Origin of the sequence: Rhizobium sp. Leaf371, assembly GCF_001424045.1 — a bacterium.
Lineage (GTDB): Bacteria > Pseudomonadota > Alphaproteobacteria > Rhizobiales > Rhizobiaceae > Ferranicluibacter.
The window spans coordinates 1-57,671 of record NZ_LMQB01000026.1 but is presented as its reverse complement, the minus strand read 5'-3'; the positions used below and the strand labels follow the sequence as shown (position 1 = coordinate 57,671).

At 65.0% G+C, this 57,671-nt stretch carries 46 protein-coding genes, 1 tRNA gene and 1 pseudogene (1 of these 48 running past the window's edge); 15 read left to right on the top strand and 33 right to left on the bottom strand.

Going from position 1 to position 57,671, the window contains the following annotated elements:
- The 8 genes from sucC to sdhC form a co-directional block, all read right to left on the bottom strand.
- Nucleotides 1–485 carry the 5' portion of an ADP-forming succinate--CoA ligase subunit beta gene (gene sucC, locus ASG39_RS17540; RefSeq protein ID WP_062596277.1) on the bottom strand. It extends 712 nt beyond the left edge of the window, so 485 of the gene's 1,197 nt are visible here — the first part of the coding sequence; it begins with the start codon at nt 483–485; its stop codon lies off the left edge, out of view.
- A gap of 30 nt (nt 486–515) precedes the next feature.
- Nucleotides 516–1,478 (bottom strand): malate dehydrogenase, encoded by a 963-nt coding sequence (gene mdh / locus ASG39_RS17535; protein ID WP_062596276.1) that lies wholly within the window; start codon nt 1,476–1,478, stop codon nt 516–518.
- A 189-nt stretch (nt 1,479–1,667) separates the two neighbouring features.
- Nucleotides 1,668–2,822, bottom strand: a complete 1,155-nt coding sequence (gene zapE / locus ASG39_RS17530) for a cell division protein ZapE (protein ID WP_062596275.1) — start codon at nt 2,820–2,822, stop codon at nt 1,668–1,670.
- Nucleotides 2,823–2,952: 130 nt separating this feature from the next.
- Nucleotides 2,953–3,498 carry a protease inhibitor Inh/omp19 family protein gene (locus ASG39_RS17525; protein WP_062596274.1) on the bottom strand — a complete coding sequence of 182 codons (546 nt, stop codon included), beginning with the start codon at nt 3,496–3,498 and terminating at the stop codon, nt 2,953–2,955.
- Nucleotides 3,499–3,658: 160 nt separating this feature from the next.
- Nucleotides 3,659–4,438 (bottom strand): succinate dehydrogenase iron-sulfur subunit, encoded by a 780-nt coding sequence (locus tag ASG39_RS17520; RefSeq protein ID WP_062596273.1) that lies wholly within the window; start codon nt 4,436–4,438, stop codon nt 3,659–3,661.
- A gap of 126 nt (nt 4,439–4,564) precedes the next feature.
- Nucleotides 4,565–6,427 (bottom strand): succinate dehydrogenase flavoprotein subunit, encoded by a 1,863-nt coding sequence (sdhA, locus tag ASG39_RS17515; RefSeq protein ID WP_062596272.1) that lies wholly within the window; start codon nt 6,425–6,427, stop codon nt 4,565–4,567.
- 4 nt (nt 6,428–6,431) lie between these two features.
- Complete coding sequence (gene sdhD / locus ASG39_RS17510; protein WP_062596271.1) at nt 6,432–6,812, bottom strand: succinate dehydrogenase, hydrophobic membrane anchor protein; 381 nt, start codon at nt 6,810–6,812, stop codon at nt 6,432–6,434.
- An 11-nt stretch (nt 6,813–6,823) separates the two neighbouring features.
- Nucleotides 6,824–7,216 (bottom strand): succinate dehydrogenase, cytochrome b556 subunit, encoded by a 393-nt coding sequence (gene sdhC, locus ASG39_RS17505; RefSeq protein WP_062596270.1) that lies wholly within the window; start codon nt 7,214–7,216, stop codon nt 6,824–6,826.
- 298 nt (nt 7,217–7,514) lie between these two features.
- Between sdhC and ASG39_RS17500 the strand changes: the two genes are divergently transcribed.
- Nucleotides 7,515–8,093 carry a hypothetical protein gene (locus ASG39_RS17500; RefSeq protein ID WP_156468183.1) on the top strand — a complete coding sequence of 193 codons (579 nt, stop codon included), beginning with the start codon at nt 7,515–7,517 and terminating at the stop codon, nt 8,091–8,093.
- A gap of 25 nt (nt 8,094–8,118) precedes the next feature.
- Here the strand turns inward: ASG39_RS17500 and ASG39_RS17495 are convergent, their stop codons facing one another.
- The 5 genes from ASG39_RS17495 to tsaD are packed head-to-tail and all read right to left on the bottom strand — an operon-like array spanning nt 8,119 to nt 11,622.
- Nucleotides 8,119–8,772, bottom strand: coding sequence for a methyltransferase (locus tag ASG39_RS17495; RefSeq protein ID WP_062596268.1), 654 nt, complete (start codon nt 8,770–8,772; stop codon nt 8,119–8,121).
- Nucleotides 8,769–9,212, bottom strand: a complete 444-nt coding sequence (locus ASG39_RS17490) for an EVE domain-containing protein (protein WP_062596267.1) — start codon at nt 9,210–9,212, stop codon at nt 8,769–8,771. The genes ASG39_RS17495 and ASG39_RS17490 overlap by 4 nt, the downstream gene beginning before the upstream one ends.
- 5 nt (nt 9,213–9,217) lie before the next feature.
- Complete coding sequence (locus ASG39_RS17485) at nt 9,218–9,508, bottom strand: YciI-like protein (RefSeq protein ID WP_062596266.1); 291 nt, start codon at nt 9,506–9,508, stop codon at nt 9,218–9,220.
- Between the two features lie 18 nt (nt 9,509–9,526).
- Entirely contained in the window at nt 9,527–10,531 is a 1,005-nt protein-coding gene (locus ASG39_RS17480) for an NAD(P)H-dependent glycerol-3-phosphate dehydrogenase (RefSeq protein ID WP_062596265.1), read from the bottom strand.
- The gene (gene tsaD, locus ASG39_RS17475) at nt 10,528–11,622 is read right to left on the bottom strand and encodes a tRNA (adenosine(37)-N6)-threonylcarbamoyltransferase complex transferase subunit TsaD (RefSeq protein ID WP_062596264.1); all 1,095 of its coding nucleotides are present in this window, start codon (nt 11,620–11,622) and stop codon (nt 10,528–10,530) included. Before tsaD ends, ASG39_RS17480 begins: the two co-directional genes overlap by 4 nt.
- Before the next feature lie 75 nt (nt 11,623–11,697).
- Here tsaD and hemC point away from each other — a divergent pair, with 75 nt between their 5' ends.
- The 5 genes from hemC (at nt 11,698) to ASG39_RS17450 (ending at nt 17,178) form a co-directional block, all read left to right on the top strand.
- Nucleotides 11,698–12,627, top strand: a complete 930-nt coding sequence (gene hemC, locus ASG39_RS17470; RefSeq protein WP_062596263.1) for a hydroxymethylbilane synthase — start codon at nt 11,698–11,700, stop codon at nt 12,625–12,627.
- A gap of 4 nt (nt 12,628–12,631) precedes the next feature.
- A complete protein-coding gene (locus ASG39_RS17465; protein ID WP_062596262.1) occupies nt 12,632–13,333 on the top strand; it encodes a uroporphyrinogen-III synthase in 702 nt (233 codons plus the stop codon).
- Between the two features lie 87 nt (nt 13,334–13,420).
- Nucleotides 13,421–14,824, top strand: coding sequence for a mitofilin family membrane protein (locus tag ASG39_RS17460; RefSeq protein WP_062596261.1), 1,404 nt, complete (start codon nt 13,421–13,423; stop codon nt 14,822–14,824).
- An 11-nt stretch (nt 14,825–14,835) separates the two neighbouring features.
- Nucleotides 14,836–16,578 (top strand): heme biosynthesis protein HemY, encoded by a 1,743-nt coding sequence (locus ASG39_RS17455; RefSeq protein WP_062596260.1) that lies wholly within the window; start codon nt 14,836–14,838, stop codon nt 16,576–16,578.
- Between the two features lie 123 nt (nt 16,579–16,701).
- Nucleotides 16,702–17,178, top strand: coding sequence for a TerB family tellurite resistance protein (locus ASG39_RS17450; RefSeq protein WP_062596397.1), 477 nt, complete (start codon nt 16,702–16,704; stop codon nt 17,176–17,178).
- A 37-nt stretch (nt 17,179–17,215) separates the two neighbouring features.
- On the opposite strand, the gene ASG39_RS17445 is transcribed toward ASG39_RS17450, so the two are convergent.
- Complete coding sequence (locus tag ASG39_RS17445) at nt 17,216–18,457, bottom strand: MFS transporter (RefSeq protein ID WP_062596259.1); 1,242 nt, start codon at nt 18,455–18,457, stop codon at nt 17,216–17,218.
- A 268-nt stretch (nt 18,458–18,725) separates the two neighbouring features.
- Here ASG39_RS17445 and ASG39_RS17440 point away from each other — a divergent pair, with 268 nt between their 5' ends.
- Nucleotides 18,726–19,028 (top strand): YggT family protein, encoded by a 303-nt coding sequence (locus ASG39_RS17440; RefSeq protein WP_062477929.1) that lies wholly within the window; start codon nt 18,726–18,728, stop codon nt 19,026–19,028.
- 68 nt (nt 19,029–19,096) lie between these two features.
- Here ASG39_RS17440 and ASG39_RS17435 read toward each other — a convergent pair whose 3' ends face one another.
- The 11 genes from ASG39_RS17435 to ASG39_RS17385 all read right to left on the bottom strand — a co-directional run bounded on the left by ASG39_RS17435 (nt 19,097) and on the right by ASG39_RS17385 (nt 31,974).
- Nucleotides 19,097–20,746, bottom strand: a complete 1,650-nt coding sequence (locus tag ASG39_RS17435) for an OFA family MFS transporter (protein ID WP_062596258.1) — start codon at nt 20,744–20,746, stop codon at nt 19,097–19,099.
- A gap of 110 nt (nt 20,747–20,856) precedes the next feature.
- On the bottom strand, nt 20,857–21,234 hold the full coding sequence (locus tag ASG39_RS17430; protein WP_062596257.1) for a formate dehydrogenase subunit delta: 378 nt from the start codon (nt 21,232–21,234) through the stop codon (nt 20,857–20,859).
- A complete protein-coding gene (gene fdhD / locus ASG39_RS17425; protein ID WP_082477350.1) occupies nt 21,224–22,123 on the bottom strand; it encodes a formate dehydrogenase accessory sulfurtransferase FdhD in 900 nt (299 codons plus the stop codon). Before fdhD ends, ASG39_RS17430 begins: the two co-directional genes overlap by 11 nt.
- Nucleotides 22,124–22,181: 58 nt before the next feature.
- A complete protein-coding gene (gene fdhF / locus ASG39_RS17420) occupies nt 22,182–25,061 on the bottom strand; it encodes a formate dehydrogenase subunit alpha (RefSeq protein ID WP_062596256.1) in 2,880 nt (959 codons plus the stop codon).
- 225 nt (nt 25,062–25,286) lie between these two features.
- Nucleotides 25,287–26,855 carry an NADH-quinone oxidoreductase subunit NuoF gene (locus ASG39_RS17415; protein WP_062596255.1) on the bottom strand — a complete coding sequence of 523 codons (1,569 nt, stop codon included), beginning with the start codon at nt 26,853–26,855 and terminating at the stop codon, nt 25,287–25,289.
- Nucleotides 26,852–27,331 (bottom strand): formate dehydrogenase subunit gamma, encoded by a 480-nt coding sequence (locus tag ASG39_RS17410; RefSeq protein ID WP_062596254.1) that lies wholly within the window; start codon nt 27,329–27,331, stop codon nt 26,852–26,854. The genes ASG39_RS17415 and ASG39_RS17410 overlap by 4 nt, the downstream gene beginning before the upstream one ends.
- 160 nt (nt 27,332–27,491) lie before the next feature.
- The gene (locus tag ASG39_RS17405; protein ID WP_062596253.1) at nt 27,492–28,385 is read right to left on the bottom strand and encodes a LysR family transcriptional regulator; all 894 of its coding nucleotides are present in this window, start codon (nt 28,383–28,385) and stop codon (nt 27,492–27,494) included.
- A 140-nt stretch (nt 28,386–28,525) separates the two neighbouring features.
- On the bottom strand, nt 28,526–29,185 hold the full coding sequence (locus ASG39_RS17400; RefSeq protein ID WP_244481264.1) for a sugar transferase: 660 nt from the start codon (nt 29,183–29,185) through the stop codon (nt 28,526–28,528).
- Between the two features lie 377 nt (nt 29,186–29,562).
- On the bottom strand, nt 29,563–30,576 hold the full coding sequence (locus tag ASG39_RS17395) for a DUF6030 family protein (RefSeq protein WP_062596252.1): 1,014 nt from the start codon (nt 30,574–30,576) through the stop codon (nt 29,563–29,565).
- Between the two features lie 145 nt (nt 30,577–30,721).
- Entirely contained in the window at nt 30,722–30,919 is a 198-nt protein-coding gene (locus ASG39_RS17390) for a hypothetical protein (protein ID WP_062596251.1), read from the bottom strand.
- Between the two features lie 176 nt (nt 30,920–31,095).
- Nucleotides 31,096–31,974, bottom strand: coding sequence for a potassium channel family protein (locus tag ASG39_RS17385; RefSeq protein ID WP_082477338.1), 879 nt, complete (start codon nt 31,972–31,974; stop codon nt 31,096–31,098).
- Between the two features lie 250 nt (nt 31,975–32,224).
- On the opposite strand from ASG39_RS17385, the gene mprF reads away from it, so the two are divergent.
- A complete protein-coding gene (gene mprF / locus ASG39_RS17380) occupies nt 32,225–34,861 on the top strand; it encodes a bifunctional lysylphosphatidylglycerol flippase/synthetase MprF (RefSeq protein ID WP_277995974.1) in 2,637 nt (878 codons plus the stop codon).
- Nucleotides 34,858–36,228 carry an AcvB/VirJ family lysyl-phosphatidylglycerol hydrolase gene (locus tag ASG39_RS17375; RefSeq protein WP_062596250.1) on the top strand — a complete coding sequence of 457 codons (1,371 nt, stop codon included), beginning with the start codon at nt 34,858–34,860 and terminating at the stop codon, nt 36,226–36,228. Before mprF ends, ASG39_RS17375 begins: the two co-directional genes overlap by 4 nt.
- Nucleotides 36,229–36,263: 35 nt before the next feature.
- Here ASG39_RS17375 and ASG39_RS17370 read toward each other — a convergent pair whose 3' ends face one another.
- The 6 genes from ASG39_RS17370 to ASG39_RS17345 all read right to left on the bottom strand — a co-directional run bounded on the left by ASG39_RS17370 (nt 36,264) and on the right by ASG39_RS17345 (nt 47,036).
- Nucleotides 36,264–36,788: a dual specificity protein phosphatase family protein gene (locus ASG39_RS17370; RefSeq protein WP_156468181.1), complete on the bottom strand. Its 525-nt coding sequence runs from the start codon at nt 36,786–36,788 to the stop codon at nt 36,264–36,266.
- Nucleotides 36,789–36,960: 172 nt separating this feature from the next.
- Nucleotides 36,961–37,440, bottom strand: a complete 480-nt coding sequence (locus ASG39_RS17365; protein ID WP_062477976.1) for a chemotaxis protein CheW — start codon at nt 37,438–37,440, stop codon at nt 36,961–36,963.
- A gap of 97 nt (nt 37,441–37,537) precedes the next feature.
- Nucleotides 37,538–38,461: an arginase gene (gene rocF, locus ASG39_RS17360; protein ID WP_062596248.1), complete on the bottom strand. Its 924-nt coding sequence runs from the start codon at nt 38,459–38,461 to the stop codon at nt 37,538–37,540.
- Between the two features lie 188 nt (nt 38,462–38,649).
- Nucleotides 38,650–44,364 carry a translocation/assembly module TamB domain-containing protein gene (locus tag ASG39_RS17355; RefSeq protein WP_162242448.1) on the bottom strand — a complete coding sequence of 1,905 codons (5,715 nt, stop codon included), beginning with the start codon at nt 44,362–44,364 and terminating at the stop codon, nt 38,650–38,652.
- 248 nt (nt 44,365–44,612) lie between these two features.
- A complete protein-coding gene (locus ASG39_RS17350; RefSeq protein ID WP_082477336.1) occupies nt 44,613–46,532 on the bottom strand; it encodes an autotransporter assembly complex family protein in 1,920 nt (639 codons plus the stop codon).
- A 246-nt stretch (nt 46,533–46,778) separates the two neighbouring features.
- Nucleotides 46,779–47,036: a YMGG-like glycine zipper-containing protein gene (locus tag ASG39_RS17345; protein ID WP_062477987.1), complete on the bottom strand. Its 258-nt coding sequence runs from the start codon at nt 47,034–47,036 to the stop codon at nt 46,779–46,781.
- 429 nt (nt 47,037–47,465) lie between these two features.
- Between ASG39_RS17345 and hemA the strand changes: the two genes are divergently transcribed.
- On the top strand, nt 47,466–48,680 hold the full coding sequence (hemA, locus tag ASG39_RS17340) for a 5-aminolevulinate synthase (protein ID WP_062596245.1): 1,215 nt from the start codon (nt 47,466–47,468) through the stop codon (nt 48,678–48,680).
- A 113-nt stretch (nt 48,681–48,793) separates the two neighbouring features.
- Nucleotides 48,794–49,273, top strand: a complete 480-nt coding sequence (locus ASG39_RS17335) for a DUF2938 domain-containing protein (RefSeq protein ID WP_062596393.1) — start codon at nt 48,794–48,796, stop codon at nt 49,271–49,273.
- 16 nt (nt 49,274–49,289) lie between these two features.
- On the opposite strand, the gene dxr is transcribed toward ASG39_RS17335, so the two are convergent.
- Entirely contained in the window at nt 49,290–50,474 is a 1,185-nt protein-coding gene (gene dxr / locus ASG39_RS17330) for a 1-deoxy-D-xylulose-5-phosphate reductoisomerase (protein ID WP_062596244.1), read from the bottom strand.
- Between the two features lie 115 nt (nt 50,475–50,589).
- Nucleotides 50,590–50,666 (bottom strand) — tRNA-Arg (locus tag ASG39_RS17325).
- Between the two features lie 212 nt (nt 50,667–50,878).
- On the opposite strand from ASG39_RS17325, the gene ASG39_RS17320 reads away from it, so the two are divergent.
- The 4 genes and pseudogenes from ASG39_RS17320 (at nt 50,879) to metH (ending at nt 57,386) form a co-directional block, all read left to right on the top strand.
- Nucleotides 50,879–51,772 carry an ROK family protein gene (locus ASG39_RS17320; RefSeq protein WP_082477335.1) on the top strand — a complete coding sequence of 298 codons (894 nt, stop codon included), beginning with the start codon at nt 50,879–50,881 and terminating at the stop codon, nt 51,770–51,772.
- A 4-nt stretch (nt 51,773–51,776) separates the two neighbouring features.
- On the top strand, nt 51,777–52,277 hold the full coding sequence (locus ASG39_RS17315; protein ID WP_062596242.1) for a heme-degrading domain-containing protein: 501 nt from the start codon (nt 51,777–51,779) through the stop codon (nt 52,275–52,277).
- Between the two features lie 37 nt (nt 52,278–52,314).
- Nucleotides 52,315–53,478 carry an AGE family epimerase/isomerase gene (locus ASG39_RS17310; protein ID WP_062596392.1) on the top strand — a complete coding sequence of 388 codons (1,164 nt, stop codon included), beginning with the start codon at nt 52,315–52,317 and terminating at the stop codon, nt 53,476–53,478.
- A 66-nt stretch (nt 53,479–53,544) separates the two neighbouring features.
- Nucleotides 53,545–57,386, top strand: a pseudogene (gene metH / locus ASG39_RS17305) (methionine synthase).
- The last annotated feature ends 285 nt before the right edge of the window (nt 57,387–57,671 follow it).

Here is a 57,671-nt window from a genome sequence, read left to right as displayed (position 1 = left end):
ACCGGGTCGATCGCGACGTTGATGATCTTCTCCGGCGTGTCATGCGCGACGGTCTCGATGTCCATGCCGCCTTCCGTGGAGACCACGAAGGAGACCTGGCCGACGGCGCGATCGACGAGGATGGAGAGGTAAAGTTCGCGGTCGATGTCGGCGCCGTCCTCGATGTAGAGGCGGTTCACCTGCTTGCCGGCATCGCCGGTCTGCTTGGTGACGAGCGTGTTGCCGAGCATTTCCTTCGAGTGGGAAACGGCTTCCTCGATGGTCTTGGCCAGGCGCACGCCGCCCTTGGCTTCGGGGCCGAGTTCCTTGAACTTGCCCTTGCCGCGGCCGCCGGCGTGGATCTGGCTCTTGACGACGTAAAGCGGGCCCGGCAGCGATTTCGCTGCGGCTTCTGCCTCGTCGGCCGAGAAAATCGCGACACCTTCGGCAACCGGTGCGCCAAAGCTCTTCAGGAGAGCCTTGGCCTGGTATTCATGAATGTTCATGGAAAAATTCCTGTCTGATGTCGGAAAAGATTACTTCAGGCTCGGAGCGATGCCGACGCAAGCTTCGCAGAGGCCGGCAACGGCTGCCACGGACTTGTCGAAGGCTTCCTGTTCGGCCTTGGTAAACTCGACTTCGATGATGCGCTCGATGCCGCCGGCACCGATGATGGTGGGAACGCCGACATACATGTCGTTGACGCCATACTGGCCCGACAGATGCGCGGCGCAGGGGAGGACGCGCTTCTTGTCCTTGAGGAAGGATTCGGCCATCTCGATGGCGGAAGCGGCCGGTGCGTAATAGGCGGAACCGGTCTTGAGCAGGCCGACGATTTCGGCGCCGCCGTCACGGGTGCGCTGGATGATCTCTTCGAGACGCTCCTTGGTGACCCAGCCCATCTTGACGAGGTCCGTCAGCGGAATGCCGCCGACCGTGGAGTAGCGGGCGAGCGGAACCATGGTGTCGCCGTGGCCGCCGAGAACGAAGGCGGTGACGTCCTGGACGGAGACGTTGAATTCCTGGGAAAGGAAGAGGCGGAAGCGCGAGCTGTCGAGCACGCCGGCCATGCCGACGACCATGTTCTTCGGCAGGCCGGAGAACTTCTGCAGGGCCCAGACCATCGCGTCGAGCGGGTTGGTGATGCAGATGACGAAGGCGTTCGGAGCATATTTCTTGATGCCGGCGCCGACCTGTTCCATGACCTTGAGGTTGATGCCGAGCAGATCGTCGCGGCTCATGCCGGGCTTGCGCGCCACGCCGGCTGTGACGATGCAGACATCGGCGCCTTCGATCGCAGCATAGTCGCTGGCACCGGTCAGGTTGGCGTTGAAGCCTTCCACCGGCGAGGACTGCGCGATGTCGAGGCCCTTGCCCTGGGGCACGCCGTCGGCGATGTCGAAGAGAACGATGTCGCCCAGTTCCTTCAGGCCGGCCAAATGGGCCAGCGTGCCGCCAATCATTCCGGAACCGATAAGTGCGATCTTGTTGCGCGCCATGAAAGTGCTTCCTTTGAGATCAAATCTGGCAAGGTTTGCAGCGACACATCTCCCGCTTTTCCGGGCGGCACCCAACCTCACGGGCGAAAGCACTAATCGCGTCGCCTGAAAATATCAACCGATACTTTTGGAGCGTGATTTTTCAATCGTTTAGATCAATAATTTCTTACGTCCACGTAAGAAATACGGTCACGAATTCTTCGCATTCGCAGCATGTGCGCCGGCATATTCGCTACTCTGCAGCTCGATCAGCCGGGACACGGTGCGATCGAACTCGAAGCCTTCCGTGCCGCGTCGGACGGTCAGAAGCGCCTCCGGGCGGGCTGCGGCAGACGCGAACAGGCGCGCGCCCTGATCGTAGATCGTATCCACCAGCATGATGAAACGCTTGGTTTCGTTCCGCCGCTCAGGATTGAGCAGCGGAATATCGTCGATGAAGATGACACGGTAATGCGACAGGATGGTGAGATAGTCGGTCGCACCCAGGGGACGCGCGCAGAGATCGGCGAAGGAGAAGCGCGCACAATCCCCGGCGGCTGCGGGAACGTGGATCGTGCGACCCTTGAAGGTGAGATCGGCAGGGACCGGGCGAAGGCCCTGTGTCGCCTTGGCCCACGATGCATCGAGCGCCTTGCGGGCGGCGTCGTCGAGCGGAGAGGACCAGACGGGCAGGCCGCTGGTCTTCTCCAGGCGATAGTCCGTCTGCGTATCCAGCGGCACGACGTCGGCATGGGCGCGCAGGAGATCCACGAAGGGCAGAAAGAGCGAGCGATTGAGGCCGTCGCGATAGAGATCGCCCGGCTCGACGTTCGAGGTGGCCACGAGGACGCAGCCGCGCTTGAACAGTTCGCCGAACAGGCGCGACAGGATCATCGCATCGGCGATGTCCGTGACCGAGAACTCGTCGAAGCAGAGAAGACGGGCCTCGGCATAGATATCGGCCGCGACCGGCGGCATCGGATCCGCATCCTTGGTCTCGCCGTTCTTCAGCTTCTGCCGGTGCTTGAAGATGCGGTCCTGCACCTCGGCCATAAACTCGTGGAAATGCGCGCGGCGCTTGCGCTCGATCGGCACCGTGTCGAAGAAAAGGTCCATCAGCATGGTCTTGCCGCGCCCGACGCCACCGTAGAGATAGACGCCCTTGATCGGCGGGCGCTGATCGCGCTTCGATGCGAAGAGCCAGCCGAGCGCGTTCGACTTTCGATTGGCGCGGCTGGAAGCCAGGTCCGTGGACAGGCGATCGAGGCGGGCGGCGATGGCCAGCTGTGCCGGATCGCGTCGCATATCGCCGTTGGCGATCAAAGCTTCGAGACGTCGGGAGATGGTGTTTTCGGCGTTTGGCACGCGCAGCCTTCCTGGCCGTCAGAGGAAGCCCGGCGGGGCCGGGACGCTGTCTAAGCTGTCGATTGAACGACGCTTATGAAACGATCGGGTGAAACGATCGGGTCGATTCGACCCGATCGGCAGCCGGAGATCAGCGGCTCAGGCTGACGGGCTGGCCGCCATTGGTCTGGCCGTCGAAGCGGGCATCGGCCGACTTGTAGAGGCGGGCGAGTGCATTGCCGTTGCGATCCTTGAGGACCACCTGCTTGCCGGCCACTTCCCAGGACCCCATCTGCGTCAGCTCGCCGGCGCAGCCACGGGTGCCGCCGCGCGAACCGGAACCGAGATTGGTCAGCGTCAGGAACATGTCGCAGGAGCTGCCGCCATTGGCGACGCGCCAGTTGCCGACCATGGACTCCTTGGTAACGTCGAGAGAGGCGGCCGGTGCGGCCGGTGCGCCGCCGGGGACCTGCGGGCTGCCGAGTGCCGCGGTTTCCGTGACCGGTGCCGCGGGAAACTGGGACGCGTCGCCGCTGGTCGGGGGTGGCAGGGAGCCGCCGGAGACGGAGGGAACGGGCTGCGCCTGCAGGGGAGCAGGCCCCATGTCGCGCTGGTCGAAAGTGCCCACTGACGTGCGCTGGCATCCCGAAAGGGCCAGCACCGCCGCCAGACCCGCCGCAACATGATATGCCCGCATTTCCCAACTCCCGGTCGTCTCGTATGTAAAATGAACGTTCGGGACAGATATAGGCCGGATTAAGGTTAATCGACCTTTAAGTCTGTCGAAAAACGTCCTTTCCTATCTCCTGTGGCGGAGAAGAAACGCAAACCCGCGTTTTTCCCCATGAAACCGCAGATCAGACGCGACGCTCGACCATCATTTTCTTGATCTCGCCAATGGCCTTGGCCGGGTTGAGGCCCTTGGGACAGGTCTGCGCGCAGTTCATGATCGTGTGGCAGCGGTAGAGACGGAAGGGGTCTTCCAGATTGTCCAGTCGCTCGCCCTTGGCTTCGTCGCGGCTGTCGATCAGCCAGCGATAGGCCTGGAGAAGCACGGCCGGGCCGAGATAGCGGTCGCCGTTCCACCAGTAGCTCGGGCAGGACGCCGAACAGCAGGCGCAGAGAATGCACTCGTAGAGACCGTCCAGCTTGGCGCGATCGTCATGGCTCTGCTTCCATTCCTTGGCCGGTGCAGGCGAAACCGTCTTCAGCCAGGGTTCGATCGAGCGATGCTGCGCGTAGAAATTGGTCAGGTCCGGCACGAGGTCCTTGACGACGGGCATATGCGGTAGCGGATAGACTTTCACCGCGCCCTTCACGTCGTCCATGCCCTTGGTGCAGGCCAGCGTGTTGGTGCCGTCGATGTTCATGGCGCAGGATCCGCAGATCCCCTCGCGACAGGAGCGGCGCAACGTCAGGGTCGGGTCGATCTTGTTCTTGATGTAGAGCAGGGCATCGAGAACCATCGGGCCGCAATCGTCGACATCGATGAAGAAGGTGTCGATCGACGGGTTCTTGCCGTCATCCGGGCTCCAGCGATAGACGCGGAATTCGCGGGTGTTCGTGGCGCCGGCGGGCTTCGACCACACCTTGCCTTCGGTCATCTGCGAATTCTTGGGAAGTGCAAGTTCAACCATAGTCGTTTTCCTTGACCGGGCTTCCGCTGGAGCGATCCGGAGAACATCCGTTCCCGGAGCGCTTCAGCCTTATCTCTTGACGCATCGTCCAGATGAAGAAGCCGTTCGGCTCCGACAGGAGATGCTTTAGTAAACGCGCGCCTTGGGTTCGATCTTGTAGGGATCGATGCCTTCAGCGAGCAATTCGGTGTGAACCGGGCGGTAGTCGAGCTTGACGTCGCCGGCCTCGTTCACCCAGGCCAGCGTGTGCTTGCGCCAGTTGACGTCGTCGCGACCGGCGAACGGGCCGGACGTGTAGTCCTCGCGTGCGTGGCTGCCGCGGCTCTCCTTGCGGGCTTCCGCGCCGACAACCGTGGTGATGGCGTTGGCCATCAGGTTTTCGAGTTCCAGCGTTTCCACGAGATCGGAGTTCCAGATCATCGACCGGTCGGTGACCTTGATGTCGGACATTTCGGACCAGATGGTGCTCATGCGCTTGCAGCCGCTTTCGAGCGATTCCTGCGTGCGGAACACGGCCGCGTCTTCCTGCATAGTGCGCTGCATCTTCTCGCGCAGAACCGAGGTCGGCGTTCCCCCGCTGGCATAGCGCAGCCTGTCGAGACGGCCGACGATCTTGTCGCAGGCGGCGGTGTTCAGCGCCGGGATCGGGCTTGCACGGTCGATGACCTCGCCGGCGCGGATGGCGGCGGCGCGGCCGAAGACGACCAGGTCGATCAGCGAGTTGGAGCCGAGGCGGTTTGCGCCATGCACCGAGGCGCAGCCCGCTTCGCCGACGGCCATCAGGCCGGGGATGATGCGTTCCGGATTTTCACCGTCCGCATTGAGCACTTCGCCCCAGTAATTGGTGGGGATGCCGCCCATGTTGTAGTGAACCGTCGGCAGGACTGGGATCGGCTCGCGCGTCACGTCGACGCCGGCGAAGATCTTGGCGCTTTCGGAAATGCCCGGCAGGCGTTCGTTGAGAACGGCAGGGTCCAGATGGTCGAGATGCAGGAAGATATGGTCCTTCGCCTTGCCGACGCCGCGACCTTCGCGAATTTCGAGCGTCATGCAGCGCGAGACGACGTCGCGCGAGGCGAGGTCCTTGGCCGACGGCGCGTAGCGCTCCATGAAGCGCTCGCCCTCGGAATTGACGAGATAGCCGCCTTCGCCGCGCGCGCCTTCGGTGATCAGGCAGCCGGCGCCGTAGATGCCGGTCGGGTGAAACTGGACGAATTCCATGTCCTGCAGCGGCAGGCCGGCGCGCGCGATCATGCCGCCGCCATCGCCCGTGCAGGTGTGGGCCGAGGTGGCCGAGAAATAGGCGCGCCCATAGCCGCCGGTCGCCAGCACGACCATCTTGGCGGAGAAGCGATGGATCGTGCCGTCATCCAGGCACCAGGCGACGACGCCCGTGCAGCGGCTGCCGTCGTCCGACATGATCAGGTCGAGCGCGAAATACTCGATGAAGAATTCGGCATTGTGCTTCAGCGACTGGCCGTAGAGCGTGTGGAGGATGGCGTGGCCGGTCCGGTCGGCAGCCGCACAGGTGCGCTGCACCGGCGGGCCTTCGCCGTAATTCTGCATGTGGCCGCCGAAGGGCCGCTGGTAGATCTTGCCTTCCGCATTGCGCGAGAAGGGCACGCCGTAATGCTCCAGCTCATAGACCGCCTTCGGCGCTTCCATGGCGAGATACTGCATGGCGTCGACGTCGCCGAGCCAGTCGGAGCCCTTGACCGTGTCGTAGAGGTGCCACTGCCAGCTGTCCGGCGTCATGTTCTGCAGCGACGCGGCAATGCCGCCCTGGGCTGCGACCGTGTGCGAGCGCGTCGGGAAGACTTTCGTGATGCAGGCCGTCTTGAAACCCTGTTCGGCCATGCCGAGCGTGGCGCGCAGTCCCGCGCCGCCGGCGCCAACGACGATCACGTCGTAGGAATGGTCGACATACTGGTAGGCCTTACCGTTGATGGAAGTCGGGCCGTTGACGGACGATGCTTCGGTCGATGCCATGGTTTTATCCTGCAAATGCGAGCTTCAGGATGGCGAAAAGACAGAGCCCGCCAACCGCGATCGCGAAGAATGTATTGAGCATGAGAAGGACGATCTTGATGCCTTCGGCGTGAACATAGTCCTCGACGATCACCTGCATGCCGATCCGCATGTGGGTCAGGGCGGAGATGACGACAAGGGCCATGATCACCGCGACGAACGGATTGCCGAGTGCTGCGACCACATCTGCGTGAGGCGCGCCGGCATGGGTCATGATGAAGATCACGAAGAAGACGAGAAGCGGCACGTTGGCGACCGCCGTCAGGCGCTGGCGCCAGAAATGGTCCGTGCCTTCCTTGGCCGAACCGAGACCGCGGACCTTGCCGAGGGGTGTGCGCATATCCATGGTCGAGGCCCTCAGCGAACGATGATGACGACGAGCCACAGAAGGACCGTCACGGTGATGGAGGCAATGGCACTGGCGATGGCGAGCTTGGTCGAGAATTCCTTCTCGTAGCCATAGCCCAGATCCCACATGAAGTGGCGCAGACCGCCGAACATGTGGTGGATCAGCGCCCAGGTATAGCCGAACAGGATGACCTGGCCGATGATGGTGCCGAAGAACCAGCTGGCCCAATCATAATAGGCCGGACCGCTGGCAGCCGCGATCAACCACCAGGCGACCAGAACCGTGCCGAAATAGAGTGCCGCGCCGGTGATGCGGTGCACAATCGACATGAGCATGGTCGGAATGAGCTTGTAGATTTGAAGATGCGGCGAAAGCGGCCGGCTTTTGGTGACATTCGTCATCTGAACCTCACGGAACGACCGGGCAATCGTCCAAAAACTAGACTCTTTATATCCGGTTTGCGCAGGGATTGCGCAGCATTCAGTTGTGGCGAGCTTTAATCTTCGGCAGGGGTCTTAACAAGCCTGTTTGCAGCGCGAAAAGAAATTAATCGATTAGAGACGGAGGTTTATCGGACAGGCGCTCGCGTTGCATTTTACACGTTAAACATATCCGGCGAAATTCGCGCCGACTGCCTGACTTTCGCAGCGTCCTGCGCCAGATTGGTCTTAACGCTTTGTTAAGATCCGTCGGAGGTTCATGATGTATCGGGAGATTTCCCTGCGGCCGATCGCCGTCGCCGTCGTTCTCGCTGCAACCGCGATCGGCAGTGCCGAGGCCGGGGACGAAGGCTATCGCGGACAGTACGACCGCACGTATTCCGCGCAGGCGGAGCAGAGGGCACAGCGTTCGGGCGTTCGGCTTCGGGGCGGGCCCGTTCAGGGAAGCCTCGTTCGGGAAGGACCTGGCGCCGTACCGGACTACCGGGTCGTGCGCGGCTATTTCGATGGGGAGCGCCGGTATCGGCTGAGGCAGGATGCGACACGATGGGGCGGTGAAGGGGATGCGCGCCGCGACGCGCAGGCGCCATCGGCCGTCATCGTCGGGTCGGGCCGGTTCTCCGGCAATGCGAATGAATTGTATCGCCGGGGGGCCGGCAGCTATTTCACGATCACCACCTATGATGAAAACGCTAGCTATGGCGCTTTCCAGCGCACCGCGTCGCCGGAGGTCGGCGGTTCCCGGAGCCGCGTCGTCACGGTGGGGCGCAGTGCGGTCCGGCGCAACGACGATGCCTGCAGCTTCGAAGCCGGCGTCTGCGTGATCCGCGGGCGCTGAACCCGCGAAAGGGCGCGCTTGCCTGTCACGATCGTCCGAGAAACCGCCAGACGGTCGTCTTCTTCACCTCGCTGTCTTCGAGCGCACGCGTGACAGGCACCGCATAGGTGGCCAGCGCCACCATGCGGTCGCGCGGACAATAGGTGCGGCCGGGGTCGCCGACGATGACGTCGATGCCGGCGGCAACCAGATCCTCGAACCAGGGCACCAGCCTGTCGGCAAATGCCTTGTCGTAGAACACGTCGCCTGCGAGAAACACGTCGCACGCGGTCGGCTGGCCGATCCGGTCGGCGTTCTCATGGGTCACGACAACATCGTTCAGCTGCGCGTTGAGCCCGATTGCGGCTGTCGTCCACGGGTCCGTGTCCATTGCGAGAACGGATGTCGCACCGGCCTTCACGGCGGCGATCGCCACCAGTCCGGAGCCGGAGGCGAAATCGACGACGGTCCTGCCGGCGACCAGATCGGGATGATCGAGCACGTACCGGGCAAGCCCCTGGCCGCCGGCCCAGGCGAAGGCCCAGAAGGGCGGCGGCAGGCCGATCGCGTCCAGCTCGTCCTCCGTCTTCAGCCAGAGATCATGCGCCTCGCTCGCCAGGAAGAGCTTGACCTCGGGAACATGCGGTGGCGAGAGGATGCCGGTGTTCTCGCGGATGAAACGCTCGGGATCAGTTTTCACGCTGCGGGCGAGAGCGGCGGGTTGTCGAGGCCGCCCATGCGGCAGACTTCGCGCCATTCCGCTTCCGTCACGGCCTGGACCGACAGGCGCATGGAGGTGACGAGCTGCATGTCTTTCAGTCGCTCGCTCGCCTTGACGTCCTTCAACGTCACGGGCTTCGGCAGATCGCAGACCGCGCGGATATCGACGCAGTCCCAGCGCGCATCGCCCTCGGCGGTCGAATCCGGGTGCGAAAGCGCGCAGACCTCGGCGATGCCGACGATCTCCAGGCCTTCGTTGGAGTGATAGAAGAAGCCTTTGTCGCCGATCGTCATGGCCCGCATATTGTTGCGGGCGAGGTAGTTGCGCACGCCGGTCCATTCGGTGCCGGCCGCGCCCGCATCCTTCTGCATGGCCCAGGACCATTTGAACGGTTCGGATTTCCAGAGCCAGTAGCGCATGCCCGTCACTCCGGCTTGTTGAAGACCCAGTTCCAGGCCTTCACCTCGACCGAGGCGAAGAGGCCGGCTTTGGCGTAGGGGTCTTCGGCAAAGAGCGCGGTGGCCGCCTCTCTGGTTTCCGCGTCGATGATGACGAGGCTGCCGGTCGGCTTGCCGTCGTCGCCCAGGAACGGGCCGGCGACCTTCAGGATGCCGCGGGCGTTGAGGTCGTCGAGATAGGCGACATGGGCAGGCCGCGTATCGAGGCGGATCTGGAGTGCGCCTTCCTTATCGGTGCAGAGGGCTGCAAAGAGCATGGTCGTGCCTTTCCAAAGCTATTCGTGTGTGATGGGGCGGGACATGAGCTGTTCGAGCGCAGTTTCCACGTCGATCGCGCCGTCGATCATGGCCGCGACGGCAAAGGTCAGCGGCATGTCGAGACCGAGGCGACGGGCCTGCGCTGCCGCGACCGAGGCCGCAAGCGCGCCTTCCACGAGGTCGGCGGTCGGGCTGGCGGCGCGGCCTTCGCGCCCGAGCGCGATGCCGTATCGCAGATTGCGCGACTGGTGGCTGGTGGCGGTGAGGACGAGGTCGCCGAGCCCAGAGAGGCCGCGGACCGTGTCGCCCTGACCACCGCAGGCCGCGACATAGCGCGAGAGTTCGGCAAGGCCGCGGGCGATCATGGCGGCCCGGGCGGATTCGCCGAGGCCTGCGCCCTCGACGATGCCGCAGGCGATGGCCAGCACGTTCTTCAACGCGCCGCCGAGCTGCACGCCCGTGCGGTCGGCCGAGGGATAGAGGCGGAATGTCGGGCCGGACAGGGCGGTTGCAAGCCGTGCTGCGCGTTCCGACGACGTGGATGCGATGACCATGGCGGTCGGCAGGCCGGTGGCGATATCGGCGGCAAAGCCGGGGCCGGAGAGGACGGAGACGGCGTGGTCACCCAGTTCCTCGGCGACCACCTCCGTCAGAAGACGGCCGGAGCGGCGTTCCAGACCCTTGGCGCAGATGACGATATCGGCGTCCTTGGCAAGATAGGGCCGGAGCGCCTGCGCTGCGTCGCGCTGCGCCTGCGACGGCATGGCGAAGAGCACGATGCCTGCTGCCGAAACGGCGCTCGGCTCCGTCGTTGCAGACAGGGCTTTCGGCAGGTCGATCCCGGGCAGGGCCTCCTCGTGCCGGTGCCGGGTCAGGATCGCGTCCACCACGTCGCGTCGCCGGGCCAGCAGCGTGACCTCGGCGCGGCCGGTGCGGGCGATCACGGTCGCAAGCGCGGTGCCGAAGGCACCGGCGCCGACGACGGCCACCTTGTCAGGGGACGAGATCGCCGCCGCGCTCATGCCTTTGCGCCCCGTTTGCCAAAGCCGAGCAAGGTCTGGGCATTGCCGTCGAGCGGCCAGCGCGCACGGGGCGATACGGAGAGATCGTCCGCGGGCAGGCCCGCGGCCATGCGCTCGGCACCTGCCCAGGCGATCATCGCGGCGTTGTCGGTGCAGAGATGGAGGGGCGGCGCGACGAACGCAAAGCTGTTCCGTTCGCAGAGGCTGTCGAGCGTTGCGCGCAGCGCCTGATTGGCGGCAACGCCACCGGCAACGACGAGAGAAGGCTTGCCGACATCCGGATAGGTCTCGCGGAAACGCTGGAGACCGCGCCCGATCCGGTCCTTCAGCGTCCGCGACACCGCTTCCTGGAAAGAGGCGCAGATATCGGCGATGTCCTGGTCTGCCACCGGAGCGATCGACTGCGCGGCCTGCCGCACGGCGGTCTTGAGGCCGGAGAAGGAAAAGTCCAGCCGGGCCTCGCCGACCAGAGGCCGGGGAAAGGTGAACCGTGCCGGATTGCCGGTGCGCGCCGCACGTTCGACGGCGGGGCCGCCGGGATAGGGAAGGCCGAGAAGCTTTGCCGTCTTGTCGAAGGCCTCGCCCAGCGCGTCGTCGATGGTCGTGCCCCAGCGCTCGTAATCACCGGTGCCGCGCACCAGCACCAGCTGGGTATGGCCGCCGGAGACCAGCAGCATCAGATAGGGAAAGGAGAGCCCATGGGTCAGGCGCGCGGTCAGCGCATGGCCTTCCAGATGGTTGATGGCATAGAGCGGCTTGCCCGCTGCGCGCGCCATCGCCTTGCCGGTCATGAGGCCGACGATCAGCCCGCCGATAAGGCCGGGGCCGCTGGTTGCGGCGATGGCATCGACCTCAGACAGCGACATTTGCGCGCGGTCGAGCGCCTCGGCAATCAGCGTATCCAGCGCTTCGACATGCGCGCGGGCCGCGATCTCGGGCACCACGCCGCCGTAGAGGCTGTGTTCCTCGAGCTGGCTCAGCACCACGTCGCCCAGGATTTCGCCGCGCCCGTCCGGCTCGCGCAGCACGACGGAAGCGGCGGTTTCATCGCAGCTCGTCTCGATGCCGAGAATACGCAGGGGCCGGTTCATGGGTGGTCTACTCGAAGATTGCGGACGGGAATAAAGGGGGGTACACGGACCTCCGGTAACAATGGATCGTAGCGGATGCAAACGAAACCTTTCCGGATCGGCACGCGCGGCAGCCGGCTCGCGCTGGCTCAGGCCCATGAAACGCGCGACCGGCTGATGCTGGCGCATGGTCTGCCGGAGGAGATGTTCGAGATCGTGCCGCTATCGACGGCGGGCGACCGCATCACCGATCGCGCGCTGTCGGAAATCGGCGGCAAGGGACTTTTCACGCAGGAGCTGGAAGACCAGCTGTTGGCGGGTACGCTCGATTTTGCCGTCCATTCGGCCAAGGACATGGCGACGCGCCTGCCCGACGGCCTGTTTCTGTCCGCCTTCCTGCCGCGCGAGGACGCCCGCGACGCCTTTATCGGCGGCACGGCGCCGACGCTGCTGGCTTTGCCGGAAGGCGCGACGGTCGGTTCGGCGTCGCTGCGCCGGCAGGCGCTGATCCGCCGATTGCGGCCGGATATCAACGTCATCGTCTATCGCGGGCTGGTCGAGACCCGGCTGCGCAAGCTGGCCGAAGGTCAGGTGGACGGGACGCTGCTCGCTCTTGCCGGGCTGAAGCGGCTCAACCTCGAAGGTGTGGCGACCGAAATCCTCGACCCCACCTATTTTCCGCCGGCGCCGGCACAGGGCGCGATCGCCGTCGAGAGCCGGATCGGCGACAGCCGGATGACCGCGTTTCTGTCGGCCATCGATGACCCCAGGACGCATGAGGCCGTGACCTGCGAACGCGCGTTTCTCGACACGCTGGACGGGTCGTGCCGGACGCCGATCGCCGGCTATGCGGTCTCGGACGGGGAGCAGATCTCGTTTTCGGGCATGATCCTGACGCCGGACGGAACGCAGCATCACCGCGTCTTTGCCGAGGGACGGGCCGCGGATGCGGCAAGGATCGGCGCGCAGGCGGGCGACGACATTCGCGCCGATGCGGCCCCCGGTTTCTTCTCCAGCTGGGCCTGAGCGGATGCGCGTCCTCGTTACGCGCCCGGAAACCACGGCGGACAGGACGCTCCGGCGGCTGGCGCTGGCCGGCCACGAGACGCTGCTGCTGCCGCTGAGCGAGGCAGAGCACCTGCCGATCCGGGCGGGGGCCCTGTCCGCCTCGGCCGTCGTTGCAACGAGCGCGGAAGCGTTCCGGGCGCTGCGGCACTCTCCCGAAGCCCTGCCGTCGCTCGTCTCCCTGCCGGTCTACTGCGTCGGGGATGCGACCGCGGAGGCGGCGCTTGATCTCGGCTTTTCCCAGGTGCGGGTCGGGCCCGGAGACGCAGCCGGACTTGCGGAATTGATCCTTCGTGATCGGGGGGCTGCCACGGGCGTTCTGCTCTATCTCGCGGGCACCCCCCGGCTGCCGGAGCTGGAAACGCGCATGACCGTTGCCGGTGTCCCGCTCCAGGTTCGTCTCGTCTATCGCATGCGCCCCGTCGTTCGGCCGCCCGGCGCTTTTTCGGCGCAGGTTCAGGCCTTTTCTCCGGACGCGGTGCTGTTCTACTCGCGGGAGGCGGCACGACAGTTCTTTTTCGAGGTGGCCCCGGCAATGCTTGCCGATGCGGTGCGGATCCTCTGCCTCGGGCCGCGGATCGCCGATGCCGTGCCGCCCGGATGCCGGCATGTGGAGATCGCGCCCCGGCCGGATGAGGATGCCCTGCTTGCGCTTCTCGACGCCTGAATCACGCAAATCGACCGGTGGGGCCTTTCCCTCGCCCAGGTCGGTGTCTAGGTTTATGCCGTTGACCTCACGCATAGAGAAGAGAGCATGGATCCGGAGAAACCGCCGCGCCGCACCAAGCCCGACCGGCAGCCGCTGACGATCGATCTGCCCGCCACGCCCGCTGCATCCGATGCGGCGAGACCGGAGGACACGGATGCTCGCCCAGAGGCACGGGAGCCTGTCTCGTCCGACATGGTCGTGCCCGATGCCGTCCTTGTGTCCGATGAAACGGTTGCGAAGGACGCCGGGATCGCCGCTGCAGCGAATGATCCGGTGGAGAGCATCCCGTCCGATCGAGAGACGCCGCCCGATCCGCTGAGCGAGACGATCCGGGAGGCCGAGGCTGCAGAGGAGACGCGCGCCGAAGCGGCCGCCGCCGCTTTCGCCGAGGAGCCTGCATCGTCGAGCCGGTCGGCCCGGACTTCGGTCCCGCCGACGCAGCCGGCCGGCGCTTCGGCGACCATGCGCTCTTCCGAACCTGCACATTCTTCGCACGCTTCGAGCCCGTCGCGCGCAGGTGCGCTGGCGGCGGGCATCGTCGGCGGTCTGATCGCGCTTTCGGGCGCCGGCGTCCTGCAATATGCGGGCGTCCTCCCGGCGATCGGTCCATCGTCCTCGACCGGTGCTGCGTCGGGACGCGATCTCGGTGCCGAAATCGATGCCTTGAAGGCGCAGGTTTCGACAGGGGGATCGTCATCTAGCGAAGGCCTTGAGCAGAGGCTTGCCGCTCTCGAACAGACGATCGGCGTCAATGGCAGTTCATCCGGCGCGGAGGACTTAAAGGCGCAGGTCGAGAGCCTGACGCAGGAGCTCGCAAGCGTGAAATCCGGTCTTGCCGACCAGAGCCGCGCGACGCAGACGGCGACATCCGAGCTCTCGACACGCATCGAAGAAGCGGAAAAGAAGCTCGACGAGCCCGCCAGCGACGTGCAGCTCGCGCGCGCCATCGCGGTTACCGCGCTGAAGACCGCGATCGACCGTGGCGGACCGTTCCTTGCCGAACTCGATGCGTTGAAGACGATTTCGCCGGACGACCCGGCCGTTGCCGGCCTTGCCGACATCGCACCGCGCGGCGTCTCGTCGCGCACGGATCTGACACGATCGTTCCCCGACACGGCCGACGCGATGCTGGCCGCCATTCGAGGCACCGATCCGAATCAGGGCATCTTTTCGCGACTGATCGGAAGTGCGGCGTCCGCCGTGCGTGTCCGTCCCGTCGGCAGCGTCGAGGGTACGGGTCCGGAAGCCGTCGTCGCGCGGATCGAAGACCGCCTGACCAATGGCGACCTCAAGGGCGCGAGCCTCGAATGGGACGGCCTGCCGCAGCCTGCCAAGGATGCCGGCGCCGCGTTCCGCACAAAGCTCGATGAACGCATCGCGGTCGAATCTTTGATCGACGCCGCCGTGGCCGGAGCCGCAGCCGGCTCCGCACCCGCCAAACAGGGCTGAGGAGAGCCGATTTGATCCGTATTCTCATCTTCGTCCTGATCGTGCTTGCGCTCGGCGCAGGTTTTTCCTGGCTTGCCGATCGGCCGGGCGAACTGTCGCTGGTCTGGATGGACCAGCGTATCGAGACCAGTCTGATGGTCGGCGCCACGCTGCTCGTGGCATTGATCGCGGCCATTCTGCTCGTCGTCTGGCTCGTCCGTCTCATCTGGTTCTCGCCGCACTCGATCGCGCGTTACTTCCGCGTTCGCAAGCGCGACCGGGGCTATCAGGCGCTGTCGACCGGGCTGATCGCAGCCGGTGCTGGCGATGCGATCCTCGCTCGCAAGATGACGGCCCGCACGCGCGGGCTTCTGTCGGCCGATCAGGAGCCGTTGATCCATCTTCTCGAAGCGCAGACCGCGCTGATCGAGGGCAAGCATGACGATGCCCGCCGCAAGTTCGAGCGGATGGCGGAAGACCCGGAGACCCGCGAACTCGGGCTCCGTGGCCTGTATCTCGAAGCCAAGCGTTTGGGTGCCAACGAGGCGGCGCGGCAATATGCCGAGCGTGCGGCCGACAAGGCGCCGCATCTCGCCTGGGCGACGCTAGCGACCCTCGATGAGCGCAGCCAGGCGGGACGCTGGGACGAGGCCGTGCATCTTCTCGACCAGAGCCGCACCAGCCATGTCATCGACCGCAAGGAGGCCGACCGCAAGAAGGCCGTGCTGCTCACCGCCCGGGCGCGGGAGCGTCTGGATGCCGACCCGAAGGCGGCGCGCGACGATGCGCTGGCCGCGCTGAAGCTCGACGCGACGCTGGTGCCGGCCGGCCTCATTGCGGCGAAAGCCTTGTTCCGGGAAGACAATCTGCGCAAGGCGGCGTCGGTGCTCGAAAAACTCTGGAAGCAGGAACCGCATCCCGACATTGCCAAGGCCTATGTTCGGGCACGGAGCGGCGATTCGGCGGTCGACCGGTTGAAGCGCGCCCGCAAGCTGGAAGCGTGGAAGCCGAACAATGCGGTGTCGCTGATGGCGGTTGCGGAAAGTGCGCTGGAGGCTCGCGAACTGGCGCTGGCGCGCTCCATGGCCGAGGCCGCCGCCCGCATCGCGCCGACGGAGAGCGTGTTTCTGCTGCTTGCCGATATCGAGGAAGCGGATACCGGCGACGAAGGGCGTATCCGCCACTGGATGAACCAGGCGCTGAAGAGCCCGCGCGATGCGGCCTGGATCGCCGACGGCGTCGTCTCCGAGGAATGGCTGCCGGTCTCACCCGTCAGCGGCCGCCTGGATGCATTCGAGTGGAGGATGCCGGTCAACACGATCGACGGCCCGCTCGAGGAGGGTGGCGTCAGCCGCGGAGAGGCAGCGATCCGCAGCCTGCCGCCGGTCGCAGCGTCCGTTGTTGCTGCAACGCGCGACGCGCCGGAAACGACGGTGGCGACACCGCCAGCACCGCCGACCATGCCTGCTGAGACGGTGGAGCGCCCGGCAGCGATCGCCGTCCCGGTTCCGACCGAATCGGTCATCGTTCACGAGCCGATCGAGCCGGCGCGGTCCGTGGTCGTCACGGACGCAGACGACTCGACGCACACGGCATTGGTCAAGAAGGATGAGGGGGCCGTGGCCGTCAAAGCGCCGGCGCAGCCGGTCTCCGGCGCGACATCTCCGGCCAAGCCGGCGGAGGCGCCGATCGAGCCCTTCTTCGGCCGGCCGCCGGACGATCCCGGCGTTCGCACCGATAGAGTTGCAGAAAAGACGACATTCAAACTTTTCTGACGGTTCGGGGGCCCTTCGGGGCCCCTTTTCGCATTTGCGAAACGAATAGGGCTGGACCCTGCTTTGCGGCTCGTCTTTCCTGTCGGCATCAACGACCCTCCTTTCGTGAGCGCCGCGCAACCCATGTTTGACCGTATCCGTACCTTCATCGACAGTCTCACCGGTGCCGAGCACCCGAACCCGATCGAGGCGGGCGATCCGCGCATCGCGATCGTCGCTCTCTGCATCCAGGTCATGGAAGCCGACGGCCATGCCGACGACGTCGAGCGCCGCAAGGTCCGTTCGATGATCAAGGAGCACTACACGCTCGACGATGCGGCCCTCGATGCGCTGATTGCCGCTGGCGAGGACGCCGAGAGCGAGGCGATCGATTTCTTCCGCTTCACCTCCGACATCAAGCGGCACTTCAGCGAAGAGCAGCGGATCGATCTCGTCGGCATGCTGTGGGAGATCGTCTATGTCGATGGCGAGCGCAGCGAGATGGAAGATCACGTGATCTGGCGGATCGCCGACTTGCTCGGCGTCTCCGGCCGCGACCGCATCATGAAGCGGCAGGAAGCCGCGGCGAAATCCGACATCGTCGAGACGGCGGAGCACTGAGGCCTCTCACCCTCGCCGCTGGCGAAACGGAGTGAGCCTACCGTTTCGTCTCGGGTGCATCCAGCGTGTCGATCCGGCGCAGTTGCGAGAAGCCGAGCGACCAAATCACCGCCACCAGCAGCGTGCCCGCCCCGCCGATGACGACGGCGGGAACCGCACCGATGGCCGACGCCATCATGCCGGCTCGAAATTCTCCCAGCTCGTTCGACGCGCCGACGAACACCATGTTGACGGCGTTGACGCGACCACGCAGCTCGTCCGGAGTCCAGAGCGTGATCAGCGTTTCCCGGACATAGACCGAGATCATGTCGGAGGCGCCCATGATGACGAGCGCCACGATGGAGATCCACGGCGTGGCGGACAGGCCGAAGACGACGGTGCCGAGGCCGAAGAGAGCCACGCCCACGAACATCAGCACGCCAGCGCGGTGACGGATCGGGTGGGCGGCAAGCCACATGGCCATGCCGACCGCGCCGACGCCGGGGGCCGCGCGCAGGAGACCGAGGCCCCAGGGTCCGAGATCGAGGATATCGCGGGCGAAGACCGGCATGAGCGCGATGGCCCCGCCGAGAAGAACGGCGAAGAGATCGAGCGAGATGGCGCCGAGCACGACTTTTTCTGCGCGGATATAGCGAAAGCCGGCCGTGATGGCCTGCCAGCTCTGGGCGGTCTGGCTGTTCTTCTGTGCAGGCTTGGGGATCGCATAGACCATGCCGACGCTCGCGGCGAAGAACAGAACGGCGACGCTATAGGGGACGGCCGGTCCGAGCGCGTAGATCAGGCCGCCGACGACGGGGCCGACAATCATCGCCGTCTGCCAGGAGGTGGAATTCCAGGCGATAGCGTTGGCGAGATCCCGCTCCGGCACGAGATTGGGTGCGAGCGACTGGGAGGCCGGCGCGAGAAAGGCCCGCTCGATGCCGAACACGACGAGAATGGTGTAGACCGGCCAGAGGGTGAAGGTGCCGGTGAGGGTGAGGACGAGGAGAGCCGCGGCGCAGAGCGTGCTGACGCCCATGCAGATGCCCATGATAATGCGCCGGTTGTAGCGGTCGGCGACCGAGCCGGTGACAAGGATGAGGACCAGCGACGGCAGGAACTGGAAGAGGCCGATCAGGCCGAGGTCGAACGGATCGCGCGTCAGATCGTAGATCTGCCAACCGACGGAGACGCTGACGATCTGGATGGCGAAATAGGCAAGGAAGCGCGCGAAGAAGTAGCGGCGATACCCGACATGCCGGAAGGCGGCGTAGCGGTCTCCGGTTTCGACGATGGACATGAACTGGTCTTTCCCGGCCTCTGATGCGTCGGCCCGTTCGTATGAGCGCCGGCCATCGCGAGCCATAGCGCCGTCTTAAACATGTTGTCACGCGGCACGGGCCGCAGGGTTGCCGCGTTGCGCGCCAGTGTCTACATGTCTTTCAACTACTGCATAATGTCGCGCTCCGGAATCGGTTCGCGGAGAAAATTATGCGACGCCATCAATGTTGGAACGACGGTTGCCCATCGCCGATGGCGCACGGCGGTCCATGAACCGGAGGCCCGGCATGCTCGCCGTCATCGCAACGCTGAATTTCATTATCAATATCGCCTGGTTTCTCATCATCGCCTCGGCGATCTTCTCCTGGCTCTATGCCTTCAACATCATCAACACGAACAATCAGGCGATCAGCATGATCGGCCGGTCGCTCTACCAGCTGACGGAGCCGCTCTACCGTCCGATCCGTCGTATCCTGCCCAATATGGGCGGTGTCGATCTGTCGCCGCTCGTCGTCCTGGTCATCCTGTTCTTCCTGCAGCAGTTTCTCAACACGACGATCGCTCCGGCGCTGCTCGCGCCGACCTACTGACCCGACCTTCACGCTGTTTCAGATAAAAGGCCCTTCGCGCGGTGTCTCGCGCGAAGGGCCTTTCTCGTTCATCCGAAGAGCGCAAGGCTGGCCCGTACCGTGACCCAGACGCCCCAGGCGAGGGGTAGGCCGACGCAGGCCCAGGCGAGAAGGGCCTTGCCATCGAAGCCGCCCCGGCCGATGCCGAAGGAGCCGGACGGGCCGGCATTGACGGCGGCCGTCTTTGCCTGGAGCGCTGCGACGTCCGCATCCTTCATGAACCATTTGTCGGCAAGCGGCCGCACGAAGGCGTTGGCGACAAGGCCGAGTGCGAGCATGCCGGCAAGGATATACATGGTGGTGTTGTAGACTTGATCGCGCGGAAGCCCCGCGGCGATCTGCGCCTCGCGGATGTAGTTGACGACGACAGGCCCGATGATGCCGGCCGTTGCCCAGGCCGTCAGCAGCCTTCCATGAATGGCGCCGACGAACTGGGTGCCGAAGATGTCGGCGAGATAGGCGGGAATGGTGGCGAAGCCGCCGCCATACATCGACAGGATGATGCAGAGCATGCCGACGAAGAGCAGCTTGCTCTGGATGCCGGCCGCCCAGGGGACGAGCGCATAGAGCACGATCCCGATCACGAAGAAGCAGAAGTAGGTGTTCTTGCGGCCGATCCTGTCGGACAGGGAGGCCCAGAAGAAGCGTCCCCCGATATTGAACAGAGAGATGAGCCCGGTGAAGCCGGCGGCGATCGCCGCGACGCCCGCCAGCTGCTCTTTCGACATAGCGGTGAAGGCGACGCCCGGCGCGCCGATGAGCGAGCCGGCGAAGATCTCCTGAAGCATGGGCGAGGCCATGCCGATGACGCCGATGCCGGCGGAAACGTTGAGGCAGAGCACGGCCCAGATCAGCCAGAACTGCTTCGTCTTGTGCGCATCGCGCAGGTGGACGTGGCGCGTGGTGATCATCGTGCTTTTCGCGGCGGGCGGGGCCCAGCCTTCCGGGCGCCATCCGGCGGGCGGAATGCGGTAGCCGAAGGCGCCGGCGAGCATGAAGACGAGATAGCCGAGCGCCATGACGACGAAGGTCTGCCAGACGCCGACCTGGGTATCCGAGCGAAAATAGGTCATCAGGATGTTGGCGAGCGGCGCGCCGATCATGGCGCCGCCGCCAAAGCCCATGATGGCCATGCCCGTCGCCATGCCGCGCCGGTCGGGAAACCATTTGATGAGGGTGGAGACGGGCGAGATATAGCCGAGGCCAAGCCCGATGCCGCCGATGACGCCGGCGCCGAGCCACATCATCCAGAGCTGGTGCGTGGCGACGCCGAGGGCCGCAATGAGGATGCCGCCGCACCAGCAGAAGGCCGAGACGGTCGCGGCCTTGCGCGGGCCGGCCTTTTCCAGCCAGCCGCCCCACAGTGCGGCGGATGAGCCGAGCAGCACGAAGAACAGCGTGTAGATCCAGCCGAGATCGCTAACCCGCCAGTCGCAGGTGGTGGTGAAAAGCGCGGAGCCGAGCGTGAGATCGGCGCAGGCTGCCGGTGCGGAGATGCCGATCGCCTTCGACAGAGGCAGCCAGAACACGCTGAAACCATAGGCCATGCCGATGCAGAGATGGATGGCAAGGGCGGCCGGCGGCACGAGCCAGCGGTTGAAACCGGGTTTGGCGATGATGCGCTCCCGGTCGAGCAATCCTGCCGACACGGGAATGCCGAGTTGCGTCGTTGCCGACATGGTCGTCCTCCTCCTCTGAGCCCCTCCTCGGGCGGTTGGTCTGCGTCGTCAGGCGCGGGATCGACGGCGTGCAGCCTCCACACTGCAGGGTCGACCGTCGCGCACAGGGTTCACCTCTCGGGCATGTTCGGCTCTGACAGCGATTCGCCCGCAGCCGTGCCCTTGCCGCCGGGTGCGCCGCGCGCGGCATCCGCACCGGTGCCGATCGCATCCCTTTTCGAATACGGTCGCTTGATCAGCGGGGCGGCCGCCAGCACCAGCGGATCGAAGCCTGCATCGCCCTTCTCGATCAGCGCGAAAAAGGCGCTGCGCATCCGGGTCTCCCAGAATTTGTTGATATGGATGGCGATACCCGCCGGTCCGTCTTCATGCGGCTGCGAGCGAAAGAAGGTGGCGATCTGGTTTGCCATGCGCACGAGTTTGGCGTCCGTGCCATGCGGCGGGCCGTCTTCTCCGTGATGGGGAGGCTGTGCGGCATCAGGCGACATGGCTTGTCCTCTTGGTCGGCCGGATGGTCTCGGGAGGGGTGGCCTCGGAATGAGTGACCGCGGAATGGGGTGTCTCGGCGACGATGCGGTCTGCATGGGTGAAGACCTCGAACTCGTCCCCCCGCACCAGCGCCACGAGCGTCATGCCCGCCGTCTCGGCGGTGCGGATCGCGAGCGCTGTCGGGGCCGATATGGCGATGATGAAGGGGCTGCCGAGAATGGCCGTCTTCTGGACCATCTCGACCGAGACCCGGCTCGTCACAACGACGGCGCCGGAGGCGCCCGTGTAGCCCTGGCGGGCAGCGGCACCGGCCAGCTTGTCGAGCGCATTGTGCCGCCCGACGTCCTCGCGCACGGCGATCAATCCCTCTTCGGGCGTATAGAAACCGGCGCCGTGGACCGCGCGGGTCTCTGCATGCAGCGGCTGCCGGGTGTCGAGCAGGGCGACCGCCTGCGCGATCTCGCCCGGCGTCAGGCTGAGGCGGGCGGCGGCGACCGACGGTGTCTGCCGCACGGCCTGCTCCAGGGATTCGATGCCGCAGAGGCCGCAGCCGACCGGACCGGCCATATGCCGGCGACGGGTGACCAGGGCCTCGTGCTGCGCGTCGCGCAAGGCGATCTGCAGATCGTAACCTTCCGGCGTCTCGACGGCCTCGATGCTCTCGATATCGGCCGGTTCCGTGATGATGCCTTCCGTCAGGCTGAAGCCGGTGGCGAAATCCTCGAAATCGGCGGGCGTCGCCATCATCACGGCATGGGTGGAACCGCCATAGCTGAAGGCGACGGGTATTTCTTCGGGAACGATGCGGTTGGCCGGGCGAATGCGACCGTTGCGGCGGGACAGCTGCGGGACGGTGCGGGCGAGGGGGATAGCGGTCGAGCGGGTCATCGGCATCATCTCGGCGCGATCCGTGCCGTGTCCACCGCCCGTCCGGTCGTCGTAAGCGTCATTCTGCGGCCTCCAGCTTGGCGGCGATGCGACGCGACTGGCGGGCCTGATCCTCGTATTCGGTCTGCCATTCCGACGGGCCGTTCGACGGCGAGATCTGCACCGCGGTGACCTTGTATTCCGGGCAATTGGTCGCCCAGTCGGAAAAGTCCGTGGTGATGACGTTGGCCTGCGTCGTCGGGTGGTGGAAGGTGGTGTAGACGACGCCTGTCGCGACCCGGTCGGTGATCAGCGCCCGCAGCGTCGTATCGCCCGAACGGCTGGCCAGCCGCACCCAGTCGCCATCGCGGACGCCGCGCAGCTCGGCATCGTGCGGGTGGATCTCCAGCCGGTCCTCCTCATGCCAGATGACATTTTCGGTGCGCCGCGTCTGCGCGCCGACATTGTATTGGCTGAGAATACGGCCGGTGGTCAGAAGCAGCGGGAAGCGCGGCCCGGTCTTCTCGTCGGTCGCGACATATTCCGTGCGGATGAACTTGCCCTTGCCGCGCACGAAGCCGTCGATATGCATGATCGGCGAGCCTTCGGGCGCCTGTTCGTTGCAGGGCCACTGCACGGAGCCCTTCTCGTCCAGATAGGCATAGGAGACCTTGGCAAAGCTCGGCGTGGTCGCCGCAATCTCGTCCATGATCTCGGACGGGTGCGTGTAATCCCAGCCAAGGCCCATGGCGCGGGCGAGGTTCTGCGTCACTTCCCAGTCGGCATAGCCGTTGCGCGGGGTCATGACCCGGCGCACGCGATTGATGCGGCGCTCGGCATTGGTGAAGGTGCCATCCTTCTCAAGGAAGGTGGAGCCCGGCAGGAAGACGTGGGCGTAGTTCGCGGTTTCGTTGAGGAACAGGTCCTGCACGACGACGCATTCCATGGCGGCGAGACCGGCTGCGACATGTTTCGTGTCCGGATCGGACTGGAGAATGTCCTCGCCCTGGATGTAAAGCCCCTTGAAGGAGCCATCGACGGCGGCGTCCAGCATGTTGGGAATGCGCAGGCCCGGCTCGTCGGAGAGCGTGACGCCCCAGAGCTTTTCGAAGATATCGCGCGTCGCATCGTCCGAGACGTGGCGGTAGCCGGGAAGCTCGTGGGGGAACGAGCCCATGTCGCAGGAGCCCTGCACGTTGTTCTGCCCGCGTAACGGGTTCACGCCGACACCGGGGCGGCCGATATTGCCGGTCGCCATGGCGAGGTTGGCAATCGCCATGACGGTGGTCGAGCCCTGGCTGTGCTCGGTCACGCCCAAGCCGTAATAGATCGAGCCGTTGCCACCGGTGGCAAACAGGCGGGCGGCGCCGCGCAGCGCCTCGGCCGGAACGCCGGTCAGCGCTTCGGTTGCTTCCGGGCTGTGGCGCTCTTCCGCGACAAAGCCTGCCCAGTCCTCGAACTCCGACCAGTCGCAGCGGGTGCGGATAAACGCTTCGTCGCAGAGGCCCTCGGTGACGATGACATGGGCGAGTGCGGTGACGACCGCGACATTGGTGCCGGGGCGCAGCGGCAGGTGATAGGCGGCCTCGACATGCGGCGTGCGGACGAGATCGATCCGGCGGGGATCGATGACGATAAGCTTGGCACCCTGCCGCAGCCGCTTCTTCAGCCGCGAGCCGAAGACGGGGTGTCCGTCGGTCGGGTTCGCGCCGATGACGATGACGACATCGGTGTTCTCGACCGAGTCGAAATTCTGCGTGCCGGCCGACGTGCCGAAGGCCTGCCCGAGACCGTAGCCGGTCGGCGAATGGCAGACGCGCGCGCAGGTATCGACATTGTTGTTGCCGAAGCCGGCGCGGATCAGCTTCTGGACGAGGTAGGTTTCCTCGTTGGTGCAGCGCGACGAGGTGATGCCGCCGATCGACTCGCGTCCGTACTGGTACTGGATGCGTCGGAACTCTGCCGCGGTATGGGCGAGCGCCTCGTCCCAGCTGACCTCCCGCCAGGGGTCGGTTACCTTCTCTCGGATCATCGGGTTGAGGATGCGCTCCTTGTGCGTGGAATAGCCATAGGCGAAGCGGCCCTTGACGCAGGAGTGGCCGCGATTGGCCTGTCCGTCCTTCCAAGGCACCATGCGCACCAGTTCCTCACCGCGCATTTCCGCCTTGAACGAGCAGCCGACACCGCAGTAGGCGCAGGTGGTGACGACCGAATGCTCCGGCTGGCCGATCGATATGACCGATTTTTCGGTGAGCGTGGCGGTCGGGCAGGCCTGGACGCAGGCGCCGCAGGAGACACATTCCGAGGAGAGAAAGTCTTCGTGCTGGCCGGGCGACACGCGACTGTCGAAGCCGCGGCCCTCGATCGTCAGCGCGAACGTGCCCTGCACTTCCTCGCAGGCCCGCACGCAGCGCGAACAGACGATGCATTTGGAGGGATCATAGGTGAAGTAGGGGTTGGATTCGTCCTTCGGCATCCAGCGGGCATTGAGGCCGTCGCTGTCGCGCGCCTTCACGTGATTGTCGCCCTCATAGCCGTAGCGCACGTCGCGCAGGCCGACCGCGCCGGCCATGTCCTGCAATTCGCAGTCGCCATTGGCCGCGCAGGTGAGACAGTCGAGCGGATGATCGGAGATGTAGAGCTCCATCACGCCCTTGCGGATGTCTTTCAGCCGCGTCGTCTGGGTGTGGACGATAAGACCGGGCGCGACGGGCGTGGTGCAGGAGGCCGGCGTGCCGTTGCGGCCCTCGATCTCGATCAGACAGAGCCGGCAGGAGCCGAAGGCATCGACCATATCCGTGGCGCAGAGTTTCGGCACCTGGATACCCGCTTCCATCGATGCCCGCATGATGGAAGTGCCCTCGGGCACGGTGATCTCGCGACCGTCGATGGTCAGCGTCACCAGCGTTTCCGCGCGGGAGGCGGGAGTGCCGAAATCGGTTTCAGGAACGAGAAGCATGTTGGTCTCCTGAAAGATGTGGGGCGTTCTGGGCGGTGTTACCTTGGGGTTGCCCCTCATCCGGCTGCCGCCACCTTCTCCGCGTTTTGATGGGGAGAAGGGACGTTTGGCGAGGCGTTTCCCTGTTCGAAAACGGTGAGCCGGCCACGTCCGCTCGCCGCGCAAGCGGGGAGAGGGCTCGGGTGAGGCGCGGCCTACGAGCCGCAGTCGTGCTCGACGCGCGCATCATTCCGCCGCCTCCACGACCGGTGCCGCGACGAAATCGTCCGGGAAATGCGTGACCGCGCTCATGACCGGATAGGGCGTGAAGCCGCCCAGCGCGCAGAGGGAGCCGAACTTCATGGTGTTGCAGAGGTCCGAGAGCAGCGCCAGGTTCTTCTCCGGCTCGATGCCGCGACCAATGCGATCGACGACCTCGACGCCACGGGTCGAGCCGATGCGGCAGGGCGTGCATTTGCCGCAGCTTTCCACGGCGCAGAATTCCATGGCGAAGCGGGCCTGTTTCAGCATGTCGGCGGTGTCGTCGAAGATGGTGATGCCCGCGTGGCCGATGAGACCCCCGGCGGCGGCGAAGGCCTCGTAGTCGAAGGGCGTGTCGAACAGCGCGCGCGGGAAGTAGGCGCCGAGCGGGCCGCCGACCTGCACTGCCTTGACGGGGCGTCCCGTTGCGGTGCCGCCGGCGATCGCATCGACGATCTCGCCGAGGGTGAGACCGAAGGCGACCTCATAGAGGCCGGTCTGCCGGGCATTGCCTGCGATCTGGATGGGGATGGTGCCGCGCGAGCGGCCCATGCCGAAATCGCGATAATGCTCGGGGCCTTTGTCGAGGATGATGGGCACCGAGGCGAGCGAGATGACGTTGTTGATGACGGTGGGTTGGCCGAACAGGCCTTTGTGTGCCGGCAGCGGCGGCTTTGCCCGCACCACGCCGCGCTTGCCTTCGAGCGAGTTGAGGAGGGCCGTTTCCTCGCCGCAGACGTAAGCGCCGGCCCCGGTGCGGATCTCGATGTCGAAGCCGGCGCCCTGTCCGAGCACCGACAGGCCGAGGATGCCCGCACGCCGGGCGATGCCGACGGCGTTCGTCATCGTGTCGATGGCGTGGGGATATTCCGAGCGGATGTAGACGAAGCCCTTGGTGGCGCCGGTCGCAAGACCCGCAATCGCCATGCCCTCGATGACGACGAAGGGATCGCCTTCCATGATCATCCGGTCGGCAAAGGTGCCGCTGTCACCTTCGTCGGCATTGCAGACGATGTATTTGCGGGGGTCTGCGCAATCGAGAACGGTCTTCCACTTGATGCCGGTCGGAAAGCCCGCGCCGCCACGGCCGCGCAGGCCGGACAGTGTGACGGCCTCGACGATCGCTGCGGGGGACATCGCGAAGGCCTTCGCAAGGCCCGCGAGCCCACCATGGGCGCGGTAATCCTCCAGCGACAAAGGGTCGATGACGCCGCAGCGGGCGAAGGTGAGGCGGGTCTGGTTCTTGAGGAAGGGAATTTCCGCCGTCGGCCCGAGGCAGAGCGGATGATCGATACCGGTCGATGTGTCGGCATGCAGAAAACCGGAATCGAGCAGGGCGCCGACATCGGCTGGCGTTACCGGGCCGAAAGCGATGCGTCCGTTGGGTGTTTCCACCTCCACCAGCGGCTCCAGCCAATGCAGGCCGCGCGACCCCGTGCGCACGATGGTAAGGTCGAGCCCGCGGGCCGTCGCCTCCTGCGCCAGGCGCGCTGCGACGCGATCGGCTCCGACGGCACGGGCCGCGGCATCGCGGGGGATGAAGATCCGAATCACGCCGCCACCTCCGCAAGAAGGCTATCGAGTGCCGAGGCATCCAGGCGCCCGTGCACCGCGCCGTCCAGCATGGCGGCGGGTGCGGTGGAACAGAGCCCGAGACAGAAGACAGGCTCCAGCGTGACCGCGCCGTCCGCCGTCGTCTCGTGGAAGTCGATGCCGAGGCGGGCTCTTGCCTGTTCGCCGAGGCGGTCGCCGCCCATGGCCTGGCACGCCTCGGCGCGACAGAGCTTGAGCACATGCCGGCCGGCCGGATGGCTGCGATAGTCGTGATAGAAGGTGACCACGCCGTGGACTTCGGCGCGCGACAGGTTGAGGCCGGTGGCGATCATCGGGACGGCGTCGTCCGGGACATGGCCGAACGTCTGCTGGACCGCATGCAGGATCGGCAGAAGCGGTCCTTCCAGATGCTTCAACTCGGAAACGATTGCAGCGATGCTCGTTGCGAGATCGCTCTTCTCAAGGTGTCGATCCACCGGGCTCCTCCGTGCCTGTCTGCGACGCGCCAGCGGCTGCGCCGGCCTCCTCCAAGCAGATCGTGTGATGAGGACACGAGCCTGACGTCGAATAAGGAAGGTCTCAGAGATGCGCCCTGCGGGCAATATGGAAGAATCGTGGATCGATAGAAGATTTCTATCAAAACTCCTGTTGCTCTGCCAGTTTTCGCGCTTCATGCAGGAGCGCCGAGACCAGAGGCGTATAGGGCTCGCGATGGGTGGCGACTAGGCCGACGAGATGGCCGGCATCCGGCTCTTCGATCGGGATCACCTGGATGTCGTCGTGAAAGCCGAAAGATTTCGCGACGTTGAACGGCATGATGCTCGCCCACTGGCCGGTGCGGATGTGGGAGAACAGGACGATCATCGAGTTGGATTCGAGCGTCGGGCGTGCCTGAACACCCGCCGCGCTGAAATGCTGATTGATAATGCGCCGGTTCTGCATGTCGTTGGTCAATAGACAAAGCCGAATGGTGCTCGCCTCCGCCCAGGTCACCGAGGCTCGGTCTGACAGGGGCGATCCGGTGGCGGCCACGAGATGATAGCGTTCCATGACGAGAGGCACGCTGGTCACCCGTCCGACCGGCTCGTTGTCGAGATAGGTCAGGCCCGCATCGATCTCGAGATTTTCGAGTAGCCCGAGCATTTTCGAGGAGGTGGTCGAGAGAACCGAGAAGGTGACGTCGGGATGTTTTTCCTGAAAGGGAGCGGTGAGCCGCGGGACCATCGCCAGTGTTGTCGGGACGGCCGCGAGGCGGATGTGGCCGGCAAGGCCTTTCTTCGCCGCCCGCATTTCCTCCCGCATCGTGCGGGCATCGCCGACGATGCGACGGGCCCATTCCAGCACGCGCTGGCCTTCCGGCGTCAGACCCTGGAAGCGGGCGCCGCGATTGACGAGCATCACCCCGAGCGTGTCCTCCAGCTGGCGGATGGCGGCAGAGAGCGTCGGCTGGGTGATGCCGCATTGTTCGGCGGCGCGGCCGAAATGCCGTTCCTGCGAGAGAGCGATGAAGAATTCAAGCTTGTCGATCATGCCGGGGGATCATGCGCTTTCCCGGCTCTCTGAGCAACAGAGGGCCCGGCTCTCTGAGCAACAGAGGGCCCGGCTCTCTGAGCAACAGGGGCCATGTTCCCCGAGCAACAGGGGCCCGGCTCCCGGATAACCTCAGGGGGTCAGGAACCGGTGCCGCCGCGGACTTCGTTGATGATGGTGCGGACGAGAATGCGGGTGTCGAGAAGGACGGAGAAGGTCTCGATGTATTCGACATCGCTCAGGATACGGCGGACGGCCATGTCACGGTTGGTCGTCGGTCCGCGCAGGCCGCGGCACTGGGCAAGGCCTGTCAGTCCCGGGCGAACCAGATGGCGGGCTTCATAGCCGCGCACGAGGTCTGCATAGTTCATGCCGCCGGCGACCATGTCGGGGACGTGCGGTCTCGGTCCGACGAGCGACATATGCCCGACGACGACGTTCCAGAGCTGCGGGATTTCATCGAGGCTGGTTCTGCGCAGGATGCGACCGATCCGTGTGACGCGGGGATCGCCATCGACCGTCAGCCGCACGCCGGCGTGATCGCACTGCTCGACATACATCGATCGGAATTTCAGGATCTCGAACGGAACTTCGTTTCGGCCGGTCCGCAGCTGGCGGAAGAAGATGGGGCCCCTGCTCTCGAGCCTGATGAGGACGGCGACCAGAAGAAGAAGCGGCGCGAGCATGATCAAACCCGCAACCGCGCCGCTCACGTCCATCGCTCGCTTCAGGGCGAAATTGATCGGTCGCCGCGGAAGCGTGCGGGTCGAGAGCGTGGGCGTATTGTCATTCGCCAGCACCGTACCGTTCAGCTTTGCGTCGCGCAGGGGTGGGCGTGCACCAGGGCACGTGCTTGCGACGCCGGGTGTTCCGGAACGACCTTTTTTCTGCAGTAAGGAATGGGGGCTCATTGGCTGGTTCCCTGCAATCGAGGTTCTTATGGATCTGAAAGGACGAAGGTTTAATATGCGCTTGGCTTATACTGAACCGGCACAGTTGCGTGCCAAATTGATACGTAAAGCTTCGTAATAAACCCGGCTTCGAAGTGCTGTTCCGCCGATCAATAGTCGCAATTAATGATCTATTAAATATAAGGGTGTTTGGCAACCGGCCGATCCAAAAGACGAGTCTATTGGTTAACTCTAATATTGAAGACGAGCGCCGCTCGCAAGAGAACCTATGTTCGGGGGAAGGGCGGTGGCTCGAAGGCGCGAAGCGCGCTCTTCGGCATCCAGAGGAATGCATCCGCATCGCTCAAAGGCAGCCAGGCGGATGGATCGAAGAAGGCGTCGCTGATCTTGCGGCGCGGCTTTTCGCTCTTGCGGGCGAGGAAGTTGAACCGCGGCAGATCGACCCGTTCCCGCTTGAATGCGATACGGCTCCCGAATTCGTCCTTGTCGAACTCCTGAAGCGCTGCGATCTGACGGAGCATCTCGCCATCGTCCTGCCAGCGCACCTCCTGCAGGAAGGCTTCGACGGCACGGCTGCCGGCCTTAAGGACGGCCGTGCTGTCCGCTTCCAGCTCGATGTTGAACTTGACGCGGAAGGTCAGGACGCGGCCTTGCAGATCACCCTTCAAGAGCACGAAGACGGAGGATTGTTGCGGCGGCGGCGGTTCGTCCGGCGGCGCCTCGATCAGGGGTTCGTTGTCCGGATCGAAGTTCTCGCCCGATGGCTCTCTGGGCGGCGCATTTGAGGCGGCGACCTCCGGCCGTGGTGCCGGTCCCGCACCGGCTTGCGCGCCGCGGCCGATCGGCAGGAAAGAGGAGCATTCGGAGCCTTGGCCGCCGACGGCGCTTGCGGTCCAGGCGATATCGGGGAAGCCGTTTGCACGGAGCGTTTCGCAGAGGCGGCGGGGATCCATCCGGATCGATCGGACGAAGGTGGTCGGGATCCCATCAAGATTGGCGCGGGCGTAGCGCGGAACCCGGATCGTCGGCGACGGCAGGCGGATGCCCTTGACGACGCGGATGACGGGCAGATCGACACCTTGCGCATCGCGGACCGTCGGCTTCGCGAAGGGGAAAAGCTGTTCGAGCTTGACCGGCGGATAGCCGAAACGGGCCAGGACGATATTGAGGTTGCGCAGGTCGTTGGCCCCCAGCACCGTGCCGAGGATCGCCGTGAAGACGACGAGAACCGCGATGGCAAAGAATACGCGTCCCGAACGGCCTCTCGTCACCTGCGTCATGCCGCTTCTTCGTCTCCGTCTGGTCGTCGCTCGCCTGGTAAAGCCCTATGAGCTTGTCTTTGCCCGGAGTCCAGTGCGGTGACGATGCGCGAGGGAGGGGACGTCGGTCTCTCGGCGCTAGAAGCGGTCGCCGCGATCGACAGGGTCAGCGGGCATGCCGATCACGATAGGCAACAATGCTGACGTGCACAATCAGGAGCGGCCATGCCAGGCAGTACAACAGGCCGACGACGCGCATGATATCCCAGCCCCCCGCCAGCGACATCTCGCCTTCGCGATAGGTCATCTCGAGAAAAAGCAATGCGACGAGCGCGTAGAGTGTCAGCAGGATCGTTTCTGTCATGACGGTTTCCGCATATCAAATTAACAGGAGCGGGCGTTCTTGCCAAGAATCAAGCCTGTGCCATAGCGGCACAATGTGTCCTGATTTCGCAACCGGATGCGATTCTCGGGAAACACGCCCTATCAAGCCTGCAGAGGCTTGCGCGGGTCTGGATGCGCGAGATCCTTTTCGCCGGATCACATGCCTTCGTCGGGAATGTTGAGAATGTGGCCGCAGGCCTTGCAGTGGACGGCGTCGGCGTCATGCCGGTTCAATCCGCACTGGGGGCAGGAAAACCGCACCTTGTTGGGCCGGACGATGGCTTGTGCCAAGCGCACGAACAGGGAGATGCCGAAGATCATCGTGACGATGGAGGTGAGCTTGCCGAGCGTGCCGGGCAGGGTGATATCGCCGAAGCCCGTGGTGGTGATGGTCGCCACCGTGAAATAGAGCGCATCGACAAAGCCGGAGATGCCGGATTCCGTCGCGAAGAAGGCGGTATAGACGAAGCCCGTGACGAGAAAGAGGAACGTGACGAAATTGATGCAGGCGCCGATGACCTCCTGGTACTCGCGGCAGCCGGCCCGGTGAACCAGAATGCCGAAGACGCGGCTCTGGCTGAAGGACCATATGCGCAGCGCCCGGAGGAAGGCGAAGTTCGAAAACGTCTCGGGAAAGAGCAGCGTCGCGAGAATGACGATATCCACCAGCGTCATCGGCCGGACGAGAAACCGCCAGGGATTGTTGGCGATCAGCGCCCGCGCCGTGAGTTCGAAGGCGATCAGGGCCGCAATCGCATAGTCGATGACGAGATATGTGCCGTGCCGCGCCAGATAGGGGCCGGCGAGGAAAAACAGGATGACGGCGAGATCGACGATGCCGATCGTCACCTGGAAGCCGACGGCCTGGCCGTCGGTGCCGTAATAGAGCCGTCTCAGCGTGCCGCGCAGGCCGGACTGCGGAGCATCTTCGCGCGGGAGATCCTCGGCGTCTCTCGTCGTCACGGGGCTTGCGACCGGGTCCCGATCGTTCGCCTCGTCACCCATGTCTGCGCCGCCGCTCTTGCTGTTCGTCATTCTGCCCGCCTGAACTGCGTCGAGACATAGCCGGGTCCGGCGCCTCTTCAAGAGATCGCGCCGCGCTCTGCCCTCGTATTGCCGGAATTGCTGATGAAAGCCAGGACCAACCTCGACGTCGCCATGCGCCCGCTCCGTTTCGCACTGCATCCGAACGTTACAGGAAGTTCACTGTCAAGCAGCGCAGCCCGGCGATATAGAGCATTGCGATATAGCGCTTTTCCGGTTTCCATTACACGCATGTGGTTCCATGACCCTTCCCGATCCGACGCCTTCGACCCCTGCATCCGCCGGCGCACCTCTCATGGATGCGGGACCTGACGAACCTCACGGCATTCTCGCGCGCTTCGGGGGGATCAGCCGGTTTGCCGCCGGCGGTGCCATCCTCCTGATCGCTGCCATCGTCGTCATCGCCATCGTGCACCTGACGTCGGAAGTCCGCTACGAGGACGTCATGGCGGCGCTCGATTCCACGCGCTGGACGGCGATCGCGCTCGCGCTCGTGTTCACCGGTCTCAGCTTCTTCGCCCTGACCTTCTACGATGTCAGCGCGCTGTCCTACGTCAAGCATCGCCTGCCTTACAACGATGTCGCCTTGACCGCCTTTGCGGCCTATGCGGTCGGCAATACCGCGGGCTTCGGACCCTTGAGCGGCGGGGCGATCCGTTATCGCGCCTATTCGCGACTCGGCCTGAAGCCGGAAGAGATCGGCGGGGTCATCGCCTTCGTGACGCTTGCCTTCGGGCTCGGCCTTGCCGCCGTCGGGTCGCTCAGCATTCTCGCCATTGCGCCGGAAATCGCGCCGCTCACCTGGCTTCCGGCCTCCGGCCTGCGGGTCGTCGCCATTCTCGTCCTGACCGGCATCGTCGCGCTGATGGTCGCGGGTCGCGACGGACAGCCCTTGGTTTTCAGCCGCATCTCCGTGCGCCTGCCGGATTCCCGCACCGCATCGCGGCAGTTCCTCGTCACGGTTCTCGATCTCGCGGCCTCGGCTTCCGTCCTCTATGTGCTGCTGCCCGACGGCACGATCGGCTGGCCGGCCTTCCTCGCCATCTATGCGGTCGCCGTCGGGCTCGGCGTCCTCAGCCACGTGCCGGCAGGTCTCGGCGTGTTCGAGACCGTGATCGTCGCAGCGCTCGGCCAGACGGCGAGCGTCGATACGGTTCTCGGGGCGCTGGCGCTCTACCGGCTGATCTACCATGTCGTGCCGCTGCTCCTCGCCGTCCTGTTCGTCGTCATCGCCGAGGTGCGCACGCTTGCGAAAAAGCCGGTGGGGTCCAGTCTGCGGCGGGTTGCAGGACGGCTGACGCCGCTGCTTCTTTCGGCGCTGGCCCTGGTCCTTGCCGCCATGCTGGTGTTTTCCAGCGTCACGCCGACGCCGGACGAAAACCTCGCCTTCCTTGCGGACTACGTGCCGCTGCCGGTCATCGAGGGTGCGCATTTCCTTGCAAGCGTGCTCGGCCTTGCCTTGTTGATCGCCGCGCGCGGTCTTGCGCGCCGGCTCGATGGCGCCTGGTGGGCAGCGCTCGGGCTTTCGCTGGCAGCGCTTCTCCTGTCGCTGGTCAAGGCCGTAGCCCTGTTCGAGGCGGGGCTGCTCGGGTTCTTCATCATCAGCCTGCTGATCAGTCGCCGTGTGTTCACCCGGCCGGCAACGATGACGAGCACGGCCCTGACGGTGCCGTGGCTGACCGCCATGGGCGCGCTCTGCCTGTTTGCCGTGGCGCTGCTGCTGTTCGTCTATCGCGACGTCGAATATTCCAACCGGCTCTGGTGGGAGTTCGAGCTATCGGCGGAGGCGCCGCGTGGCCTGCGCGCCGTGCTCGGCCTCGTGCTCTTTTCCGGCGCCGTCGCCTTCTGGAGCCTCATGCGACCGGCGCGCGGGACGATCGAAACGCCTTCGCCCGCGGATCTGGACAGGGCGATGGCGATCATCGCGCAGCAGGGGATGTCGGATGCCAATCTCGTCCTGATGGGCGACAAGAGCCTTATGTTTTCCCATGATGCGCGGGCTTTCATCATGTATGGCCGGCAGGCGCGTTCCTGGATCGCGCTGTTCGATCCGGTGGGTCCGCGGGACGCCTGGCCGGATCTGATCTGGCAGTTCGTCGAAAGCGCCCGCGCCGTCGGGTGCCGCCCGGTGTTCTATCAGGTCTCGCCGGCCGGGCTCTCCTATTATGCCGATGCCGGCTTGCGGGCCTTCCGCCTCGGGGAAATCGCCACGATGGACCTGACCAGCTTTTCGCTGAAAGGCGGCAAATGGGCGACGCTGCGCCAGACGGTGAGCCGGGCACAGCGCGACGGGCTCTCGTTCGAACTTATCGAGGCGGCCGACGTGCCGGCGATCCTCGATGATCTCCAGGCGGTTTCGGATGGCTGGCTTGCCCACCACGATGCCAAGGAGAAGGGTTTTTCGCTCGGCGCATTTTCGCGCGACTATCTCTGCCGCCAGCCGGTGGCGGTTCTCAAGGTCGACGGCAGGATCGTCGCCTTTGCCAATATTCTCGTCACCGATACGCTGGAAGAGGGCTCGGTGGACCTGATGCGGTTTTCGCCGGACGCGCCCAAGGGTTCGATGGACTTTCTGTTCGTCTCGGTCATGGAGCATCTGCGCGATCGCGGCTTCAAGCGCTTCAACCTCGGCATGGCGCCGCTCGCCGGCCTCTCGGAACGACGATCCTCGCCGGTCTGGGACAAGGTCGGGCGGACGGTGTTCGAGCACGGCGAGCGCTTCTACAACTTCAAGGGCCTGAAGGCCTTCAAAACGAAATTCCATCCTCGATGGGAGCCTCGTTACATGGCAGCCGGTGGGGGGATCAGTCCGATCCTGTCGCTGATGGACGCCACGTTCCTGATCGGCGGCGGCGTGAAAGGGCTTGTGAAGAAATGAGACTGTTGAAGACGTTGACCGTTTTAAGTCTGCTGGCGACCGCGCCCTGCGCGGCTCTCGCCCAGGATGCCTCCGGTTTCGATACCGGCATGATCCCTTCGCCGCGCATCTTGAAGCCGGCCGGCGAGGTGAAGGCCGCCGTGGTTCTCGTGTCGGATGCGCCCGGATGGGGTGCGAAGGAAGACGGCGTTGCCGCCCGGATGACGGGTGAGGGCGCGCTGGTGATCGGGATAGATCTTCCTTCCTATCTCGCCGCCCTTGCCAAGGACGATGGCGACTGCGTCTACATGGTCTCGGACATCGAGGCGCTCAGCCAGCAGATCCAGCGCTCGCTCGACAATTCGGATTACGATCTTCCCATCGTCGCCGGTGTCGGCGCGGGCGGTGCGCTGGCGCTGGCAATCGCCGCGCAGACGCCGCCGGCCACGATCGGCCACACGCTGGCCGCCGATCCGGAGGCCGGCATTGCGCTGATGCGCGAGCTTTGCACGCCGGCCGACAAGCGCACCGTCGGCAACCGGATGGAATACGGCCTGACGGATGGACCGCTGCCCGATCCGGTGACCGTGCTCCTCGGCGCGGCGGCCCCGGCCGACGGCCGGACGCATGTCGATGCGCTGAAGGCCAAGCATGACGACATCGACGTTCAGGATAGCGACGGCGACATCTGGCAGGATTTTTCCGATACGCTGTCGGATCTCGTGGCCAACAGCGGGGGTGACGACAATCCGCTCGGCCTGCCCCTGACGGTTCTCGACACCAAGCCGACGCGCGACACGATGGCCATCGTGCTTTCGGGCGACGGCGGCTGGCGCGACATCGACAAGGAGGTGGGCGACGTTCTGCAGCAGCAGGGCATGCCGGTCGTCGGCCTGGATTCGCTGCGATATTTCTGGGCCGAACGCGAGCCGCAGGAGGTGGCGAACGACGTGTCGCGGATCATCGGGCTCTATGCCAAGCGCTGGAACGTCAAACGCGTCCTGCTGATCGGCTATTCCTTCGGTGCGGACGTGCTGCCGCGGACCTATAATCTCCTGCCGGCTGCCGACCGCGCCCGCGTCTCGCAGATCTCGCTTCTCGCCGTATCGCATCAGGTGGACTACAAGATTTCCGTCCTCGGCTGGCTGGGTGCGGCGGCGGCCGATGGCCATGGCGATCCGGCCGACGACCTGAAGACCATCAATCCCGCGCTCGTCCAGTGCGTCTACGGCACCGACGAAGAGGACGATGTCTGCCCCACGCTGAAGGACACCGGCATCGAGGTGATCCCGATCGAGGGAGGCCATCATTTCGACGAGGATTACCCTGCTTTGGTCAAGCGGATCCTCGATGGCTACGACAGGCGGCTGGGCAAGCCCGCGCCATAGCGCGTCTTCGCTGTTCTTCGGATCGTAAGAACACTCTATGTCTTCGGCTGCTGGTCCAACCCATCGAGCGTTGCCTCGAAGTCTTTCCAGCTTTCGTCCATGGCGTAGGCCGAAGACAGGAAGGGAACGGCAAAGTGGCCGAAGGCGATGGAGAGCTGGCGTTCTGCCGTCTTCTCGTCTTTGCCGGCGATCTGGCTCTCGTAGATGACGCTTGCCAGACCCGTGCGATCGGCGCCCGACTTGCAGTGGATGAGAATGGGTTTCGGCGCATCCCGCAGGATCGCGACCAGTGCGCGGCTCTCTTCCAGCGTGAGGGCCCGGTAGGCCGACATCCGGAAGTTGATCAACACCAGGCCCTCGCGCGCGGTCGTTTCGGCTTCCTCGCGATACCAGGCAGATCTGCCTTCGCCCCGGAGGTTGACGACGGTGCGGATGCCGTAGCGGGATTTGTAGTCCGAGAGATCGGCGCCCGAGGGCTGGGCCGAGCGATAGAGCTGCCCCGGCACGACCTCATGAAAATTATCGGTGAGAATGATCCGGCTGAAATGGATGCCGGTCATCAATGTGGCCGGTAGGAAGGCCATAAACAACAGGACTGCCAGTGACGGCTTCTTGTGTCTCCACATGCTCCAACATCTCCGGATCGCGGTGGCGCGGGGATGGTCCCGCGCCGCCGTCCGGTCTTCTCATGGGCATGTAACAGCAAGATGTAAAATAGCTGTCCGACAGCTGTCAGGCGGCCATTTCCTCGACGTCGCGTTCCTTGAACATGCGCGCGAGATTGAGGAAGCAGATCATGCCGTTCTCGTTGGCGATAATGCCTTCCGCATAGGCCTTGTCGAAGGAGGTCGTGACCTCGGGAACCGGCTGGACCTGGCTGCCCTGGACGGTCAGGATGTCGGAGACGCGATCGACCACGAGGCCGACGACCATCGAGTGCACTTCGGCCACCACGATGGCGCTGCGCTCGTTGGCGACGGTCGATTTCATGCCGAGCTTGTGCGCGAGATCGATGATCGGAATGACGGTGCCGCGCAGGTTCATCACGCCGATGACCTCCGGCGGGGAATGCGGGATCGGCGTCGAGGGAGCCCAGCCACGGATTTCGCGAATCGTCGTGGTCTTGACGCAGAATTCCTGATCGTGAAGCCGGAATGCGATGATTTCCAGCGTTTCGCCGCCAAAGCCGGCCATTGTCAATGCATTGCTCATGTCTGTTGTCCCCGGATTCAAAACCACAACGGATTTTCAGACTGCAGGATATCTCACCAATGGTTAAAAGAGCTTTTCATCCCTCGCGAATGCCTGTTCAACCGCTGCGGGTCGGGCGGTCGAGGATGCGGCGGCCGAACAGGCTGGCGGCAAGCTCCACCATGACGCGGGCGCTCTTGCCGCGATCGTCCAGGAAGGGATTGAGTTCCACGAGGTCGAGCGAGGACACGCGACCGCTGTCGCAGAGCATTTCCATGACCAGATGCGCTTCCCGGAAAGTGGCGCCGCCGGGAACGGTGGTGCCGACGCCGGGGGCGATGTCGGGCTCGAGGAAATCGACGTCGAGGCTGACATGCAGCAGTCCGTTCTCCCGCTCCACGGCCGTCAGGATCTCCTTGACGATGGCGGCGACACCCATCTCGTCGAGCGCGCGCATGTCGTAGACATTGACGCCGTGCCGGTTGATCTCCTGGCGTTCGGTTTCATCGACCGAGCGGATGCCGACCTGATAGACGCGCTTCGGATCAACGAGGGAACGTCCGGACGGCAGGATGTCTGCGAATTCGGCCTGGCCGCAGAAAAAGGCGACGGGCATGCCGTGCATGTTGCCCGACGGCGATGTCTCCGGCGTGTTGAAGTCGGCATGGGCATCAAGCCACAGAACGAAGAGCGGCCGTTTGGCCTCGGCGGCGTGGCGGGCCATGCCCGAGACGCTGCCCATGGAGAGCGCATGGTCGCCGCCGAGGATGACCGGCACGGCGCCTTTCGACGCTGTGTCATAGGTCGCTTCCTCCAGCGCCCTGACATAGCCGGCGACGACGGAGAGATGTTTGGCGCCCGGATGCCGCCCGAGGCCTTCGACGGGTGTCGGGCGAAGATCTCCGTGGTCTGCGACATCGAAGCCGAGATCGGCCATGACCTGGTCGATGCCCGCAATCCGGAGCGCCGTCGGGCCCATGCTGCAGCCCCGGCGCCCGGAGCCCTCTTCCAGCGGTACGCCAATCAACCCGATCGATACCATATGCGTCTTCCCTCAGCCAAACGTGTCGCGGCGGACTTTGCACCGTCAGCGCCACCGCAGAAAGAGACAAGATTGGTAAATTTGCGTTGCCGTTCGCGCAAATTGCAAGCGCCCTCTCGGCAGATTGCGCATCGCAGATCCATCAGCGCCTACGCGTGCCCCGCCGCTGGACCGATCGTTCCGGCGCGTCAATATTCCTTCTCGTAGAAAACGCCGGCGCCGCCGCCTTCCGAACCCGCTTCGCCGCGCAGCTTCACGCCGCGGCCGACGTCGAGATTGATGACGGCCTTGGCGCCTTCGTCCGAACTCTGTTGCAGTTCGAGATAGGTGCGATCGTTGATATAGCGGCCGGCCCGGAACACCGCGCCGCCACCGTCGTCCGTGGAAACGTCGAGATCGTCGACGCCGAGCTTGTTGCGCAGGCCATCGAACAGGGACCCGCCCTGTCCTCCGGCAAGCTGCGCCACCGCGCTGGCGAGCTGCGCGATCTGCACGGCCGACAATTTGGAAAGCGATCGGTTGAAGATCAGCTGGGCAAGGATTTCGTCCTGCGGCAGGGCCGGGGACGAGCTGAAGGTGACGTTGGGGCTGTTGGCAAGGCCCGCGACGTTGACGGTGACGGTGGTCGAGCCGGCCGTCGAGGTCGCATCGAGATCGAGCGCGGGGATGAGGTTGCCGCCGAAGGTGATGGTCCCCTCGGTAAAGTCGATCCGCTTGCCGAGGATCTCCAGCCGCCCACGCTTCATCTGGAACCCGCCGGTCACGGCCGGGCTCGCCGCAGTTCCGCGGATGACGAGATCGCCGCCGAGTTCCGCATCGACGCCGCGGCCGCGCACGAAGATGCGGGAGGCCGCAACCGTCATGTCGAAGCCGATGCCGCCGCTCTTCTGGGTGGTGCCGCCGTCGCCGGCATCCTTCTTCACCTCCGCCTGCATGCGGCGCACGTCGGCCGGCTCATTGCGATGCTTGATGTTGATCTCCGACAGGGAGGCCGGAAGCTTTTCGGGGATGGTGATGGATGCCTTGGGAATGGCGACGCGGCCGCTGAGGATCGGCGATCCGGTCAGAGGACCGGTGAGTTTCAGCGTGCCATCGAGGTTCGCGGTCAGCAGGCTGCCATCGACATAGGTGGCCTTTGCGAGGCGGATGTCGAGATCGGCCGGGAAGCCCGAGCTGGGCTCGATGCCGATCGTGCCGGTGACGGCGAGCGAGCCGCCGGTCGAGAGCGTGCCCGTCAGCCGTTCGATCCGCGCCTGCTGTCCCGCCAGCACGACATTGGCGGTGAGGCCGTTGATGGAGAGGTTGCGGCGCGCATCGAGAAGGCGTGCGCCGGAGGTGGTCACCGAGCCGTTGACGATCGGGGCGGAGACGGCGCCGGAGATCGCCGCATCGACTTTGGCCGTTCCGGTCAGCACGAAACCGTTCTGCGCGAGGATCGGGCCGAGCAGCGAGAAGGGCAGGTCGCCGTTGAACTTCATGTCGATCGGCCGGTTTCCGGTGACCCCGAGCCGTCCGCCGCCCCTGAAGGCGAGCCCGCCGCCGCCGCGAATGTCGGTGTCCAGGGTCACGCTATTATCGGCAAAGCCGCCCTTCGCGGTGATGGTCAGCGCGCCGACGCCGGCGGATTTTGCCTGGGCGACGGTGGCATTGGCCCAGCGCAGGTCATAGGTGACATTGGGTGCCGACGCCGTGCCCTTGGCGACGATCGAGCCATTGATCGTCCCGTCCGCGCCGAGCGTCGGCGAGACGGTATTGATCAGCCGGGCGGGAAGGCGGTCGAGGCGGACGGAGAGGTCGAGCGTGTCCCCAGCCGTGCCGGTGACCGCAAGCGTGCCGCCGGACGCGCCGATGCGCAGATCGGAGACGCGAACCGTGCCGTTCTCGATGATGATAGTGGAGGGCGCAACAAGCTTGAGAGCGATCTGGCGCGGGGCGGCCGATAGCGTCGCAAGCCGGACGGTCGTCCGTGCGGCCCCGGTCTCGATCGCGCCGCGAAAGACGAGCGGCGCGTTGTCGTAGACGGCGTCGAGGCGGACATCGGTGAGGCCCGCCTGCTTCTGGTCGAAGGCGAGGTCGAGATTGGACAGGCGGTTTGCCCCTTGCGCGATCGTTTCCACCTTTGCCGTGCCGCGGATGGCCAGAGCCTTCAGGTCATCGACGGTGATGTCGGCCTCCGGCTTTGTGATGACGAGATCGCCCCGTTTGATGCCCGAGCCGGAGGCCTTCAGCGCGAGGGATGTCTTGCCATTGGTGCTGGCAATGGTAGCGGAGCCCGCAAGATCGCCCGATGCCCGCTCGCCGGCCATCGCCGCGATCAGGCCGACATCCGGCAGGTTGAAGGTGATGGTGCCGTTCGGCTCGTAGGCCTCGGTGAGGTCGATGCTGCCGTCCAGCCGGTTGTCGCCGATGCGGGCGGCAAGTTCGGGGATGCGGATGCGTCCGTTCGTCGTTGCCAGCTGCGTGCGGATGTCGATCGCCTGGCCGCCGAGCGCGCCGGTGGCGGTGATCGCGGCCTGCGGATTTGCGGGGTCGGCGGTCACGGTGGCAGCGGCGACGAGATCGCTCAGTGTCCTCCCGGCGAGCGTCGCACCGCTGGAGCGGACCTCGGCCTTGACGAGAGGACGCTCGACCGGGCCTGTCGCGTCCAGCGTGAAGCGGGCACTCCCCTTGGCGTCGGCGAGGACCTTGCCGAGATCGGGCAGCGTGCCGGCCGTTGCCGCCGTCACTTGTCCATCGACAAGCGACAGAGAGCCATTGGCCGTGATGGTGCCCGACTCCACCGCGATGTTGGTGACGTTGAGAGCCCCGGCTGCGTCCCGCGTGACGTTTGCCGAGAGCGCGAGGTTGGTGTCGAACCGCGACGCGAGCGCTGCGGGCAGGGCCGCCGGCGGCGCGCTGAGGCGCAGCGCTGCGCGCAGGCTGCTGTCGCTCATCTGGAAGCGACCGTTGACGGCACCGTCGAGACCGGCGCTGTCGATGGTGACGGGATCGAAACCGACCGCATCGGGCGCTACGGTGATGGTTGCATCGAGCTTCAGGGGGCTCGGCAGGAGACGGCCGAGATCGGCATTGACGAAGCGGGTCGCGCCGGCGTCGATGCTTGCGCGGATCGCCCCCTGGCGGCCCGTGATGTCGAAACGGTCGCTGTGGGCGACGACGCCGACCGTCTCGAGCCGACCCTGGGGAACGGCGACATAGGCGAGCTTGCCCTTCACGTCGATGATGGCGCCGGTCATGGGTCCGCGAGCGGTGATATCGGCCGTCGTGATGGCGACGCGCGCCTCGCCGCCTTCGATGGGTTGGGCATATTCGACGGCGGGGTTGCCGCGCACGGCGACGGTCACGTCGAGCGTCTGGCCGACGAGGCCGGTCACGCTCGCCGTGCCGCCGGGAAGCTGGATGGCAAAATTGTCGAGGCGAACGCCGCCCTGATCGAGTGCCAGCGTTTTCGGATCGGAGAGTTCGAGCGGGATGCCGCGCGGGGCTGCATTCAACGACTGGATCGTGAAGGACGGCGCGCCACCCTGCGTGGTCACAGCGCCTTTCAGCGAAAGCGGCGCATTGTCGAAGGTGCCGTCGAGCGCGATGTTCGTGTCTGCGCCCAGCTTGTTCAGGGTGATCGTTGCGCCTGTGGCGCGATTGGCGCCCTGGCCGAGCGAATCCGCCGTGATCTTGCCCTCGACGGTGAGGTTCTTGAGGTCGCTGATCATCACTTGTGCGCGCGGCTGGACGATCGAGAGGTCGCCGCGCGACAGGCCGCTGCCAGTGGCATCGATCGCAACGGAGGTCTTGCCGTCGCGGCTGACGATATCCGCCTTGCCGGCGAGGTCGCCGGCCGCCGTCTGGCCGGCCAGCGATGCGAGCGCACCGACATTCGGCAGGGCGAAGTTCAAGGTGCCGTTCGGTTGAAAGTCCGGCGTGAAGGTGAGCGCGCCGGTGATCCGGTTTTCCGCCACCGTCGCCTCGAGCGCCGGAATGGCCAGCGCACCGTTTTCGGAGGTAAGGTCTGCCGTTGCCGTGACCGTCTGGCCATCGACCGCACCATTGGCTGTGAGCTTGCCGACCGGCAGGCCGCCCCGCAAGGTCGTATCGGCCACGACCGTCAGGCCGGTGACGGACTTTCCGGCAAGGGTCGCCTGATCGGTCTTGGCTTCCACCTTGATGCCCAGCGCGCTCAACGGGCCGGAGATGTCCGCGGCGACGGTGGCGCGACCGCTCGCATTGGCGGCAAAAGCGCCAATGTCGGGAACGGTGGCGTCGATCCGCCCGGTCAGGCTTCCCGACTGGAGGGCAAGATTGCCCGTGGCGTCGAGCGTCGGCGCCTTCAGCGACAGGCCGGAGAGCGACAGGGCACCATCGGCGCCCGTTTCGATCCGTCCATCGAGCGTGACCGGGCCACCTGTGCGGCTGGCGACGGCCGGCGGCAGGGCGTCTGCCGGTGCCGTCAGGCGAAGATCGGTGGCAAGGGTGCCGCTCGTCAGGTCGTAGCGGCCTGTGAGAGTGCCGTCGGTTGCTGCGGTGTCGATCGTCAGCGGATCGAATGCAATAGCGTCCGGGCGCACGTCGAGGCGACCGTCGATCGTCAGAGGCCCCCGGATGAGACGGTCGAGATCGGCATTGGCGAGCCGCGTCGCACCCGTCGTCAGCGAAAGTGTGACGGCACCGCTGCGGTCCGCGATATTGAACGCATCGCTATGCGCCTTGAGCGCCGCCGTCTCGATGGTTCCTTGCGGCAGCACGGCGCGATCGAGTGCGGCATTGAGATCGAGCACGGCAGAGCGGGCGTCGCCGAGGAGGGACAGATCGGCCGAACGAACGGCAAATTCGGCGGTGCCGCCGGCAAGCGGCAGGCGCAGGGGCGCGGGGCCATCGACGCCGGCAAGCGTCACCTTGAGGTCGTTCTTGCCGACCGTGCTTACGGTACCGGCCGCATTGATGTCGATCGCCGCGGTGGAGATGCGACCTCGATCGATGCGAAACGCCGTGCCGTCCTGCAGGGCGGCCGCGATGTCGATCGCGGTCGTGCCCTGGAACAGCGGGCGCAGGCTTTCCGGCAGGAGGGCCGCGAAGGTGCCGCCGCCATTGAGCGCCACCGTCCGGTACCCGTCCGGCGCCAAAGTGTGGGCACCGTCGAGCTTCAGGACCTCCTGGCCGTCGAGGGCGGCGGTCGCGGTTCCGGTCCAGCGCGAAAGCGGGCCATCACCCGTCAGGCGAACGGTGACGGCGGGCTCGCCGGGCAGGCGCAGGGCGCGGGCAAGCATGCCGCCCTTCGGCTCATCGATGCTGGCTTCGAGCTTCAGCGCGTTGGCGGCGGGGTCGTAGACGATATCGGCGAGGGCCTTTGCATCCGGCCGGTCGCGCTGGGCGACGGCGACCGTCGCCGCGATGCTGGAATTCGTGGCATTGACCGTGCCACCCGCGTTCAACACCTGATCCTCGCCGGCAATCGCCTTGCCGATGACCACTTCCTCGAGGTCGAAGCGGTCGATCTTCACGTCGAGAGGCAGCGCGAAGCTGGAGCGGACCTCCTCCGTCTGCTGCGAGGGAATGGGAAGGCGGTCGATGCGGATGTAACCGGCTTTGAGGCTTGCGGCGTCGAAACGCTTGGAGAACAGCGCGGTCGGCGTCCAGTCGAGTGTCAGTTCGCGGATTTCGGCGTAGGCGCCCTTGCTGTCGTAGAGTGCAATGGAGCCGGCCTTGAAACTGCCGGTAAGGAGCGCGCTCGGATCATTGATCTGGACAATCTGGTCCGGCGTCGAGGCGTATTTCTCGATCAGGTTCCCAACCATGCGGGCGCCCGGCGCCGTGAAGCCCGCAAACAGCACGAAGGCCAGCGCGAGGACGACCACGAGGCCGAGGAGATAGGCAAAGCCGCGCAAGGCGATCGAGAAAATCCGTGTCATCGTCTGCTCCATGCCAGGTCGGCGTCTCGCCCTGGCTGCTCGAGCCTTTCGGTGAATGTCGGTTCACGGAAAAGGCTCCATCTCTCTGCCATTGCCATATCGTCTCAAGCCAGAGCGAACTTGCCCTGCCGAGGTGCTGTCTCGGTCGTCATCATGTCCCCGACGCCTATGTCGCGATCATGTCATTGCAACGGCAGCGTGCCGCCGGGGACGGCCGAGACAGGCTCCGCTCGACCCTTGGCCGACGTTTAGAACGTCTGGCCGATCCCGGCATAGATGCCGTAGCGCGTTCCCCCCTCATAGGGGTTCAGAGGCACGGCAAAATCCACGCGAATCGGTCCGACCGACGTCAGGTAGCGCACGCCGATGCCGGCGCCGATCTTGACGCCCGAAAAGTCCGGAACCGTCTTGGCCGACACGGTCGCGGCATCGATGAAGGGCACGATGCTGATCGTCTTCGTCACGCCGATGCGGGCTTCGACATTGGCATTGACGTAGGAGCGGCCGCCGAGAAGGTCGTTGTCGGCATTGCGCGGGCTGATTTCCTGATAGGAAAAGCCGCGCACCGTGCCGCCGCCGCCCAGGAAGAAGCGGCGCGTTGCCGGAATGTCGTTCAGACCGCCATCGGCCGCGATGGTGCCGGCGCCGAGACGACCGGCCAGGACGTATTTGTCGTCTTCGCCAAAACCGAGATAGCCGGTGGCCGAGCCTTCGAACGTCGAGAAGAACGTCTGGCCGTAGATATCGTAGCTCGGCTTGATGCTGAGCGTCGCCCGATAGCCTTCGGTCGGGTTGAGCTTGTCGTTGCGGGCGTCACGGACATAGTCGAGCGGGATGGACGGCGTGAGATAGGTCCGCTCTCCGAACGCGTCCTCGATGTTGTTCCAGGCGAGTTCCGCACCGACCGAGACGGTATCGACCTCGGACAGCTCGTAGGCGATGCCGATGGCGCCGGTCACCACCTGCGCCTTGTACGCATCGGGATCCATCAGAGACGCCTTCACGCTGGCGGTCAGCGTCGAATAGGGATCGAAGACGCCGGGCTTGGTGAAGAGGATGCCGGCGGTATAGTCGAGATCGGTGATCTCCTTGGTCTCGCCCAGCCGGTCGATCGAGCCTTCGATGCGCAGCGATTCGGCCTCGCCGAACAGGTTGCGATGCCCCCAATATCCCTGGACGCCGAAACCGTCAGTCGACGAAAACTTGGCGCCTGCGCCGAAATAACGGTGCTTGCCTTCGGAAACCTCGATCGTCAGCGGCAGCGAGCCATCCGGCGCCAGCTGCTCGGCCTCGCGGATGGTGATGCTGGAGAAGACGCCGAGCTGGCGCAGACGCTCGGAGGCCTTGCGCATTTCCTCCGGCGAATATTGCCGGCGGGTGTTGAGGCGCGAATAATCCGCGATGAAATCCGCGTTGACCGTGCGTGCGCCCTTGATGGCGACAGCGCCGAACGGGGCGACCGGGCCGCCTTCCGCGCCGATCGTGACATCGACGGTGTTGGTTTTGTGATCGGCGACGGCGGTGCGCGTTTTCAGGGTCGCGAGCGGCCTTCCTTCCGTCTTCAGGTCCTCGACGATCTTCTCTCCGGCCTTGATGATCAGGGTGGAGTCGGCGCGGTTGCCCGGCTCAAGCGCATAGACCTTGGGGTCGCGCCCGCCTGCATCGCTTTCGAGAAGAATGTTGCCGAAGGTGAAAACCGGGCCGGGATCGACGGTTATGACGACCGGAATAGGCGCCCCGGCGGGAAAGACCGGGTCGGGCGGAAGGCTCTCGAGCGCCTTGCCGGCGACCGTCACCTGCACGGTGCCGCCATAGCGGGCCTTTTCGTAGAGCGCCGCCAGCAACCGGTCGCGGTCGTCCCGCGCCTTGATGGCGAGGCCGAGATTGCCGGACACGGGCTTGTCCTTGTCCTGCACCAGCCGCGAGCTGCCGGACAGCGCACTCTTTAGCTCGTCGTCCTCCGTGCCCTCGTTCAAGGTCACGGTGTAGGTCACGGGATCGATGACCTCGGCGGCTTCCTCGTCCTTGTCCTTGCCGAAAAAATTGATGCCGAACAGCTTGAACGCGGCGGCGTCCTGCACGGAGACGGGCCCGCACAGCGCGAGCGCGGCGACGCCGAGGGCTAGGCCGGCCTTACGGTACGCGAGACTGAAAGTCGGCAAACGCATTCGATTCCGCATCCCGTGTCGGCTGACAGTCCTGTAGCGATCGCCCACGGAAAGCGATGCCGTCTTCTCAAACGTTTGCACGCTTGCGATGTCCCGTGACACTACACATCCTCGTGAACGGGATGAAGTCTCCAACGCCTCGTGACGTGAGAAACCGTCGTTAGTGTGACGTTACAGAAACAAAAGCCCCGCCGGAACGGGGCTTTTTCGTCACGTGTCCTGTCGAAGGGACCGTTACCCGCGCAATCAGCGCGGGCAGTCGTCGATGTAGCGGCCGCCGTCGCGGTCGCGGTAGTAGCACTGGCCCGGCTGTTCCGAGACATTGCCGATGACGGCGCCGGAAACGCCACCGATGGCCGCACCCACGGCCGCGCCACGGACATTGCCCGTCACGGCGCCGCCGATGACCGCGCCCGAGACGGCGCCGATACCGGCACCCTTTTCCGTCTGGCTGCAGCTTGCAACCGTCATGGCGAGAACCGCCAGCACAATGGCTTTCTTCATAAGCATCTCTCCTGATGGGACGTGACGATGATCGACCGCCGCGTCCGACGTGAGTCTTGAAATGGCAGAACCCTGCCGTTTCCCGAACCTTAACCAGAGAAGTTAAATGCGACCTACCGAAAGTCCAATCGGAGGCCATAAAAAACGTCCCTAACGGAATGGACGACAGTTATGATGAATGAAAGCTGAAGACCACGAACCCGATCCTCGCTTCCGTCACGTCGACTTCGACAGGGTTGGTCGCGATATCGTGTCACAGGTCTGTTTTTGGTCCCGGTCTTGACTTGATCCGGAGGAGAGTGGAATGAAATCTTCAGGATAATCTGGAACCATTCAAAACAAAGCCCAGACTGCCGCCCGATTCAAGGGTGCGCGCCGCCGGCATGGATATGGTTCGATCAAGAGACGGGCAAGGGTCTGGAGACACGCATGAACTTCGAGCACTTCTTCAGATCGGAACTGGACGGTCTTCACGCCGAAGGCCGCTACCGCGTCTTTGCCGATCTCGAGCGCCAGCGGGGTGCGTTCCCCAAGGCGCGGCGGCATACGGCGGACGGCGTCAAGGACGTGACCGTCTGGTGCTCGAACGACTATCTCGGCATGGGCCAGCATCCCAAGGTGATCGATGCGATGAAGCAGGCGATCGACCACTGTGGCGCGGGTGCTGGCGGCACCCGCAACATCTCGGGCACGACGCACTACCATGTTCTGCTGGAGCAGGAACTTGCCGATCTGCACGGCAAGGAGTCCGCGCTGCTGTTCACCTCCGGCTACGTATCCAACTGGGCCGCCCTCGGGACGCTCTGTTCGCGCATTCCCGGCATCATCGTCTTTTCGGACGCCGGGAATCACGCCTCCATGATCGAGGGCATCCGCCATGCCAAGTGCGAGCGGGTGATCTTCAAGCACAATTCCGTGGCCGATCTCGAGGCGAAGCTGGCGGCGGCCGATCCAGCAGCGCCCAAGCTGGTCGCCTTCGAATCGGTCTACTCCATGGATGGCGACATCGCCCCCATCAAGGAGATCTGCGACGTCGCCGAGCGCTACGGCGCGATGACCTATCTCGACGAGGTGCATGCGGTCGGCATGTACGGTCCGCGCGGCGGCGGCATCGCCGAGCGCGAGGGGCTGATGCACCGGCTCACCGTGATCGAGGGCACGCTCGGCAAGGCCTTCGGCGTGATGGGCGGCTATATCGCCGCTTCCGCTGCGCTCTGCGACTATATCCGCTCGTTCGCCTCGGGCTTCATCTTCACCACCGCCCTGCCGCCGGCGCTGGCCGCCGGTGCGCTCGCCTCCATCCGTCACCTGAAGGAAAGCCAGGTCGAGCGCTTCGCCCACCAGGAACGGGTCCGCCGGCTGCGCTCGGCGCTCGATCGCAACGGCATTCCGCATCTCCCCAATCCGAGCCATATCGTGCCGGTGATCGTCGGGGATGCGGCCAAGTGCAAGTGGATCTCGGATCTGCTGCTCGACAATTGCGACATCTATGTCCAGCCGATCAACTATCCGACCGTACCAAAGAAGACCGAGCGCCTGCGCATCACGCCGACGCCGCTGCATTCGGATCATGATATCGATCATCTGGTCGGCGCGCTGCATCAGCTGTGGTCGCGTTGTGCGCTGGCGCGGGCCGTCGCCTGAGGCGGCTGGCCGTCACGAAACGCCCGTTCGGCCCGTCCCGCATATTCTGCTTCGCAGCCTTCGGATTCTGATCTAGAAGACGCAGATCGGGGAAGAGCAGGGGACGGATGATGATGATGGAACTGATCTGGCGCGGGCTGGCGATCGGTGTGGGCGCGACGCTTGCCATGGATCTCTGGGCGATCCTGCTCGCCGCGGTCTTCGGTCAGCCAAAGGCCAACTGGGCGCCGGTCGGACGGTGGTTCTATCATGCCGGTCGCGGCCAGCTCTTTCACGACTCCATCAGCGATGCCGCACCGTTTTCCAACGAGACGGCGCTTGGCTGGATCGGCCATTACGCCGTCGGCATCCTTTACGGGATCATGCTCGCCTTTTTCGTCGGTCTCGACTGGTTCAGGGCGCCCACGCTGATGCCGGCTCTGGTCTGGGGCATCGTCACCGTGGCGGCGGGCTGGTTCCTGCTGCAGCCGGGGCTCGGCCTCGGCATCGCCGCCTCACGGCTGCCGAACCCGAACCGGGTGCGGGCCCTCAACCTTGCCGCGCATGTGGTCTTCGGGCTCGGGCTTTACGCGACAGCGCTGCTCATTCGATAGGTCATCGTCGTCGCCTTCAGGCCGCCGCGCGGATGTCGATCGCCTCGACAGCAAACCGGCGCGCTGCGGCATCGCCGGCAAAGACGTCGTCCATGTCGGCGGCGGCCGGCCAGTCGATCATCCGCTCCATCACCGTTTCCGCGATATCGGCCATGTCGAGAAAGCCGAGCCGCCCGTCCACGAAGGCCTCGAAGGCTGTCTCTTCGGCCGCGTTCATGGCGGCGCCCTGCAGTCCGCCCCGCGTCAATGCGGTGCGGGCGAGCCGAAGTGCGGGAAAACGGGCCTCGTCGGGGGCCTCGAAATCGAGCCGCGCGAGCTTTGCGAAATCGAGCCGCTCGACATTCAGCGCCGGACGCTCGGGATAGGTCAAGGCATAGCCGATCGCCGTGCGCATGTCGGGCGCCCCGAGCTGGGCGAGCACCGAGCCATCGGTATAGCCGACCATGGAATGGATGATCGATTGCGGATGGACGATCACCTCGATCTGCTCCGGCGCCACATCGAACAGGTGCTTGGCCTCGATCATCTCCAGCGCCTTGTTGAACATGGAAGCGCTGCCGATCGAGATCTTCAGGCCCATGGACCAGTTGGGATGGGCCCGGGCGACCTCGGCCGTCACGCCCGCCATCGCTTCGCGCGACCAGGTGCGGAACGGTCCGCCGGACGCGGTGAGGATGATGCGCTCGACCGCGTGGCGCTGGTCTTCCTCCAGCGCCTGGAAGATGGCGGAGTGCTCGCTGTCGACCGGGATGAGCCGCCCGCCGCCCGTCGAGACGGCGTCCACGAAGAGAGCCCCGGCCGAAACCAGGCATTCCTTGTTGGCGAGCGCGATATCCGCGCCGCGGCGCGCCGCCGTCAGCGTCGGGGCGAGGCCGGCCGTGCCGACGATCGCCGCCATGACCCACTCCGCTTCGCGCCCCGCCGCCTCCTGCAGCCCGCTTTCGCCTGCCGCAACCGCGATGCCGGTGCCGGCCAGCGCCGATTTCAGATCTGCGTAGCGGCTCTCATCGGCGGTGACCGCCAGCCGCGCGCCGACAGCGCGGGCCTGCTCGCAGAGAAGCGCGATATTGCCGTTTCCGGTCAGAGCCTCCACCACGAACCGCTCCCGCCCTCCCAGCTGCGCCACCACGTCGAGCGTGCTGCAGCCGATGGAGCCCGTGGACCCGAGAATGGTGATGTGATGATGCTCAGACTTCGTCATTCCGCTTCCGTCGACCTTACTGTTCAAGCGTCAACGTCGTACAAGCGGAAAAAATCCCAAACAAGGCTTAACCTCGCAGGGCGTCGCAAGGATCGTCCGAATTCGCCACGGAGAATGGTGATCCCGACTGGACTCGAACCAGTGGCCTACAGATTAGGAATCTGTCGCTCTATCCACCTGAGCTACGGGACCGTGGTTTGCATCCTTACAAAAGCTTGCCGGGGAAGCCAAGAGGTTTGGCGGAGATTGCGGTTTGGCGGGGATTGGAGATTTGGATGGGGCGTCGGCGTGTGTGGCAGGGCTTCAAACGTGGGGGCCGGGATGATATGCAGGCCCGCCTGCGCTTTTCCGCGGGCGGTATGGTCTGCAGGCTGGGATGGCCTTGAGGCCAAGATGGGGGCGTGATGTTTATCGGGATCGACTGGGGCGGCACCAAGATGGAAGTGGTGGCGCTGGATGAAGCGGGTGCGCTGCGGGCGCGCGAGCGCGTGCCGACGCCGACGTCCTATGATGCCTGCCTCGATGCCGTGCGGTCTCTGGTGCACGCGGCCGAGGCTGCCGCCGGCGCTCCCGGCAGCGTCGGCATCGGCATTCCCGGCAGTCCCAACCCGCGCACCGGCCTCGTGCGCAATTCCAACGCCGTCATTCTCAACGGCCGTCCGCTCGGGCGCGATCTCGAGGTTTTGCTCGGCCGTCCCGTGCGGATTGCGAATGACGCGAACTGCCTTGCGGTTTCCGAGGCCGTCGATGGGGCTGGCGCAGGGGCCGAGACGGTGTTCGGCATCATCATCGGCACAGGCCATGGCGGGGGACTTGCGATCGGGCGGAAGGTGCATGCCGGTTTCCAGGGCGTTGCCGCCGAAGTCGGTCACTATCCGCTTCCCTGGATGCGGCTGGAGGAATATCCCGGCCACCGCTGCTGGTGCGGAAAAACAGGCTGCCTGGAAAAATATGCCTGCGGAACCGGCGTTGAACTCGATTTCCGCCTGACGACGGGACGCGAGCGGCTGGCGCGCGACATCATCTCCGACATGCGCGGCGGCGACGCCGTGGCCCGCGGCGTGTACGAGCGCTTTACCGACCGTCTGGCCCGCAGTCTGGCCCTTCTGACCAATGTCGTCGATCCCGATGTGTTCGTGCTCGGCGGCGGCATGTCGAATGTCGACGAGATCTATGACGACCTGCCGGGTCTCGTCGCGCAATACATCTTCGGCGATTCGTTCGAGACGCCGATCCGCAAGGCGGTCCATGGGGACAGCTCGGGCGTGCGCGGCGCCGCATGGCTCTGGAAGGAATAGACGGATGACGGCTTCCCTCGACAACGACATCGCCCGCGTCGCCCATCAGGAGACGACGCTGACCTTTGCCCGTTTCGACGCCGATATCGCCTGGGCGATCGGATCGCGGCTGCGCGATCTGGCCGTGGCCGACCGCCTCGGCATCGTTATCGATGTGAGCCTGTTTTCCATGCCGCTGTTCTACGCGGCGCTGGAGGGGACCTCGCCCGACAACGCGAACTGGGTTCGCCGCAAGCGCAACTGCGTCGCCCGCTTCTTCCGCAGCAGCTATGCCACCGGGCTTTCGCTTGCCCGCGACGGGCGCAGCCTGCAGGACAAGTTCGGGCTCTCCGAGGCGGATTTCGCGGCGCATGGCGGCAGTTTCCCCATTACGGTGACAGGGGCCGGCTGCATCGGGGCCGTCACCGTTTCCGGCCTGCCGCAGCGGCAGGATCATGCGATGGTGGTCGAGGCGCTGGCGGCCCATCTCGGTCACGATCTCGCAAGCCTCCGCCTCGACGCCTGAGTCGCTCTTCCATTTCTTCTTCGCAAAGGTGCCGTCCATGGCCGTTTCCGCGCTTTCCGCCTCGCTTGAACATTGGTTGACCGAACAGGCCCTGCCGCTCTGGCGCGACAAGGGTTTCGTCGATCCGGATGGCGGTTTCGTCGAAACGATCGATCTCACCGGCCAGCCGACGCGCGCCAATCTGCGCTCCCGCGTGCAGCCGCGTCAGACCTACTGCTTTGCGGAAGCAGGCCTGAGTGGCTGGACCGGCGACTGGCAGGGGGCGAGCACCGGCGGCCTAGCCTTCTTCGATCGTGTCTTCCTGCAGCCGAGCGGTTTCTACGGCGCGCTTGCGGATGCCGACGGCACGCTGCTCGATCCGTCCTTCGACATCTACAATCAGGCTTTCGCTCTGCTCGCCTTCGCCTATATGGCGCGTGCCTTCCCCGAGCGCCTCGCCGAAATGGCGGAGCGCAGCACATCGCTGAAGGCTCGGCTCGAGGACTGGTGCAAGCACCCGGTCGCCGGTTTCGAAGAGGACAACCCGCCGCGCCTGCCGCTCTGCTCCAATCCGCATATGCATCTCTTCGAGGCCTGCCTCGCCAGCGAAGAGGTCGAAGGCTTCGACCAGGTCGGCTGGACCAATCTCGCCGACGAGATCGCCTCGCTCTGCATGGACCGCTTCATCGATCCGCAGACCGGCGCCCTCCGCGAATTCTTCGACCATGACTGGGCGCCGATGCCCGGAGATCTCGGTCGCGTGGTGGAGCCGGGGCACCAGTTCGAATGGGCCTGGCTGTTGCTGCGCTGGGGCGAGCGACGCGGCGATGCGGGTGCGATCGTCAAGGCACGGCGTCTGTTCGAGATCGGCGAGGAACACGGCATCTGCGCGACGCGCAAGGTCGCCATCATGCAGCTCAACGACGATTTTTCCGTGCGCGACCCGCTGGCGCGGCTCTGGCCGCAGACGGAGTGGCTGAAGGCCGCGATCCGGCTGGCGGCGCTCAGCGAAGGCGAGGCGCAGGCACGCTATCTCGGCTCGGCCGAACGGGCGATCGCAGCCTTGAACCTGTTCCTGGATGTGCCCGTGAAGGGTCTCTGGCGCGACAAGCTGCCGGAAAGCGGCGTCTTCATCGAAGAGCCCGCCCCGGCGAGCACGTTCTACCACATCCTTTGCGCGATCTACGAACTGCAAGACTGCCTTGCACGCATCGGAAAGTAACATATATTGACATAAATATATCTTTATGTCACTCCGGAGCCTGTCCAGCAGGCGAAAGGTTGTCCCATGTCCGCCATCACGGCCCTTTTCGGCGAACCGTCCCCGGCGCCAAACGGCACCGAGGTCGCCCGCGCCCTGCGCCAGGCTGCATCCGAGCGCATCCTCATCATGGACGGCGCGATGGGCACCGAGATCCAGACGCTCGGCCTGACGGAAGACCATTTTCGCGGCGAACGCTTTCAGGGCTGCGAGTGTCATTTGCAGGGCAATAACGACCTTCTGACGCTGACGCAGCCGGCAGCGATCGAGGATATCCACTATCGCTATGCGCTGGCGGGTGCGGATATTCTGGAAACCAACACCTTCTCCTCCACCACCATCGCCCAGGCCGATTACGGCATGGAAGACGCTGTCTACGAGCTCAACCGCGACGGTGCACGGCTTGCCCGGCGCGCCGGACTGCGCGCGCAGGACAAGGATGGCCGCCGCCGGTTCGTGGCGGGCGCGCTCGGGCCGACCAACCGCACCGCGTCGATTTCGCCGGATGTCAACAATCCCGGCTACCGCGCCGTCGGCTTCGACGATTTGCGCCTTGCCTATGGGCAGCAGCTGCGCGGGTTGATCGACGGCGGCACGGATATCGTGTTGATCGAGACGATCTTCGACACGCTGAACGCCAAGGCCGCCGTGTTTGCGACACTGGAAGTGTTTGCCGAGCGCGGCATCACGCTGCCGGTGATGATCTCCGGCACGATCACCGACCTCTCCGGCCGCACGCTTTCCGGCCAGACGCCGACGGCCTTCTGGTACTCGCTGCGCCATGCGCGCCCCTTCTCGATCGGGCTGAATTGCGCGCTCGGGGCCAATGCCATGCGACCGCACCTGGCCGAACTGTCCGGCGTCGCCGATACGCTGATCTGCGCCTATCCGAATGCCGGCCTGCCCAATGAATTCGGCGGCTATGACGAAAGTCCGGACGAAATGGCCGCACAGATCGCCGGATTCGCGCAGGACGGCCTCGTCAACATCGTCGGTGGTTGCTGCGGCTCGACGCCGGCGCATATCAAGGCCATCGCAGAGGCCGTCGTCGGGCATGTCCCGCGCCCCTCTCTCGACAATGCCTCCCTTGACGGCAACGCACAGGCGAGGCACTGACCATGGCTCCTTTTCCACCCCGGCAGATCCCGGCCGTCGCTCCGCAGATGCGGCTCTCCGGGCTGGAGCCTTTCACGCTGACGAAGGATATTCCCTTCATCAACGTGGGCGAGCGCACGAACGTCACCGGCTCGGCGAAATTTCGCAAGCTGATCACGGCCGGCGATTATGCCGCGGCGCTCGATGTCGCCCGCGACCAGGTGGCGAACGGTGCGCAGGTCATCGACATCAACATGGACGAAGGCCTGATCGATTCGAAACAGGCGATGATCGAGTTCCTCAACCTGATCGCCGCCGAGCCCGATATCGCCCGTGTCCCCGTGATGATCGACAGCTCCAAATGGGAGGTGATCGAGGCCGGGTTGAAATGCGTCCAGGGCAAGTCCATCGTCAACTCCATCTCGCTGAAGGAAGGCGAGGAGAGCTTTCTGTACCAGGCGCGGCTGTGTCGGGCCTATGGCGCCTCCGTCGTGGTCATGGCCTTCGACGAGCAGGGGCAGGCCGACAGCCGCCAGCGCAAGGTGGAGATCTGCACCCGCGCCTACCGCATCCTGACGGAGGAGGTCGGCTTTCCGCCCGAGGACATCATCTTCGATCCGAATATCTTCGCGGTGGCGACGGGCATCGAAGAGCACAACAATTACGGCGTCGATTTCATCGAGGCGACGCGCGAGATCGTCGCGACCCTGCCGCATGTCCACATCTCCGGCGGCGTGTCCAACCTGTCCTTCTCGTTTCGCGGCAACGAGCCGGTGCGCGAGGCCATGCATGCGGTGTTCCTCTACCACGCCATCCAAGCGGGCATGGACATGGGCATCGTCAATGCCGGGCAGCTGATCGTCTATGACGCGATCGAGCCGGACCTGCGCGAGGCCTGCGAGGACGTCGTCCTCAACCGGCGGCCGGACGCGACGGACCGGCTGCTGACGCTGGCCGAGAGGTTCAAGGGGGCGGCCGGCCGCGAGGCGAAGGAGCGCGATTTGCGCTGGCGCGAATGGAGCGTGGACAAGCGGCTGGAACATGCGCTGGTCAACGGCATCACCGAATTCATCGCCGACGATACGGAGGAAGCGCGGCTTGCCGCCGCCCGTCCGCTGCACGTCATCGAGGGGCCGCTGATGGCCGGCATGAACGTCGTCGGCGACCTTTTTGGCGCGGGGAAAATGTTTCTGCCGCAAGTGGTTAAATCGGCCCGCGTCATGAAGCAGGCGGTCGCCGTGCTCCTGCCTTACATGGAGGCGGAGAAGCTTGCCGAAGGCGGCGAGGCACGTCGATCCGCCGGCAAGGTGCTGATGGCGACCGTCAAGGGCGACGTGCACGATATCGGCAAGAACATCGTCGGCGTCGTGCTCGCCTGCAACAATTACGAGATCATCGATCTCGGCGTCATGGTGCCTGCGACCAAGATCCTCGAGGTGGCCAAGGCGGAAAAGGTCGACATTATCGGTCTCTCCGGTCTGATCACGCCGTCGCTCGACGAGATGGTGCATGTCGCCGCGGAAATGCAGCGCGAGGGCATGAACCTGCCGCTGCTGATCGGCGGGGCCACGACCAGCCGCGTGCATACGGCGGTCAAGATCCATCCGCGCTACGATCTGGGGCAGGCGGTCTATGTCACCGATGCCAGCCGGGCGGTCGGCGTCGTGTCGAACCTGCTCTCGCCCGACGCGCGCGATCCCTATATCGAGACGATCCGGGCCGAGTATCGCAAGGTGGCCGATGCGCATGCCCGTTCCGAGCGCGAAAAGCAGCGTCTGCCGCTGGAGCGGGCCCGGGCGAACCGTCATCGCGCCGACTGGGCGGCCTATCGCCCGACACGCCCCTCCTTCCTCGGGACCCGCGTGTTCGACGGCTGGGATCTCGGCGAACTCGCCCGCTATATCGACTGGACACCCTTCTTCCAGACATGGGAGATGAAAGGGGTCTATCCAAAAATTCTCGATGACGAACGCCAGGGAGCGGCAGCCCGCCAGCTCTTTGCCGATGCACAGGCCATGCTGGCGCAGATCATTGCGGAGAAATGGTTCGCGCCGAAGGCGGTGATCGGTTTCTGGCCGGCGGGATCCACGGGCGACGATATCCAGCTCTTCACGGACGAGACACGCGAGACGTCGCTTGCAACGCTGCACACGCTGCGCCAGCAGATGGCCAAACGCGATGGCCGGGCGAATATGGCGCTTGCCGACTTCGTCGCGCCGACCGAAAGCGGTGTGGGCGACTATGTCGGCGGCTTCGTGGTCACCGCGGGGATCGAGGAAGTCGCGATCGCCGAGCGGTTCGAGCGCGCCAATGACGATTACGCCGCGATCTTGGTCAAGGCGCTGGCCGATCGCTTCGCCGAGGCTTTTGCCGAACGGATGCACGAGGTCGTGCGCAAGGAACTCTGGGGCTATGCGCTCGACGAGGCCTTCGAACCTGAAGCGCTGGTTGCGGAGCCCTATGCCGGCATCCGTCCCGCGCCGGGCTATCCCGCGCAGCCGGATCACACCGAAAAAACCACGCTTTTCGACGTGCTGAACGCGGAAGACGCGATCGGTGTCCGCCTGACGGAGAGCTTTGCCATGTGGCCGGGCTCCTCGGTGTCAGGCCTCTATATCGCGCACCCCGACGCCTATTATTTCGGCGTCGCCAAGGTTGAGCGGGATCAGGTCGAAGATTACGCGCGTCGAAAGGGCATGTCGGTGCTGGAGGTCGAGCGATGGCTGGGGCCGATCCTGAACTATGTCCCGAAGCCGGCAGAAGCGGCCGAATAGGGAGGTCCGTCCGCGCCTCGCACAATCCGTCAGTCTCTCTTCAACGACGCCCGCGCATTTGCTGCGGGCGTCGTTCTCGTCTGCGGAATCGGGGCTTGCGGGTTTTCGTTTCGAATTCCCGTAAGATTACAGTCACTTGTCAGTTTTATGAAGTTTTTCGAACACCCCCTGTTGACGAAGCGGTGAAGTGGGATCTATAAACCGCACACCAACGAGGGCGGCGGCGCTGCTGGCGACCGACGAACTCGCTCTGAAGTTTCTTGACTTTGCGGGCGGTTTGGAGGT

Excerpts from the sequence above, each read along its gene's own strand:
- mdh (WP_062596276.1), bottom strand. The coding sequence starts at position 1,478 with ATGGCGCGCAACAAGATCGCACTTATCGGTTCCGGAATGATTGGCGGC.
- ASG39_RS17525 (WP_062596274.1), bottom strand. The coding sequence starts at position 3,498 with ATGCGGGCATATCATGTTGCGGCGGGTCTGGCGGCGGTGCTGGCCCTT.
- ASG39_RS17520 (WP_062596273.1), bottom strand. The coding sequence starts at position 4,438 with ATGGTTGAACTTGCACTTCCCAAGAATTCGCAGATGACCGAAGGCAAG.
- sdhA (WP_062596272.1), bottom strand. The coding sequence starts at position 6,427 with ATGGCATCGACCGAAGCATCGTCCGTCAACGGCCCGACTTCCATCAAC.
- sdhD (WP_062596271.1), bottom strand. The coding sequence starts at position 6,812 with ATGGATATGCGCACACCCCTCGGCAAGGTCCGCGGTCTCGGTTCGGCC.
- sdhC (WP_062596270.1), bottom strand. The coding sequence starts at position 7,216 with ATGACGAATGTCACCAAAAGCCGGCCGCTTTCGCCGCATCTTCAAATC.
- ASG39_RS17500 (WP_156468183.1), top strand. The coding sequence starts at position 7,515 with ATGATGTATCGGGAGATTTCCCTGCGGCCGATCGCCGTCGCCGTCGTT.
- ASG39_RS17490 (WP_062596267.1), bottom strand. The coding sequence starts at position 9,212 with ATGCGCTACTGGCTCTGGAAATCCGAACCGTTCAAATGGTCCTGGGCC.
- ASG39_RS17485 (WP_062596266.1), bottom strand. The coding sequence starts at position 9,508 with ATGCTCTTTGCAGCCCTCTGCACCGATAAGGAAGGCGCACTCCAGATC.
- ASG39_RS17480 (WP_062596265.1), bottom strand. The coding sequence starts at position 10,531 with ATGAGCGCGGCGGCGATCTCGTCCCCTGACAAGGTGGCCGTCGTCGGC.
- tsaD (WP_062596264.1), bottom strand. The coding sequence starts at position 11,622 with ATGAACCGGCCCCTGCGTATTCTCGGCATCGAGACGAGCTGCGATGAA.
- hemC (WP_062596263.1), top strand. The coding sequence starts at position 11,698 with ATGCAAACGAAACCTTTCCGGATCGGCACGCGCGGCAGCCGGCTCGCG.
- ASG39_RS17465 (WP_062596262.1), top strand. The coding sequence starts at position 12,632 with ATGCGCGTCCTCGTTACGCGCCCGGAAACCACGGCGGACAGGACGCTC.
- ASG39_RS17460 (WP_062596261.1), top strand. The coding sequence starts at position 13,421 with ATGGATCCGGAGAAACCGCCGCGCCGCACCAAGCCCGACCGGCAGCCG.
- ASG39_RS17450 (WP_062596397.1), top strand. The coding sequence starts at position 16,702 with ATGTTTGACCGTATCCGTACCTTCATCGACAGTCTCACCGGTGCCGAG.
- ASG39_RS17445 (WP_062596259.1), bottom strand. The coding sequence starts at position 18,457 with ATGTCCATCGTCGAAACCGGAGACCGCTACGCCGCCTTCCGGCATGTC.
- ASG39_RS17440 (WP_062477929.1), top strand. The coding sequence starts at position 18,726 with ATGCTCGCCGTCATCGCAACGCTGAATTTCATTATCAATATCGCCTGG.
- ASG39_RS17435 (WP_062596258.1), bottom strand. The coding sequence starts at position 20,746 with ATGTCGGCAACGACGCAACTCGGCATTCCCGTGTCGGCAGGATTGCTC.
- ASG39_RS17430 (WP_062596257.1), bottom strand. The coding sequence starts at position 21,234 with ATGTCGCCTGATGCCGCACAGCCTCCCCATCACGGAGAAGACGGCCCG.
- fdhD (WP_082477350.1), bottom strand. The coding sequence starts at position 22,123 with ATGACCCGCTCGACCGCTATCCCCCTCGCCCGCACCGTCCCGCAGCTG.
- fdhF (WP_062596256.1), bottom strand. The coding sequence starts at position 25,061 with ATGCTTCTCGTTCCTGAAACCGATTTCGGCACTCCCGCCTCCCGCGCG.
- ASG39_RS17405 (WP_062596253.1), bottom strand. The coding sequence starts at position 28,385 with ATGATCGACAAGCTTGAATTCTTCATCGCTCTCTCGCAGGAACGGCAT.
- ASG39_RS17395 (WP_062596252.1), bottom strand. The coding sequence starts at position 30,576 with ATGACGCAGGTGACGAGAGGCCGTTCGGGACGCGTATTCTTTGCCATC.
- ASG39_RS17390 (WP_062596251.1), bottom strand. The coding sequence starts at position 30,919 with ATGACAGAAACGATCCTGCTGACACTCTACGCGCTCGTCGCATTGCTT.
- ASG39_RS17385 (WP_082477338.1), bottom strand. The coding sequence starts at position 31,974 with ATGACGAACAGCAAGAGCGGCGGCGCAGACATGGGTGACGAGGCGAAC.
- mprF (WP_277995974.1), top strand. The coding sequence starts at position 32,225 with ATGACCCTTCCCGATCCGACGCCTTCGACCCCTGCATCCGCCGGCGCA.
- ASG39_RS17375 (WP_062596250.1), top strand. The coding sequence starts at position 34,858 with ATGAGACTGTTGAAGACGTTGACCGTTTTAAGTCTGCTGGCGACCGCG.
- ASG39_RS17370 (WP_156468181.1), bottom strand. The coding sequence starts at position 36,788 with ATGACCGGCATCCATTTCAGCCGGATCATTCTCACCGATAATTTTCAT.
- ASG39_RS17365 (WP_062477976.1), bottom strand. The coding sequence starts at position 37,440 with ATGAGCAATGCATTGACAATGGCCGGCTTTGGCGGCGAAACGCTGGAA.
- rocF (WP_062596248.1), bottom strand. The coding sequence starts at position 38,461 with ATGGTATCGATCGGGTTGATTGGCGTACCGCTGGAAGAGGGCTCCGGG.
- ASG39_RS17355 (WP_162242448.1), bottom strand. The coding sequence starts at position 44,364 with ATGACACGGATTTTCTCGATCGCCTTGCGCGGCTTTGCCTATCTCCTC.
- ASG39_RS17350 (WP_082477336.1), bottom strand. The coding sequence starts at position 46,532 with ATGCGTTTGCCGACTTTCAGTCTCGCGTACCGTAAGGCCGGCCTAGCC.
- ASG39_RS17345 (WP_062477987.1), bottom strand. The coding sequence starts at position 47,036 with ATGAAGAAAGCCATTGTGCTGGCGGTTCTCGCCATGACGGTTGCAAGC.
- hemA (WP_062596245.1), top strand. The coding sequence starts at position 47,466 with ATGAACTTCGAGCACTTCTTCAGATCGGAACTGGACGGTCTTCACGCC.
- ASG39_RS17335 (WP_062596393.1), top strand. The coding sequence starts at position 48,794 with ATGATGGAACTGATCTGGCGCGGGCTGGCGATCGGTGTGGGCGCGACG.
- dxr (WP_062596244.1), bottom strand. The coding sequence starts at position 50,474 with ATGACGAAGTCTGAGCATCATCACATCACCATTCTCGGGTCCACGGGC.
- ASG39_RS17320 (WP_082477335.1), top strand. The coding sequence starts at position 50,879 with ATGTTTATCGGGATCGACTGGGGCGGCACCAAGATGGAAGTGGTGGCG.
- ASG39_RS17315 (WP_062596242.1), top strand. The coding sequence starts at position 51,777 with ATGACGGCTTCCCTCGACAACGACATCGCCCGCGTCGCCCATCAGGAG.
- ASG39_RS17310 (WP_062596392.1), top strand. The coding sequence starts at position 52,315 with ATGGCCGTTTCCGCGCTTTCCGCCTCGCTTGAACATTGGTTGACCGAA.